The organism is Chitinophaga varians (assembly GCF_012641275.1).
Classification (GTDB): Bacteria; Bacteroidota; Bacteroidia; order Chitinophagales; family Chitinophagaceae; genus Chitinophaga; species Chitinophaga varians_A.
The window spans coordinates 115,343-173,013 of the sequence record NZ_JABAIA010000004.1 but is presented as its reverse complement, the minus strand read 5'-3'; the positions used below and the strand labels follow the sequence as shown (position 1 = coordinate 173,013).

55 protein-coding genes and 1 riboswitch (1 of these 56 cut by a window edge) are annotated in these 57,671 nt (G+C 51.2%); of the genes, 28 read left to right on the top strand and 27 right to left on the bottom strand.

From position 1 onward, the window contains the following. Nucleotides 1-215: 215 nt before the first annotated feature. The 3 genes from HGH92_RS30165 to HGH92_RS30155 form a co-directional block, all read right to left on the bottom strand. Nucleotides 216-1,079 (bottom strand): DUF6089 family protein, encoded by an 864-nt coding sequence (locus HGH92_RS30165; protein WP_168874572.1) that lies wholly within the window; start codon nucleotides 1,077-1,079, stop codon nucleotides 216-218. Nucleotides 1,080-1,255: 176 nt separating this feature from the next. Further along, complete coding sequence (locus HGH92_RS30160; protein WP_168874571.1) at nucleotides 1,256-1,603, bottom strand: DsrE family protein; 348 nt, start codon at nucleotides 1,601-1,603, stop codon at nucleotides 1,256-1,258. Between the two features lie 59 nt (nucleotides 1,604-1,662). Further along, nucleotides 1,663-2,052: a hypothetical protein gene (locus tag HGH92_RS30155; protein ID WP_168874570.1), complete on the bottom strand. Its 390-nt coding sequence runs from the start codon at nucleotides 2,050-2,052 to the stop codon at nucleotides 1,663-1,665. 327 nt (nucleotides 2,053-2,379) lie between these two features. On the opposite strand from HGH92_RS30155, the gene HGH92_RS30150 reads away from it, so the two are divergent. After that, complete coding sequence (locus HGH92_RS30150) at nucleotides 2,380-3,306, top strand: helix-turn-helix transcriptional regulator (RefSeq protein WP_168874569.1); 927 nt, start codon at nucleotides 2,380-2,382, stop codon at nucleotides 3,304-3,306. Nucleotides 3,307-3,501: 195 nt separating this feature from the next. Here the strand turns inward: HGH92_RS30150 and HGH92_RS30145 are convergent, their stop codons facing one another. Next, a complete protein-coding gene (locus HGH92_RS30145; protein WP_168874568.1) occupies nucleotides 3,502-4,593 on the bottom strand; it encodes a family 20 glycosylhydrolase in 1,092 nt (363 codons plus the stop codon). 130 nt (nucleotides 4,594-4,723) lie between these two features. On the opposite strand from HGH92_RS30145, the gene HGH92_RS30140 reads away from it, so the two are divergent. After that, entirely contained in the window at nucleotides 4,724-5,866 is a 1,143-nt protein-coding gene (locus HGH92_RS30140) for an AI-2E family transporter (RefSeq protein WP_168874567.1), read from the top strand. Between the two features lie 79 nt (nucleotides 5,867-5,945). On the opposite strand, the gene HGH92_RS30135 is transcribed toward HGH92_RS30140, so the two are convergent. The 5 genes from HGH92_RS30135 to HGH92_RS30115 all read right to left on the bottom strand — a co-directional run bounded on the left by HGH92_RS30135 (nucleotide 5,946) and on the right by HGH92_RS30115 (nucleotide 13,633). Further along, nucleotides 5,946-9,065 (bottom strand): efflux RND transporter permease subunit, encoded by a 3,120-nt coding sequence (locus HGH92_RS30135; protein ID WP_168874566.1) that lies wholly within the window; start codon nucleotides 9,063-9,065, stop codon nucleotides 5,946-5,948. An 18-nt stretch (nucleotides 9,066-9,083) separates the two neighbouring features. Next, complete coding sequence (locus HGH92_RS30130; protein WP_168874565.1) at nucleotides 9,084-10,196, bottom strand: efflux RND transporter periplasmic adaptor subunit; 1,113 nt, start codon at nucleotides 10,194-10,196, stop codon at nucleotides 9,084-9,086. Between the two features lie 17 nt (nucleotides 10,197-10,213). Beyond that, nucleotides 10,214-11,494 (bottom strand): TolC family protein, encoded by a 1,281-nt coding sequence (locus HGH92_RS30125; protein ID WP_168874564.1) that lies wholly within the window; start codon nucleotides 11,492-11,494, stop codon nucleotides 10,214-10,216. 70 nt (nucleotides 11,495-11,564) lie between these two features. Then, a complete protein-coding gene (locus tag HGH92_RS30120) occupies nucleotides 11,565-12,935 on the bottom strand; it encodes a sensor histidine kinase (protein ID WP_168874563.1) in 1,371 nt (456 codons plus the stop codon). Beyond that, the gene (locus HGH92_RS30115) at nucleotides 12,932-13,633 is read right to left on the bottom strand and encodes a response regulator transcription factor (protein ID WP_168874562.1); all 702 of its coding nucleotides are present in this window, start codon (nucleotides 13,631-13,633) and stop codon (nucleotides 12,932-12,934) included. The genes HGH92_RS30120 and HGH92_RS30115 overlap by 4 nt, the downstream gene beginning before the upstream one ends. 200 nt (nucleotides 13,634-13,833) lie before the next feature. Here HGH92_RS30115 and HGH92_RS30110 point away from each other — a divergent pair, with 200 nt between their 5' ends. The 3 genes from HGH92_RS30110 to HGH92_RS30100 all read left to right on the top strand — a co-directional run bounded on the left by HGH92_RS30110 (nucleotide 13,834) and on the right by HGH92_RS30100 (nucleotide 15,382). Further along, nucleotides 13,834-14,391, top strand: coding sequence for a GNAT family N-acetyltransferase (locus HGH92_RS30110; RefSeq protein WP_168874561.1), 558 nt, complete (start codon nucleotides 13,834-13,836; stop codon nucleotides 14,389-14,391). A gap of 18 nt (nucleotides 14,392-14,409) precedes the next feature. Beyond that, entirely contained in the window at nucleotides 14,410-14,907 is a 498-nt protein-coding gene (locus HGH92_RS30105) for a GNAT family N-acetyltransferase (RefSeq protein ID WP_247655090.1), read from the top strand. Nucleotides 14,908-14,968: 61 nt separating this feature from the next. Next, nucleotides 14,969-15,382: an EamA family transporter gene (locus HGH92_RS30100; protein WP_168874560.1), complete on the top strand. Its 414-nt coding sequence runs from the start codon at nucleotides 14,969-14,971 to the stop codon at nucleotides 15,380-15,382. Between the two features lie 44 nt (nucleotides 15,383-15,426). Here HGH92_RS30100 and HGH92_RS30095 read toward each other — a convergent pair whose 3' ends face one another. Beyond that, nucleotides 15,427-16,083, bottom strand: coding sequence for a helix-turn-helix transcriptional regulator (locus HGH92_RS30095; protein ID WP_247655089.1), 657 nt, complete (start codon nucleotides 16,081-16,083; stop codon nucleotides 15,427-15,429). Between the two features lie 137 nt (nucleotides 16,084-16,220). On the opposite strand from HGH92_RS30095, the gene HGH92_RS30090 reads away from it, so the two are divergent. The 8 genes from HGH92_RS30090 to HGH92_RS30055 are packed head-to-tail and all read left to right on the top strand — an operon-like array spanning nucleotide 16,221 to nucleotide 22,761. Beyond that, nucleotides 16,221-16,790, top strand: a complete 570-nt coding sequence (locus HGH92_RS30090; RefSeq protein WP_168874559.1) for an NADPH-dependent FMN reductase — start codon at nucleotides 16,221-16,223, stop codon at nucleotides 16,788-16,790. Nucleotides 16,791-16,829: 39 nt separating this feature from the next. After that, a complete protein-coding gene (locus HGH92_RS30085; protein ID WP_168874558.1) occupies nucleotides 16,830-17,156 on the top strand; it encodes a HesB/IscA family protein in 327 nt (108 codons plus the stop codon). Nucleotides 17,157-17,169: 13 nt separating this feature from the next. Next, nucleotides 17,170-18,615, top strand: a complete 1,446-nt coding sequence (sufB, locus tag HGH92_RS30080) for a Fe-S cluster assembly protein SufB (protein ID WP_168802817.1) — start codon at nucleotides 17,170-17,172, stop codon at nucleotides 18,613-18,615. 44 nt (nucleotides 18,616-18,659) lie between these two features. Beyond that, the gene (gene sufC, locus HGH92_RS30075) at nucleotides 18,660-19,424 is read left to right on the top strand and encodes a Fe-S cluster assembly ATPase SufC (protein WP_078670616.1); all 765 of its coding nucleotides are present in this window, start codon (nucleotides 18,660-18,662) and stop codon (nucleotides 19,422-19,424) included. 13 nt (nucleotides 19,425-19,437) lie between these two features. After that, a complete protein-coding gene (gene sufD, locus HGH92_RS30070) occupies nucleotides 19,438-20,748 on the top strand; it encodes a Fe-S cluster assembly protein SufD (RefSeq protein ID WP_168874557.1) in 1,311 nt (436 codons plus the stop codon). Nucleotides 20,749-20,758: 10 nt separating this feature from the next. Continuing rightward, nucleotides 20,759-22,006 (top strand): cysteine desulfurase, encoded by a 1,248-nt coding sequence (locus tag HGH92_RS30065; RefSeq protein ID WP_317166463.1) that lies wholly within the window; start codon nucleotides 20,759-20,761, stop codon nucleotides 22,004-22,006. Between the two features lie 15 nt (nucleotides 22,007-22,021). Next, nucleotides 22,022-22,450 carry a SufE family protein gene (locus tag HGH92_RS30060; protein ID WP_168874556.1) on the top strand — a complete coding sequence of 143 codons (429 nt, stop codon included), beginning with the start codon at nucleotides 22,022-22,024 and terminating at the stop codon, nucleotides 22,448-22,450. After that, entirely contained in the window at nucleotides 22,447-22,761 is a 315-nt protein-coding gene (locus HGH92_RS30055; RefSeq protein WP_168874555.1) for a DUF59 domain-containing protein, read from the top strand. Before HGH92_RS30060 ends, HGH92_RS30055 begins: the two co-directional genes overlap by 4 nt. Before the next feature lie 59 nt (nucleotides 22,762-22,820). Here the strand turns inward: HGH92_RS30055 and HGH92_RS34400 are convergent, their stop codons facing one another. Then, on the bottom strand, nucleotides 22,821-22,910 hold the full coding sequence (locus tag HGH92_RS34400; protein WP_343746160.1) for a hypothetical protein: 90 nt from the start codon (nucleotides 22,908-22,910) through the stop codon (nucleotides 22,821-22,823). Nucleotides 22,911-23,215: 305 nt separating this feature from the next. Between HGH92_RS34400 and HGH92_RS30050 the strand changes: the two genes are divergently transcribed. The 9 genes from HGH92_RS30050 (at nucleotide 23,216) to HGH92_RS30010 (ending at nucleotide 36,854) form a co-directional block, all read left to right on the top strand. Then, nucleotides 23,216-24,121 (top strand): DnaJ C-terminal domain-containing protein, encoded by a 906-nt coding sequence (locus HGH92_RS30050; protein WP_168874554.1) that lies wholly within the window; start codon nucleotides 23,216-23,218, stop codon nucleotides 24,119-24,121. 12 nt (nucleotides 24,122-24,133) lie between these two features. Further along, nucleotides 24,134-24,418 carry a chaperone modulator CbpM gene (locus tag HGH92_RS30045; protein WP_168874553.1) on the top strand — a complete coding sequence of 95 codons (285 nt, stop codon included), beginning with the start codon at nucleotides 24,134-24,136 and terminating at the stop codon, nucleotides 24,416-24,418. A gap of 310 nt (nucleotides 24,419-24,728) precedes the next feature. After that, a complete protein-coding gene (locus HGH92_RS30040; protein ID WP_168874552.1) occupies nucleotides 24,729-26,039 on the top strand; it encodes an SWIM zinc finger domain-containing protein in 1,311 nt (436 codons plus the stop codon). Nucleotides 26,040-26,165: 126 nt separating this feature from the next. Next, nucleotides 26,166-27,635 (top strand): DUF5691 domain-containing protein, encoded by a 1,470-nt coding sequence (locus HGH92_RS30035; RefSeq protein ID WP_168874551.1) that lies wholly within the window; start codon nucleotides 26,166-26,168, stop codon nucleotides 27,633-27,635. Nucleotides 27,636-27,648: 13 nt separating this feature from the next. Next, complete coding sequence (locus HGH92_RS30030) at nucleotides 27,649-28,728, top strand: ATP-binding protein (protein ID WP_168874550.1); 1,080 nt, start codon at nucleotides 27,649-27,651, stop codon at nucleotides 28,726-28,728. A gap of 15 nt (nucleotides 28,729-28,743) precedes the next feature. After that, complete coding sequence (locus HGH92_RS30025) at nucleotides 28,744-31,116, top strand: DUF5682 family protein (protein ID WP_168874549.1); 2,373 nt, start codon at nucleotides 28,744-28,746, stop codon at nucleotides 31,114-31,116. Then, nucleotides 31,117-32,250 (top strand): VWA domain-containing protein, encoded by a 1,134-nt coding sequence (locus HGH92_RS30020; RefSeq protein ID WP_168874548.1) that lies wholly within the window; start codon nucleotides 31,117-31,119, stop codon nucleotides 32,248-32,250. A gap of 18 nt (nucleotides 32,251-32,268) precedes the next feature. Next, complete coding sequence (locus HGH92_RS30015) at nucleotides 32,269-35,196, top strand: DUF4132 domain-containing protein (RefSeq protein WP_168874547.1); 2,928 nt, start codon at nucleotides 32,269-32,271, stop codon at nucleotides 35,194-35,196. A gap of 68 nt (nucleotides 35,197-35,264) precedes the next feature. Continuing rightward, nucleotides 35,265-36,854: a beta-N-acetylhexosaminidase gene (locus HGH92_RS30010; protein ID WP_168874546.1), complete on the top strand. Its 1,590-nt coding sequence runs from the start codon at nucleotides 35,265-35,267 to the stop codon at nucleotides 36,852-36,854. A 116-nt stretch (nucleotides 36,855-36,970) separates the two neighbouring features. Here the strand turns inward: HGH92_RS30010 and HGH92_RS30005 are convergent, their stop codons facing one another. Next, nucleotides 36,971-37,609: a hypothetical protein gene (locus HGH92_RS30005; protein ID WP_168874545.1), complete on the bottom strand. Its 639-nt coding sequence runs from the start codon at nucleotides 37,607-37,609 to the stop codon at nucleotides 36,971-36,973. A gap of 3 nt (nucleotides 37,610-37,612) precedes the next feature. Next, nucleotides 37,613-37,789, bottom strand: coding sequence for a hypothetical protein (locus HGH92_RS30000; protein WP_168874445.1), 177 nt, complete (start codon nucleotides 37,787-37,789; stop codon nucleotides 37,613-37,615). 277 nt (nucleotides 37,790-38,066) lie between these two features. On the opposite strand from HGH92_RS30000, the gene HGH92_RS29995 reads away from it, so the two are divergent. Beyond that, complete coding sequence (locus tag HGH92_RS29995) at nucleotides 38,067-38,354, top strand: hypothetical protein (protein WP_168874544.1); 288 nt, start codon at nucleotides 38,067-38,069, stop codon at nucleotides 38,352-38,354. 54 nt (nucleotides 38,355-38,408) lie between these two features. On the opposite strand, the gene HGH92_RS29990 is transcribed toward HGH92_RS29995, so the two are convergent. The 3 genes from HGH92_RS29990 to HGH92_RS29980 are packed head-to-tail and all read right to left on the bottom strand — an operon-like array spanning nucleotide 38,409 to nucleotide 41,290. Then, complete coding sequence (locus HGH92_RS29990) at nucleotides 38,409-39,080, bottom strand: MgtC/SapB family protein (RefSeq protein ID WP_168874543.1); 672 nt, start codon at nucleotides 39,078-39,080, stop codon at nucleotides 38,409-38,411. A 49-nt stretch (nucleotides 39,081-39,129) separates the two neighbouring features. After that, nucleotides 39,130-39,993 carry a pirin family protein gene (locus HGH92_RS29985; RefSeq protein ID WP_168874542.1) on the bottom strand — a complete coding sequence of 288 codons (864 nt, stop codon included), beginning with the start codon at nucleotides 39,991-39,993 and terminating at the stop codon, nucleotides 39,130-39,132. A 10-nt stretch (nucleotides 39,994-40,003) separates the two neighbouring features. After that, entirely contained in the window at nucleotides 40,004-41,290 is a 1,287-nt protein-coding gene (locus tag HGH92_RS29980) for a hemolysin family protein (protein WP_168874541.1), read from the bottom strand. Between the two features lie 206 nt (nucleotides 41,291-41,496). Between HGH92_RS29980 and HGH92_RS29975 the strand changes: the two genes are divergently transcribed. Then, nucleotides 41,497-42,474: a sulfite exporter TauE/SafE family protein gene (locus tag HGH92_RS29975; RefSeq protein WP_168874540.1), complete on the top strand. Its 978-nt coding sequence runs from the start codon at nucleotides 41,497-41,499 to the stop codon at nucleotides 42,472-42,474. Nucleotides 42,475-42,488: 14 nt separating this feature from the next. Here HGH92_RS29975 and HGH92_RS29970 read toward each other — a convergent pair whose 3' ends face one another. After that, complete coding sequence (locus HGH92_RS29970) at nucleotides 42,489-42,818, bottom strand: NirD/YgiW/YdeI family stress tolerance protein (protein ID WP_168874539.1); 330 nt, start codon at nucleotides 42,816-42,818, stop codon at nucleotides 42,489-42,491. A 147-nt stretch (nucleotides 42,819-42,965) separates the two neighbouring features. On the opposite strand from HGH92_RS29970, the gene HGH92_RS29965 reads away from it, so the two are divergent. After that, entirely contained in the window at nucleotides 42,966-44,177 is a 1,212-nt protein-coding gene (locus HGH92_RS29965) for a dicarboxylate/amino acid:cation symporter (protein WP_168874538.1), read from the top strand. Here HGH92_RS29965 and HGH92_RS29960 read toward each other — a convergent pair. From HGH92_RS29960 to HGH92_RS29950, 3 genes are all read right to left on the bottom strand, one after another. Then, nucleotides 44,128-45,306 carry a trans-sulfuration enzyme family protein gene (locus tag HGH92_RS29960; protein ID WP_168874537.1) on the bottom strand — a complete coding sequence of 393 codons (1,179 nt, stop codon included), beginning with the start codon at nucleotides 45,304-45,306 and terminating at the stop codon, nucleotides 44,128-44,130. The genes HGH92_RS29965 and HGH92_RS29960 overlap by 50 nt on opposite strands. A 175-nt stretch (nucleotides 45,307-45,481) precedes the next feature. Beyond that, nucleotides 45,482-45,592: riboswitch (SAM riboswitch) on the bottom strand. Nucleotides 45,593-45,663: 71 nt separating this feature from the next. Beyond that, nucleotides 45,664-46,584, bottom strand: coding sequence for an NAD-dependent epimerase/dehydratase family protein (locus HGH92_RS29955; RefSeq protein WP_168874536.1), 921 nt, complete (start codon nucleotides 46,582-46,584; stop codon nucleotides 45,664-45,666). A gap of 64 nt (nucleotides 46,585-46,648) precedes the next feature. Further along, entirely contained in the window at nucleotides 46,649-47,878 is a 1,230-nt protein-coding gene (locus HGH92_RS29950) for a YdcF family protein (RefSeq protein ID WP_168874535.1), read from the bottom strand. Between the two features lie 314 nt (nucleotides 47,879-48,192). Between HGH92_RS29950 and HGH92_RS29945 the strand changes: the two genes are divergently transcribed. Both HGH92_RS29945 and HGH92_RS29940 read left to right on the top strand, forming a co-directional pair. Next, complete coding sequence (locus HGH92_RS29945) at nucleotides 48,193-50,268, top strand: ATP-binding protein (RefSeq protein WP_168874534.1); 2,076 nt, start codon at nucleotides 48,193-48,195, stop codon at nucleotides 50,266-50,268. 38 nt (nucleotides 50,269-50,306) lie between these two features. Further along, entirely contained in the window at nucleotides 50,307-50,996 is a 690-nt protein-coding gene (locus HGH92_RS29940; RefSeq protein ID WP_168874533.1) for a uracil-DNA glycosylase family protein, read from the top strand. A gap of 165 nt (nucleotides 50,997-51,161) precedes the next feature. Here HGH92_RS29940 and HGH92_RS29935 read toward each other — a convergent pair whose 3' ends face one another. The 7 genes from HGH92_RS29935 to HGH92_RS29905 form a co-directional block, all read right to left on the bottom strand. After that, nucleotides 51,162-51,470, bottom strand: coding sequence for a hypothetical protein (locus tag HGH92_RS29935; protein ID WP_168874532.1), 309 nt, complete (start codon nucleotides 51,468-51,470; stop codon nucleotides 51,162-51,164). A gap of 193 nt (nucleotides 51,471-51,663) precedes the next feature. Beyond that, nucleotides 51,664-51,969, bottom strand: coding sequence for a hypothetical protein (locus HGH92_RS29930; protein ID WP_168874531.1), 306 nt, complete (start codon nucleotides 51,967-51,969; stop codon nucleotides 51,664-51,666). A gap of 28 nt (nucleotides 51,970-51,997) precedes the next feature. Beyond that, nucleotides 51,998-52,372, bottom strand: coding sequence for a hypothetical protein (locus HGH92_RS29925; RefSeq protein ID WP_168874530.1), 375 nt, complete (start codon nucleotides 52,370-52,372; stop codon nucleotides 51,998-52,000). Nucleotides 52,373-52,386: 14 nt separating this feature from the next. Then, entirely contained in the window at nucleotides 52,387-53,229 is an 843-nt protein-coding gene (locus HGH92_RS29920; protein ID WP_168874529.1) for an SDR family oxidoreductase, read from the bottom strand. A 10-nt stretch (nucleotides 53,230-53,239) separates the two neighbouring features. Beyond that, entirely contained in the window at nucleotides 53,240-54,175 is a 936-nt protein-coding gene (gene cbiB / locus HGH92_RS29915) for an adenosylcobinamide-phosphate synthase CbiB (protein ID WP_168874528.1), read from the bottom strand. Next, the gene (locus HGH92_RS29910; RefSeq protein WP_168874527.1) at nucleotides 54,160-55,182 is read right to left on the bottom strand and encodes a pyridoxal phosphate-dependent aminotransferase; all 1,023 of its coding nucleotides are present in this window, start codon (nucleotides 55,180-55,182) and stop codon (nucleotides 54,160-54,162) included. Before HGH92_RS29910 ends, cbiB begins: the two co-directional genes overlap by 16 nt. Then, on the bottom strand, nucleotides 55,179-56,651 hold the full coding sequence (locus tag HGH92_RS29905; protein ID WP_168874526.1) for a cobyric acid synthase: 1,473 nt from the start codon (nucleotides 56,649-56,651) through the stop codon (nucleotides 55,179-55,181). Before HGH92_RS29905 ends, HGH92_RS29910 begins: the two co-directional genes overlap by 4 nt. 62 nt (nucleotides 56,652-56,713) lie before the next feature. Here HGH92_RS29905 and HGH92_RS29900 point away from each other — a divergent pair, with 62 nt between their 5' ends. Further along, nucleotides 56,714-57,671: the 5' portion of a cobyrinate a,c-diamide synthase gene (locus HGH92_RS29900; protein WP_168874525.1), read on the top strand. The gene runs 344 nt beyond the window's last position; only the first 958 of its 1,302 coding nucleotides appear in the window; it begins with the start codon at nucleotides 56,714-56,716; its stop codon lies off the right edge, out of view.

The following is a 57,671-nucleotide window of genomic DNA, read 5'->3' as shown; positions in this document are numbered from 1 at the left end:
AAGACAAACTCCATGCCATAACTATGATGGCCATGATTTTTGCCGGTTCACCTGATCCAGGAAGATATAAACGACTGCCGCCTCTTGATGCTGATTAAAAAAGCCTCTGTGATAAAACACAGAGGCTTCCGGTATCATTAATAAACCCGTTTATTTTTAATCCCGTGGAGGTCCTTTCCAATCAGGCGAATCAGCAAAAATCACGGCCATTGCTGTTACCGCAATATCGGACATCTTGTCGCTTTCACTTTTCCCCATCCGCTGCCGCCGCCCAGGCGATAGGTGATGGTGAAACCAGAGAAAGCGTACCAGTCTTTATATTTGGCGGAACCACGTTTAGAGCCATCAGGAGGATATACGCCAGGTGTTTGTTTGCCTGTCAGCTCATCGCCACGGAAAGCCATATCAACGGCCTTCTGGCCACGATAGGCCAGCAAGGTGTTCTGATCTACATAGTTGGTGCTCACATCATCGAGATAGTCAGTAGTGGTAGGACGCAGCCCTATTTCAAAACCGAGGGTCCATTTGTCGTTGAGGATCGCTTTCACACCAGCTCCCATCGGGAAAGACCAGGCAAAGAGATCGTAAGGCTGGCGTTGCGGATATTGCGGAAGGCCCTGCCCTTCTGTGCCCAGCGGACGTAAACGTACCACGTTACCGGATATATCTTTGGCAGTAGGGTCAAAACCAAAACCACCTACGCCAATAAACACAAAAGGTGTAAATCCTTTTTCATCGAGATCAAGGAAGTTAATTTCAGCAATCAGGCTGCCTTCAAAAACGTTGCTTTTAAAACTGAGGTTACGGGCTACCAGACTAGGCTCCGCATTGGTGCTGTCCGCAGCGGCAACAATGCCCCAGGTGAAACCGGCCCTTAACGTCAGGTAACGGTTGATGTCCTTCCTTACCAACAACCCCAGTGAAGGGCGCGTGTATTTCAGGTCTACCTTCTGTTGAACAAGATCACCACTGTAGTTGGAAATACCGGCAAAAGCACCTACATGCCAATCCTGCGCGAAGCTAAAAAAGGGTACTGCCATGGATAACAACAGTATTCTGGCAAATTTTCTGAATTTCAAAGTATTTTGGTTTTAAGAGGTTAGTCCTGATCTATTTAACGTTTTAATGAACAGTTTTATTTGGTGAACAGTTCTCAAAAATAAAGTCTTCTTTCCCAATAAACTATCAAAGATGTAAAAATAAACTAATAAACCAATTAAGTAATACGCTGTGAAAAACAAATCCGGAAAAACTATCAGCAACGGATATATGACCAACCGGCTGCCTGCCGCTCCACCAGATGGGCCACGGCCGCAGGCACCACCTCCACAAAAGGCAACAGCTGGTCCGTATTCAACTGTCTGCCATTGATCGTATTCCGGCAAATCAGCCAGCGCACAGACCGGGCATGCAACTCTTTTACTTTATCTGCAAACGGATTGTCCGCCGTCAACAACAACGGCCAGGCGCCGCCATGCACGGCTACCTCCACGGTTATACGGGATTGTTGTTCGTGATAATATTGTAACAAATTGTGAAGCTGGCCCAGTAAAGCTTTTTGGGCATCCGCGGCGGCAGACGTGATCTGAAAAATGACTTGCATGGCAACAAACCTACTGAAATAGCGGTAAATGTGCCACAAAAAATAGATGGGCGGAGCCGTTACATATCGGGGAAATCGTCGTCTTCCTCCGGCTGGGGACCACCGGAGTTTTTACGTGGCTGTAAAGTGGCGGTTTTACGCTCCAATGCTTTGTACCTCCGGGAAGCTTCCCGCAACTGGAATACCAGCGAGGCTGCCCGGACCTCCTCCTGATGCAGGTTCACCTCCGCCAGCAGCAGTGCTTTGCGCTGGCGTACCATCACCATCCAGCATATCACCAACAGGGCTGCCAGCAGTAAAAACAAGGGCACCAGTATATACAGTGCCCATACCGTACCGTCGCCGCCCGTTTGTACGGACACGGTATCCTGCCGGGCGTCGGCACGACCGGCACAACCCCATAACAGGATCAGTAAGCAGAAATACCGGATGGAAATAAAGCGTTGCAATGTCTTAATAATGGTTAGCCGGATATAGCCTTGTCTTTAAAATTATCAAATCAACCTGATAAAAAGTTGTCCAATCTGGCTTTTTTTGAATCATCCGGTGGGTAAAATCAGGGCAAATCAATAGCAGAAAATCTCCATATGATCAAAATAAATTCATTTTCCCGATTATACAATACTGGTTATCAACCGGTAATTTTTTTTCTCAAAAAAACAAACGGGTTACCACCAAAAAAAATTAACTTGGAAGATAACTATAATACATCCGTGCCCATTTTTAATAAGGAAGAAAGCGAATCACCCATCCCGTGAAGTAACCAAAAACCGAGTATGTTAAAAACTGCTGTTATCACCAGGCAACAACTGGAGCACCTTGTTCTGCAGGGGATGTCCTATGCGGACGATCACGTAGGCGATACCTTCAGTATCAAAGACGTGTCAGACCGCCTTGGTATCTCCTACTCCTATTTCTATCACAACTTTGCCGATTACATGGGAGAACCTTTCTGGCACTATGTAAAACGGCATCGCCTCGAACTGTCCGCCGGCCTGTTGCGCCATAGCGGCCATTCCATCGGCATCATCAGCGACCTTTGCGGATACGCTACCACAGCAGCTTTCAGCAAGGCTTTCAAACAACATTTTAAGGAAAGCCCCAAAGAATTCCGCCGCATCGCGGAACTGCCCAACGAAAAAAGGACCATCCAGATCATTGAAACCATCACCACCACAACAGGCACAGATATCTTCGGGAACTTCTTCCGGTACGACCGTGGCGAAAGAGTACAACTCCCCGACTCGGTACTGTACTACTCCCTGCTGTCACGCGGCCAGAACCCCATCGGTGAAATGATCGTCAAAATGAACCAGTACTTCAACGCCTTCAGCAAAATACTGGGCCAGATAGAAATAGCCACCGCTAAAATCATCACCGGCACACTGGACTCCGTACCGGTGACCGACTACGAAAAAATATCCATCTACGCCGGCCTCAGTATCCCGCTACACGCTACGGCCGCACACCAACACATGGAAAACAACTACGGCTACCTGATGCGCAAACGCATCCCCGGCGGCACCTACCTGCGGCTCCCCGTGCCCATGGACTTCGCCACAGCCGGCATTCCCATGTACAACTTCATTAACCAGAACTGTAAAGAAGGAAATTTCAAAATGAGCGGCAACCACTTCTTTATGGTACTCAACGGCACATCCGCCTGCGAAATTTATATACCGCTGCTGCGTAAACATTATTGATCGCAGGATTCCCAGGGCTGAAGCCCTGGGCTACGTTGTGTTTCAGGTGTCTGTCATTAGCAGAATGACGATGTTAATGCAGCAGTGCTTTCTTATTTTTCATTTTCTGTTTGCGATAGTGTTTTTTCATAAACGCAACAGGGCTGGCCAATAGACCAGCCCTGTTGCGTTTATGATGTTGCTTCTCCTGCTTTCTTATTTCGTGAAGATGGCGCGGAAGCAGTTGGCACTGGTGTTGACCGTGTCTTTCTGCGGTTTGCCACGGCCATAAAACTCATCCAGGAAATGGCCGGCATCTGACCATACGGTCTGCATCATGCCCTGGTAACGGGGTTTCATTTCCTTTGTGGCGGTGGCGCGGAAATCATACATGTCCTTAAGCTGCGCTACCGCATTGTCGGGCATACGCCACGGACAAGTGATCACCTGTAATCCTTTGGACGCAAAATAAACGGGCGATTTGTCAGGACGCTCATAGTGCCAGTCGCAGATCATAATATCTTTCGGTACCAGGTCCACAGCACGGTGTGTATTGTTCATGCTGGCCTCCCACATGCCCATACCGGTGGTTTTGCCGTCCAGCAGGCGGTCGCCCCAAATCCATAAGGTACGGCCTTTCTGCGCCAGGTGATTGCGGATGGTCCATACCTCGCCGGCATACAGCTCGGCTTTGTCGCGCCCCCCGCAGCGCGGACATTTATCCTCACCGATGTAAAACACCTCGTCCATGCCGGCATGGAACGCAGTCGCCTCAAACACGTCCAGGATCTCGTCCACCAGCTCAAACACCACTTTGTGGACACCCGGGTGCAACGGGCAATAACTCTTGCAATAAAGGCCGTCAGCGTTAGGCCATTCATATTTCTCCGGCATCTTCACCCAGGGGGTTTCGTCAAAGTCCGGGTACACCTTCAGCAGGTTCATCGTGGTACCGGCCCATGACTGATGCCCCAACAGGTTGATCTGCGGCACCAGCCGGATCTGATGCTGCCGGCATACCTGCACCAGCTCCTTTACCTGCGCTTTCGTCAGCGCTCCAGGGTCGCGCAGCTCAGGATGAGAGGTATACTCATAGTTGAAATCCACCCGCAGTACCAGCGTGTTGATGTGCCGCGGCGCCAGTTCCTCGCGGATAAATTTCAGAAAGGGCGCCAGTCCGGCCCCTGTAGGCGCGGCAATACAGAAACCTCGTACAGGCAGGGTATCTTTCGGTAAGGCGATGGAAGAAGAGGGAAACAGTACAGCGCTGCCCAACAGCAGCAATAGCATGGTCAATAGTTTTTTCATAAAGGGCAATTTTTCCAGCGTTTGCAACAAAATAGCAAATGCATCGCTTTTTATATAACGAAATCCGGCATTAGATAATTTCACATGCAAAAACATATGATTTTTAATAAATTTGACTAAACGCAAATCCATGACCGAGTTTAAGCTCCCTTTTAACGCGAGGCTTACCTTTACCCTTTTATCGCTCATTTTACTGGTGTACATCGCCCATACGGCCAGTGGGATCATCATCCCGCTGCTGTTTGCCTTCCTCATCTCCATTATGTTACTACCGGTAACGTATTTCCTGGAAAAACATAAATTCCCCCGGGGACTGGCCTCCGCGATCGCCGTACTGCTGTTCGTGATCGTTATCCTCCTGATCATGCTCGCCATGGGCACGCAGATGCAGGCCTTCATCGCGGACTTTCCGCAGCTGGAAAAGAAACTGCTGGACACGGTCACTTCCCTCCAGGGATGGATTGACCATAAATTCCATATCAGCTCCAACGCACAGCTCAGCTACCTGCAAAAAGCGGCCCTCGGAACACTCGGAACAGCCACCAGCTTTATCAGCCAGACTTTCCTGTCACTGTCTTCCCTGATCATCTTTGTGGTTTTTGTATTGCTGTATTCCTTCTTCATGCTGTTTTACCGCAAACTGCTGGTGACCTTCCTCGTGAGGCTGTTTCAGGACAAACACCGTGACACCCTGCTCGATGTGCTCGCCCGTACCCGCTTTATCATCAAAAGCTACGTAGGCGGCCTGATGATAGAAATGGTCGTGGTGGCCCTTCTCAATACCACCGTATTCCTGATCCTTGGTATCAAATACGCCATCCTGCTGGGGGTAATGGCCGCCATCTTCAATATCATCCCCTATATCGGCATTTTCACGGCCCTGATCATCAGCATGCTCGTTACCCTCACTACGGGCACGCCTATAGCGGCGCTACAGGTAGGCATCTCGCTGTTCCTCATCCACCTGCTGGACAGTAACGTGCTCCTCCCCCGTATCGTAGGCTCCAAAGTGAAGATCAACGCCCTGGTGACCATCATCGGCGTAGTCATGGGCAACATGTTATGGGGCATCCCCGGTATGTTCCTCGCCATCCCCATCATCGCTATTATTAAAATCGTTTGCGAAAGTGTGGATTATATGAACCCCTGGGCCATCCTGCTGGGAGATGAACAAAAAGAGAAAACCGAAAAGGTAAACCAGGCAGCCGAAGAAAAAGGCCATCCTGATGTAGACAATCTCGCAGAAACGCCTGACTCACCAGAAAAAAAATAATTATCAAACTTATATACAAAAAGCCGCGGGAGACGAACTCCTGCGGCTTTTCTCATTTATAAAACAACCAACTAAACTATTACGCTTCTGCCTTTCTCAACATCCTGCGGTATACCCAATAAAACACAATCGGGAAAATAAACAGGTTGAACAACGTATCGGTAATCAACCCTCCGATCACCACGCGGGCCAATGGCCGTGCCGTCTCAGAGCCAATACCATGGCTCATGGCAGCCGGCAGCAACCCGATAGCGGCCATCATCGCTGTCATGATCACCGGCCGTATGCGCGACTCCACGCCATCATGTATGGCCTGTGCCAAAAGGCTGTCGGAATACTGATGCATCCCCCGGATATTCGTTTTGAACTTGGTCAGCAGGATCACGCCGTTCTGCACACAGATACCGAACAGGGCGATAAACCCGATACCGGCGGAAATACTGAAGTTAATGCCTGTCAGCCACAGCGAGAAAATACCACCGATAATGGCAAACGGCACATTGTTCAGCACCAGCAGGGCATCTTTCATACGTCCAAACAGGATAAAAAGAAACAGGAAAATCAGGAGCAGGCTGATAGGCACCACCTGCGTCAGCCTTTTGGTGGCACGCTGCTGGTTTTCAAAGTCGCCTGCCCACTCCAGGAAATAGTTTTTGGGCAACGTTACCTGCTCGCCCACCTTTCTCCGGGCTTCATCAATAGTACTGCCCAGGTCACGGCCACGTACGGAAAACTTGATCGCTCCGTACCGCTGGTGTTTATCTCGGTAAATCATGCTCGGTCCGATAATGTGGCTGATATCGGCAATTTCCTTCAGCGGTATTTTGTTGCCCCGCAACGTAGGAATAGAGAGATTGCCAATCGCTACTTCATCTTCACGGAACCCTTCCGGGTAACGGATACGCAGGTCGAAGTTCCTCTCCCCTTCGTATATCTTAGTGGCGGCCTTGCCACCGATCGCCATCTCGATAACAGAGTTGGCATCTTCCGTAGTGACGCCATAGAGCGCCATCTTCTGCTGGTTCAGATTGATGCGCAGCTCCGGCTGGCCGATATTGCGCATGATGCCCAGATCTTCAATGCCCCTCACCGTTTTGAGGATTTTCTCGATCTGCTCTTCATGTTTTTCGACGGTCTTAAAATCATCCCCAAAAAGCTTCACTACAATGGAACCTTTTACACCAGATACCGCTTCTTCCACGTTATCCATGATAGGCTGGGAAAAATTGAGCGTTACGCCGGGCGTCCCGTCCAGTCTTCCATTCATCCTACGGATAAGCTCCTCCTTGGATATCCCGCTCTTCCATTCATCCTGCGGGTAAATGTCTACATGGAACTCTATGTTATAAAAACCGGTAGCATCGGTACCGTCATTGGGACGGCCCGTTTGCGACATCACCTGCCTCACTTCCGGAAAGGCGAGTATCTTTTTACGCATCTCATCGGCCACTTTCACCGACTCTTCCAGGGAAGTGCTCAGTGGACCGGTGGCCCTGATATAAATGGCGCCTTCATTCAGCTGTGGCAGGAACTCCGTTCCCAGGAAACGGAAACAGTACAGTCCAATGATGAGCACTACAATTGAAAGGGTGAACACCAGCCGACGGTGATGGAAAGTATAGTTAAAGAGGCGTGACGTGGTTTTGTGCACAAACCGCAGGAAGAAGTTTTCTTTCTCCTTCACGTTTTTACGCAGCAGCACACTGGCCATCGCCGGCACCAGCGTAAATGTAAGTATCAGCGCGCCCAGCAGGGCAAAGCCCAGCGTCCACGCCAGCGGGGAGAACATCTTGCCTTCCACTTTCTCAAAGGTGAAGATGGGCAGTAACCCGGTGATGATGATCAGCTTGGCAAAGAAAATACCTTTACCGTTTTCCATACAGGCTTTGCGGATCATGCCCAGTTTGCTCAGGCGGTTGAACCGCTCCATGCCCACCTGGTGCGCCTTCCTGTCCAGCACCACAAAAATCCCTTCCATCATTACCACCGCGCCGTCTATGATGATGCCAAAGTCGATAGCGCCCATAGAGAGCAGGTTGGCGCTCATGCCTTTCAACTTCAGACAGATGAAGGCAAACAACAAGGCCAGTGGTATTACTACTGCTACGATGACCGTCGTGCGCCAGTCGGCCATGAAAATGAAAACAATCACCGTCACGAAGATGATGCCCTCAATCATGTTGTGCAACACCGTATGGGTGGAGAAATCGATCAGGTCTTCCCGGTTATAGAATGTTTTAATCTTTACATCGTCCGGCAGGATGCGGGTATTCAGCTCTTCAATTTTTTTCTTCAGTTCCACGATCACGTTGGCCGGGTTCTCTCCTTTGCGCATCACCACAATACCTTCCACCATATCGTTGTCGCGGTCGCGGCCCACCTGCCCCAGGCGTGGCAGTGCGGCCACTGACACGTCGGCCACGTCTTTTACGAGGATGGGCGTGCCGCCTATGTGGTCTACGATCACGTTCTTGATTTCCTCTACGTTATTGAGCACCCCGATGCCGCGCACCACATACGCCTGCGCATTTTTGACGATCACGTCGCCACCAACGTTGATATTGCTTTTGGAGAGCGCCTGATACATTTCCTGCGCCGTGATGCTGTACTGTACAGCTTTATCAGGATTCATGGTCACCTGGTAAATTTTCACTTCACCACCAAAGCTCACAATGTCCGCCACGCCGGGCACGGCCAGCAGATTGCGTTCCACCACCCAGTCCTGCAGCGTTTTCAGTTGCTCGATATTCAGTTTGCTACTTTCCAGCGTGTACCGGTAAATCTCTCCGGTAGGGCCGTACGGCGGTTCTATCTCGGGGTCCGCCCCTTCCGGGAGGTTGGCGGACGCGATGTTGTTATTGATCTGTTGCCGGGCGAAAGTATCATCCACATCATCGTCAAAGATCACTTTCACCACAGACAGTCCAAACAGGGAGGAGGAACGGATATGTGTTTTTTTCTGCGCCCGGTTCATCGCTATCTCGATGGGACGGGTCACGAATTTTTCCACTTCTTCCGCGCTGCGCCCCTGCCATTGGGTGATGATGGTCACCGTGGTATTGGTCACGTCCGGGAAAGCGTCTACCCCGATCTGTTTAAAGCTGAGATAACCTGCAATGGCCATCACGCCGGCGGCAAAAAAAATGAAATATTTATTCTTCAGGGAGAAAGCTAGTATCTGCTTAATGAATCTGTTCATAATGCTGGCCTTTAGGGTTTACTGCTGATCGCTCAGTGTGTCATAAATGAATACCTGGCGGGAAGCGATGATGCGCTCCCCTTCTTTCAACCCGGAGGCGATATAAGCACGGCCCTCTACCGTCCTGGCCACCTGTACTTCCCGGATGGCCACGCCCGGTTTGGTGTTCGTGAGCACCAGCACATAGTATTTATCATGATCGAAGATGATGCCGCGGGACGGAATGCTGACCATGTTGGAATCCACATGGCGTTTGGCTTTGGCGCGCACAAACATTTCCGGCTTCAGGAAAAAGCCGGGGTTATCCACTACCACCCTGGCTTTCATCACTTTTGTCTCGGGGTCCAGCACATTGTAGATCTTATCTATCTTGCCGGTAAAGGTTTTGTCAGGATAAGACAAGGTGGACATCTGCACCTGGTCGCCTTCCCGGATGCCGGATATATCTGATTCAAAGACATTGATCATGGCCCATACGTTGTTAAGATCGGCCACAACGAAGATGGGGTCTGAGTTATCCGGCCGCCACTGCATGCTTTCAGCGGCTCTTTTGTTGATCACGAATCCCGGTACCGGTGCTTTTACCATGTAGCTGGTCTGGTGGGCACCGCCGTTTATTTCCAGCACGGCGCTGGACTTATTGTAGGCTGCCACGGCTTTATCGTAGTTGCTTTTTGCCTCTTCATAGTCCTTACGGGAATTTAATCCGCTTTTGTAAAAGGACTCTGCCACCTCCATATTCCGTTTGGCAGTGGCCATATCGCTGGCGGTTATACGTTGATCTGCAGTGAAGCCCGCCATTTCAGGACTTTTGATCACGGCCAGCACTTGTCCTTTTTTAACGAAATCACCGGAATGGACTTTCACTTCTGTAACGATACCGCTTACCATCGGGAAGATACGGGCCGTTTTATCTTCGTTTTCGCTGATTTTTCCGGTCAGCATAATTTCGTTGTCCATAGCGGCGGTAGTGGCGGTATCCACCACCAGCGTGCGAAGCAGGGAGTCACTGAGCGCCCACCGGGCGGTTTTGTCCGGGACTGTTTTGCTGCCACAGCCGGTGAGGATGATGCCCTGGATGGATATAATAAAAACAGCTGCAGGTATATAAAGCTTTTTAATGTTTTGCATGATTCTGGCGTGTTTGATCAAAGATGGAAAATGGAAGCGCCGGTAGCGAAGTTGATTTGCTCCAGTGCGTTGAGTCGGTCGTATTTAAGCTCGTTCATTTTGAGCACGTTGTTGCGGTAGGCGTCATACAGGTCTATAAATTCCAGCAGCCCTATATTATGCAGCCCGTAATTTTTTTCCACTTCGCGCATCATGGTGGTGTATTCCTGCTCAAATCCGGGATCAAACTCCTGTAACAGCTTCTCGGTCTTCAGCGCCTGCTGCAGACTGTTCATGACATCATGTTCCAGCTGGTCCTGCGTGCCGTTGAGCTGTAGTTTGCTGCCCTCCAGCTGGGCTTTCGCCATTTTGATGTTTCCCTGGTTGCGGTTAAAGAACGGCAACGGCATGGAGATATTGAGGCCGTTGTAGTTCCTTTCAAAGTTGCCCTGCTTATCATAGGAAAAGCCCAGCTGTATGTCGGGTACGGCGAGGGAACGTTGCAGCCGCAGGTTCAGATTATTATACTGGACATTTTCCTGGGCAATTTTAAGATCGTACCGGTTGGCCCTGGCGGTGTCCAGCAATGTCTGAAAAGACAAGGCCGATGCAGGCACGGCTGCCAGTGTGTCCGGCAGCTGCGGCTGTATGTTAACGGTGGCGGGCACACGAATCAGCAGCGCCAGGTCGGACTGTGTCTGTTGAATATCTTTTTCCATTTCCAGCGCATCGTGTTGCAGGTCGTACAGCAGTGACTTAATACGGATGATCTCTTTGGGCGCGATGTTGCCCATGGCTTTCTGCTGTTCAAACACTTTAACGATCTGCTGCAGGAAGGTGATCTGGCGGCCGAATGTCTGCAGCGATTGTTGTTTGTAATAGAGATCGAAGAAGTTGTCGTGCAGGGAGAAACGGAGGGTACGCAGCAGATCGAAGAACTGGTATTCTGTCATCTTTACGCCGCTTTGGGCCAGTTGCACAGCTTTATTGCGTTTACCGGCCAGCTTGAACAACTGTTGTACCTGGAGGGAGTTTTGACCATTGTAGGAGAAGTCGAACCACTTTTTGGTCGTGTGGTTGTACAATACATTCTCGAAAGTTACCTGGGGATTGTCCCACAACCGGGCGGTGATCACCTCTGCCCTGGCGGCGTCGATATTAAATTTTTGTGCCAGCAGTGGGATGTTCTTCTGAAGAAGCTGCTGCTCTGCCTCCGGTAGCGTAAGTTTCAGGGTATCCAACGGTTGCGCACGTACGCAACAGCTCCATAGGATGCCCAACAGTACAGGAAAGGCTTGTAATGCTAGTCTGATCGTCATACAACTGATTTTTCGTTGCAAAGATGGCGATAGGCTATTAAGTACTAATTAGAATGAAGTTAAAACAAAATTAGATTTTAATATCAACCGGAAAAAAAATGTTAAAGGTAGTGCCCTGCCCAAGGACACTGCTCACGGTGATCGTGGCCTGATGGAGTTGAAAGATGCGCTGGGCCATGGCCAGCCCGATGCCGTAGCCGGCAAACGTATAGGCGTTGTCTGCCCGGTAGAGTGGCAGAAATATTTTATCCAGTTCTCCGGGCGCAATGCCAATGCCTTTATCACTCACAGAGATGACAAGGCAATTGGAACTATAGGTAAGACGAAGGGTTACAGGTTGATGATGTGAAAATTTAAAGGCATTGCGGACAATATTTTGCAATGCCAGCATCAACAAAGGCCGGTTGCCACGGATGGCCAGCCGCGAAGCATCTTCCGGAAGATCGCTCAGCACCACGTCGACCTGGCAGGGCGGTGTTTTGTACTGCCAGTGCTCCTGAATCTCCCACAGGAGTTCGTCGAGCCGCACGGATTCCGTGTTGGCAGGCGTCAGGACCACATCTATGCGGGTGAGCTGCAAAAGGCCGTCGGTAATCACTTTCAGCTTTTCCGACTCGTCCAGCACCGTGTCCAGCGTAGCGATGTATTCGGCCTGGCTGCGTTCCCGGTGCAGGGTGACTTCTATCTCGCCTATGATAGTGGTCAGCGGTGTCCTTAATTCATGCGAGGCATTGGACACAAAGGAGCGCTGCATCTCAAAAGCCTGTTCCAGGTGTTGTAACAGCTCATTAAAATTCCCGGCCAGTTCGGCGATCTCGTCTTTGTTACGCCCCTGCTCCACCCGTGTGTGCAGGTTGTTGGAACGTATTTTCTTCACCTGCCTGTTAATGCTCTGGATGGGATGCAGCGCTTTGCTGGCAAACCACTGGCCCAGCAGGAAGGTAACGATCAGGGATATACAGAGTATGACGACCAGTATCAGCGCGAGGTATTGCAGCTGTTGTTCGCCAGCTTTGTTGCGGGCGGTCACAATCACCACAAAGTCGCCCTGATTGTCGGGATAAAACATGCCCACGCCGTACTTCTCCCCGAACGTAAAGCGGTAGGTATTGTTTTTACGGATGGTGTTCAGCAGCGATGGCGGCCAGTTGTACTTTACCTTTTCCAGGAAAACAGGTTGGTTGTCCTGATCATAAATATTGCTGGATTCGTCGGGGATGCTCTGGGCGTAGCTTTTTTCTATCTCCAGGAATTTCTTTTTGGTCAGTTCGTCTTTTTCGAGGTATACCTGGGCGGTGACCAGCGCCCTTACCTGCAGCAGTTTATAGAAGCTGTTGCGGATATATTGGGCAGACAGCAGGTATATCAATACAAACACCCCGGCAAGGATAATACCGGTGATGAGGGTGAACTGTAATGATAAACGGTGCCTTATCTTCATAGCTGTTGCTGCCAGGTGCTTTTAACTTTCATGACATATCCCATCCCTACCACCGTATGGATCAGCTTTTCGCCGCTGAAGCCTTTTTCGATTTTGTTGCGGAGATAGTTTACGTACACATCGATGGTGTTGGTGCCGGTATCAAATTCCAGTCCCCATACCGCTTCGGAGATGAGCGCGCGGGACAGCACTTTGCCGGTATTTTTGAGCAGCAGTTCCAGCAGGGCGTATTCTTTGGCGGTGAGGGTGATTTCCTGTCCCTCCCTGCTGGCGGTTTTAGAGGTAGTGTCCAGGCGCAGGTCGGCCAGGGTAAGTATCTCTTTTTCCTGTTTGAAATTGTTTTTGCGGCGTGACAGGGCGTTTACGCGGGCCACCAGTTCTGAGAAATGGAATGGTTTGGCGAGGTAGTCATCGGCACCTGCATTAAGACCGTCCACAATATCATGGGTGGCGCTCAGCGCGGTGAGCATCAGCACCGGTGCAGTGATATCGCGGGTGCGGAGGTTTTTGCAGATGGTCAGGCCGTTGATGCCTGGCAACATGATGTCCAGTATGATCAGATCATAGTCCTGCTCCAATGCTGCCTGTTGCCCCAGCAGTCCGTCAGTATATACGTCCACCTGATGGTGGTGTTCTTCCAGTCCTCTTTTAATAAAGGCACCTACTTTGGACTCATCTTCTATAACCAATATTTTCATACTTGAAGTATTATTATACTATGATCTAAGCAAAAGTAGGAATGTTTCAGTTGGCGGGCATTAAAGGGAGATTAAAACATAGGGAGATGGATAAATTTTCACATTTTGTGTGATGAATACAGGTTGATGACCAACATTTTGTTGGTACAATTTAAGCAGATCGATTAGTTTTGCAGGCAACCTAAAACAAGCACCGTATCATGCAACTACCCGTACTCAGCACAGAACAACTGGTGCTCCGCCCTATTACAGAAAAAGATACCGCTGCTTTGTTCTCCCTCTTTTCCAAAGAAGAAGTGACACGGTACATGGACATTGACGCTTTTACCAATATTACCGAGGCAACCCAGATCATTACGTATTTCCGTGAACGTTGGGAAAAGCAGGAAGGAATGCGCTGGGCCATTACTTTCAAAGGTAAAGATGAGCTGGTGGGCACCTGCGGTTTCCACCACTGGAACAAAACACACTATAAAATAGAGCTGGGTTATGACCTGTTGCCTTCTTATTGGGGCAAGGGTATTATGACCACTGCTATCGGACAGATCCTGCGGTTTGTGTTTGAGGAATTACAGTTGAACCGTGTGGAGGCTTTCGTAGATCCGTTGAATGCAGCGTCGTCCCGTTTGCTGGGACGGGTAGGGTTCCGTCATGAAGGGATGTTACGCGATGCTTTCTTTGAAAAGGGGAAGTTCGTGGATGCGGACCTGTATAGTTTACTTCGCCGGGAATATGACCGGGAGGCTATCTGGCAATAATTTTTCTTTATCAGACATATGATGCATTTGCAGTACCGGGACGCGGTCCCCGGTGATTTACCACAGATCGTTGAGATTTATAACAGCACCATAGCGGGCAGGATGGTAACGGCAGACACTTCGCCGGTGACCGTGGAAAGCCGGCAGGCCTGGTTTCTGGCACACAATCCGGAGCATCGTCCCTTGTGGATGGTGTATGATGGCACGGAGCTGGTGGGATGGATCAGTTTTTCTTCTTTTTACGGCCGGCCCGCTTACGATGGCACGGTAGAGGTGAGCATTTACCTGGCGGAACATACGCGTGGCAAGGGTTACGGAAAGCTGGTGCTGCAACATGCCATTGATGTGGCGCCGAAATTTGGTATCCATACCCTGTTAGGTTTTATTTTCGCGCACAACATTCCCAGCCTGAAGTTGTTTCATGCCAAAGGGTTTGCGGAATGGGCGCATCTGCCTGATGTGGCCGTGCTGGACGGGCAGGCCCGGACGCTGAAGATATTAGGCCTCAAAGTGTAAACATTCTACGTAATTCGTAATTCGTAATTCGTAATTCGTAATTCGTAATTCGTAATTTATTATGTGGTGGATATATGCTTTATTATCAGCTGCATTTGCGGCGCTGACAGCGATTTTTGCCAAGATAGGCGTGGCGGACGTGCCTTCCAATCTGGCCACGGGCATCCGTACCATTATCATTTTACTGGTGGCATGGGGCATTGTGCTGGCAAGAGGGGAATATAAGGGAGTGACGCTGACCAGGCACACTTTGATATTTCTGGTGTTGTCCGGCCTGGCTACCGGTTTCTCGTGGATCTTTTATTTTAAGGCGTTGCAGATAGGCAAGGTGTCGCAGGTGGCGCCGGTGGATAAGCTAAGTGTGGCGTTGACGATCATTTTGTCCGCCATTTTCCTGCAGGAGGCGCTTACCTGGAAAACGGCGATTGGTGCCTTACTGATAATTTCAGGCACCCTGGTATTGATCATCAAATAGCTGGCAGCTGTCTGATAATATCAAATCATTCAATGCCGGGTTGATTAAATGGCAGGGACAGTGTTTTGTCTGATTTTGTAGACACAGCGGCGGGCGCCATTGATGATATGGTCCAGGCGTGTCACCTGTACCTCTTCGCCGATAACACTGATAAAGGTATTCATCTCTGAAGTACAGATATTGTCGCAGGTAGCGGCAGCGCAGCAGATAGGGCAGTGATTTTCAATGAAGAGGAACACATCTCCTTCTTTTCTCCATTCTGCCAGGTATCCTTCGCCGGTGCGGATGGCCGCAAAGGCGGTCAACCTGTTTTCGATGCCGTTAACCCCTTCCAGGGCGGTATTATATTTCTCCTGTTGGTTCTTTTCGCGTGCTTTGATCACATTGGCCAGTGCTTCGGGGCCCAGTACCGTTTTAATGGTCTGGATGATGTCTACCGTGAGTTCGGTATGACTGTCCGGGAAGCGGGCATTGCCAAGCGGGGTCAGGCTCCATATTTGCATGGGGCGGCCGACGCCTTTGGATATACTTTCAAACTGCAACAAGCCCTCTTCAGCCAGCTTTACCAGCTGCAGGCGGGCGCCTTCCGTGGTGATACCCAATTCACCGGCCAGTTCGGCAGCAGACAGGGGGCCCTTGGTCTTGATCAGCATCAAAAACCTGTCAGCGGCATTTTTGGTTCGTGTTGGATATTTTTCCAAGTTATTACTTGTTTTATTGTAAATGTCGTAATTTTGTGGGAGCTAAAAAAAAGAAATTTGAGATTTAGATGATTTTAAGATCACATCTATCACCCGTAAATCTCATAATCTCTTAAATCTCTAAATCTTAGGTATTAATGAACGTACTCATATTTAACGGTGCCACTGACACCCGCCCTGAAGCCACCTCTAACAGGCTGGCGGCGTACCTGTCGGAAGGCCTGACAGAAAAGGGGTTACCGACCGAGATTTTCAGCCTGGCCGAGAAAGAGATCCCGTTTTTTTCCATGTTGGAAGCGGCTAAAAAGCCGGAGAGCGTGGCAGCGATGTGTGAGGCTTTCTGCAAGGCGGACCTTCAGATATGGATGACGCCTTTATATCATGGCAGCATGACGGGTGCCATGAAGAACTGCCTGGACTGGCTGGAGCTGACAAGCAAACACCAACGGCCATATTTAACCGGAAAGGTTGTAGCTTTGCTCTCCTGGGCCGACGGCACACAGGCCATGCAGGGGATCAACGCCATGGATGCCGTAGCCAAAGCATTGAGGGCCTGGGTACTGCCCTACTCTTTGCCTATCCTGAAAAATAATCTTTATGACCCGCAGACCAGCGGGTTTACTGCATTTTATAAAACCAAGCTGGATATGATGGTATCCCTGCTCTCCGCCGCGCAGTCACACGTGGCGGCCGGGACAGCAATCTGAGCCACCCGTTCAGTTTTAGCAATTTAAAAATTCTGAATTATGATAACCGTTTCAGAAAAAGCTGGAGTATATATCAAGACGCTGATGGAGACCGAACATCACGCTCCCGGCACTTTCGTAAGAGTAGGGGTAAAAGGCGGCGGTTGCTCCGGCCTTGAATATGTCATGAAGTTTGAAACAGAAGAACAGGAAGGAGACCAGGTATTTGAAGACAAGGGAATAAAGGTAGTCGTACAAATGAAGAGCCTGCTCTACCTGTATGGCACCGAACTGGACTACTCCGACGGCCTCAATGGCAAAGGCCTTTTCTTCAACAACCCGAATGCAACGAGAACATGCAGCTGCGGCGAAAGCTTCGCGGTATAAATATCAAAATCGTATGATGAACAGTAACGAAATAATAGATGATATAGCCAATAAGGAGTACGAGTTTGGCTTTACCACCGATATTGAAATGGATATCGCTCCTCCGGGGCTGAATGAAGATATCATCCGCTTTATTTCCGCTAAAAAGAATGAACCGGAATGGCTGCTGGAATGGCGCCTTAAAGGCTTTGCCGCCTTTAAGAAAATGCAGTTCCCCACCTGGCAGCACTTCGAAATGCCGGAGCTGGACCTGCAGGCGCTCTCCTACTATGCCGCTCCCAAAAAGAAAAAACAACTCAACAGCCTCGATGAAGTAGATCCGGAACTGCTGGCCACCTTCGAAAAACTGGGCATTCCGCTCAATGAACAGAAGGCCCTCGCCGGTGTGGCCGTAGACGCCGTATTTGACAGCGTGTCCGTAGCCACTACCTTTAAAGGCAAACTGAAAGAGATGGGCGTTATCTTCTGCTCTTTCGGTGAAGCGGTACAGGAATACCCTGACCTGGTAAAAAAATACCTGGGCACCGTAGTCCCTCACTCTGACAACATTTTCGCCGCGCTGAACTCCGCTGTGTTTTCTGACGGCTCATTCACCTATATTCCCAAAGGCGTACGCTGCCCGATGGAACTGAGCACCTACTTCCGTATCAATGCCCAGAACACCGGCCAGTTTGAACGTACCCTTATCATCGCCGATGAAGGCAGCTATGTGAGCTACCTCGAAGGCTGTACCGCCCCCATGCGCGACGAAAACCAGCTGCACGCCGCTGTAGTGGAACTCGTAGCCCTGGACCATGCGGAAATCAAATACTCTACCGTACAGAACTGGTACCCCGGCGATAAAGACGGTAAAGGCGGTATCTACAACTTCGTGACCAAAAGAGGCATCTGCAAAGGCAACGCCAGCAAGATCTCCTGGACACAGGTGGAAACAGGTTCCGCTATCACCTGGAAATATCCCAGCGTAATCCTGCAGGGCGACTACTCCGAAGGGGAATTCTACTCCGTGGCCGTAGTACGCAACAAACAGATCGCAGATACCGGTACCAAAATCCACCACATCGGTAAAGGCACCAAAAGCCGTATCATCTCCAAAGGCATCTCTGCCGGCAGAGGCGATAACAGCTACCGCGGCCTCGTGGCCGTTGGCCCCCGTGCCGATAACGCCCGTAACTTTACCCAGTGCGACTCCCTGCTGATCGGCAACGATTGCGGCTCCCACACTTTCCCATATATCGAATCACGCAACAAAACCGCGATGATCGAACACGAAGCCACCACCTCCAAAATCGGAGAAGACCAGATCTTCTATCTGAACGCCCGTGGCATCGATACGGAAAAAGCAGTGGCCCTGATCGTAAACGGTTACGTGAAGGAAGTACTGAACCAGCTCCCCATGGAATTTGCCGTGGAAGCACAGAAATTATTATCTATCACACTTGAAGGAAGCGTTGGATAATTCGCTTATCCAATTAACTACATACAGAACGAAATAAAACAATCATGCTGACGATTAAAAATCTGCACGCAGAAGTAGAAGGGAAACAAATTCTGAAAGGCATTAACCTCGAAATAGGTAAAGGCGAAACACATGCCATCATGGGCCCCAACGGTTCCGGCAAAAGTTCGCTGGCCTCCGTGCTCGCAGGCCGTGACAACTATACCGTTACCGAAGGGGAAGTATGGTTCAACGGTAAAAACCTGCTGGACCTGTCTCCCGAAGACCGTGCCCGTGAAGGCGTATTCCTGGCGTTTCAATACCCTGTTGAAATTCCGGGCGTATCCAACCTGAACTTTCTGAAAACAGCCCTCAATGAAATCAGGACCTACAAAGGCCTGCCTACCATTGAAGGCCGTGACTTCCTGAAACTGACCAAAGAGAAACAACAGCTGGTAGACTTTAACGCCAATCTGATGAACCGCTCCCTGAACGAAGGTTTCAGCGGTGGTGAAAAGAAACGCAACGAAATATTCCAACTGGCCATGCTGGACCCTCAACTGGCCATCCTCGACGAAACAGACTCCGGTCTGGATATCGACGCCCTGCGTATCGTTTCCAACGGCGTTAACAAACTCCGTGACGCAGAAAAATCTTTTGTAGTCATCACCCACTACCAGCGCCTGCTGGAGTACATCGTGCCTGACTTTGTACACGTGCTGTACAACGGCCGTATCATCAAAACCGGCACCAAGGAACTGGCCCTGGAACTGGAAGAAAGAGGCTACGACTGGCTGAAGGAAGAGTTACATTTGAAAGAATCAGTATAAGAAGCATACCATTATGACGAGTGATATTACATTGCCTTTTTACCAGGCGTTAACGACCGATGTAAACGCATTATCGACCTGCCAGGCGCAGGACGATCTGCAAGACGTCCGCCGGGAGGCTCTGGAGCGCTTCTCAGTGTTGGGTCTTCCTACACTGAAAACAGAAGCATGGCGTTATTCCAACATACAACGTTATCTGAAGGAATTCCCTTATGAACTGTTGTATGCCACCACTACCGTGCCCGCCTCCGTGGTAGCCCAGGCTGCCATTCCGGAGCTGGACTGCTACCGCATTGTGCTGGTAAACGGCCAGTTGCAGGCAGACCAGTCTGAACTGCCCGCCGGCAAAGGTATTACCATCGGCGCCCTCAGCGCCCACACACAGGCGCCTGGTTTCACCAAGTGGTTCAACAAACAGCACCACCTGGCCCAGGAATCACTGGCCACACTGAACACCGCCCTCTTCGCCGACGGCCTGTTTATAGAACTGGCCGCCAACACGGTGATCGACAAACCGGTACATATCGTTCATGTATACACTGCCACACAGCATGCCTTTATCCAGCCCCGCCACCTGTGGGTGCTGAACAGGAATGCCGCCGCTACCATCATCGAAAGCTCCGTTCATCCGGGCGCCGACGTGGTGACTTTCGCCAACAGCGTACTGGAAACAGTCGTGGAAGACAATGCGGAACTGTGGCATTACAATATCCAGCAGGGCGACCAGCACTTCCGTGAAGTGCATACTACCGCCGCCCAGCAACAGGCCAACAGCCGTTACCATCATTTTAATTTCACCCTGCCCGGTACCCCGTTCACCCGCAACAACCTGAGCGTGGCACTCAACGGCAGCTATACGGAAACGAACCTGAACGGCCTGTATCTTGCCAACGGCACACAGCATGTGGACAACCATACTTTCATGGACCACATCATGCCTAACTGCAACAGCAACGAACTGTACAAAGGAGTACTGCTCGACAGCGCCAACGGCGTTTTCACCGGCAGGATACTTGTACACCAGGAAGCACAGAAAACCAATGCCTTCCAGCAGAACAACAACCTGCTGCTGGGCGCTAAAGCAGATATCAACTCACAACCGCAGCTGGAAATTTATGCAGACGACGTAAAATGCAGCCACGGTTTCACCGCCGGACAGTTCAGCGAAGAATCCATGTTCTACCTGCGCTCCCGCGGTATCGGGGAAGATGCTGCCAAAGCACTGATGGTAAATGCGTTCTCCCATGATATTACAGACGAAGTAAAGGTACCTGCCCTGCAACATTATCTGCAGGAACAGATTGCCGCCATCATGAACAACTAATACCCATCCAATGGAACATATTGCTAACATAGAAACCACAGCCCTGGACGTAAAGCAGATCAGGAGGGACTTCCCTATCCTGCAGGAACTGGTGCACGGCAAACCGCTGGTATACCTCGATAACGGGGCTACCACGCAGAAGCCGCTGACAGTTATAGAAACAGAAGCCCGGTATTACGAAGAATATAACAGCAATGTGCACCGCGGCGTCCACCATCTGAGCCAGGAAGCCACCAACGCCTACGAAAAAGCCCGTGAAATTGTTGCCGGCTTTATCAACGCAGCGCATACCCACGAGGTGATCTTCACCAAAGGCACCACCGACGGGATCAACCTGGTGGCCAATACCATAGGCCGCCGTTTCCTGAAGGAAGGTGACAGCGTGATCATCTCCGCCATGGAACACCACTCCAACATCGTTCCCTGGCAGATGGCCTGCGAAGAAAGTGGCGCCACCCTGAAAGTGATCCCTATCAATGAGAAGGGAGAACTGAAGATGGACGCGTTTTCCGCCCTGCTGGACGACACGGTGAAAATGGTAGCAGTAACGTATGTTTCCAATACAATGGGCACCATCAACCCGGTAGAAGAAATCATCGCACAGGCACATGCCCGTAAGGTCCCCGTACTGCTGGACGCCGCACAGGCCATCCAGCATATGAGCATCGACGTGCAGGCCCTGCAGGTGGATTTCCTCGTTTTCTCCGGACATAAAATTTACGGTCCCACCGGCATCGGGGTACTGTACGGTACCACTGAATGGCTGAACAAACTGCCTCCCTACCAGGGTGGCGGTGATATGATCAAGACCGTTACTTTTGCCAAAACTACCTATAACGAACTGCCCTATAAATTTGAAGCCGGTACACCGCATATTGCCGGCGCCATCGGTTTAGGGGCAGCGATCAGATACCTGCAGCAGACAGGCCTCGACAAAATCCAGCAATGGGAAGAACAACTGCAGGCCTATGCACTGGAGCAACTGCGGCAGATAGATGGCATCCGCTTCATCGGCGATGCCGCCCGCAGAAGCGGCGCCATTTCCTTCCTGATACACGACATTCACCCGTTTGACCTCGGGGAATTGCTGGACCAGCAGGGAATTGCCGTAAGAACAGGGCACCACTGCTGCGAACCGCTGATGGATGAGTTTAAAATCCCCGGCACTGTTCGCGCATCGCTCACCTTCTATAATACGAAGGAAGACATTGACAAGCTGGTAGCCGGTATCAATCGGGCTGTGTCCATGCTGCGGTAAAAGGAGACTACTATTATGACGATCAACGAAAGACAGGATGAAATAAAGTCCGACTTTGAAGTAATGAGCAACTGGGAGGACAAATATGAATATATTATCCAACTGGGCAAAGACCTGCCGCTCATTGCAGAAGAATACAAGACACCGGAAAATCTGATCAAAGGCTGTCAGTCACGCGTGTGGCTGCACACCGAGCTCAGAGATGGGAAACTGTTCTTCACCGCCGACAGCGATGCCGTGATCACCAAAGGGCTGGTAAGCCTGATGATTTACGTGCTGTCCGGACATACGCCGAAAGAGATAGCCACCGCGGACATCTACTTTATCAATGACATCGGCCTGAGCAGCCATCTCTCCCCCACCCGCTCCAACGGGTTGCTGAGCATGCTCAAACAGATGAAACTTTATGCAGTAGCCTACCAGGCAAAAACAAACCAGTCATGAGCGAAGAAGCAACATTAAGGGAAAAGATAGAAGAACAGCTGAAAACCGTATACGACCCGGAAATCCCTGTCAACATCTGGGAACTGGGCCTGGTATACGCTATCAAGATCAAAGAAAACAACCGCATCGGTATTGATATGACGCTCACAGCCCCGGGATGCCCGGTTGCCGGTGACATCATCCGCGAAGTGGATGAAAAGGTACGGAATATCGAAGGCGTGTCTGAAGTAGATGTACACCTTACTTTTGATCCGCCGTGGAGTAAAGATATGATGAGCGAAGAAGCCAAACTGGAGCTTGGGTTTCTTTAATCTGACAGGCATTTCCAGGTAATTGACGATTCCCTGGAAATGCCTTTTTGTTTTGTTCCTTACATACCTCCATCTGCCACCGTCGAAATAAAACTAGCAGACGGCACAAAAAACAAACTCCCTGTTTTTGCAGTACTGAAATCCAGCAACCGGTCATAGTTCCCCGCCGGCGCCCCCAATAAACATATTGTCCAGCATTTTCTTTACCGTACTATAGAACGCCGCTTCATCGGGTGATGCTAATGCATTGGGCCGCTATCTTCTGGAAGGCGTCTTCCCGGCTGATAGGCTGGTAGTGCAAGCCTACTACAGCAGACATAACTTTCATCCGGCGATGCCCCGTAAGTAGTTTTGCTTAGGTTCATTTTTATTTGTAAATTATTCATCTGCATCGCCAACAGCGATACCCGCTCCATACAAACAGCTGTTCCCTTCAAAAAGAATATAGGATGATATGGAATACATTGACTATTACAAGACTTTAGGTGTAAACAAAGATGCTTCCGCTGACGACATCAGGAAAGCATACCGGAAACTTGCCCGGAAACATCACCCTGACCTGAACCCTGACAATCCCGAGGCTGGCAGGACGTTTCAACAGATCAACGAAGCCAACGAAGTGCTCAGCGATCCGGAAAAACGCAAAAAATATGACCAGTACGGGAAAGACTGGAAACATGCGGAACAGTTCGAGGAAGCCAGGAGACAACAAAATGCCTATAGTGGCCAGTCGCGGTATGAGGGCCATCCTTTCGGAGAAGGACAACACTATACCTATAGTGGCGGGGAAGATGATTTCTCCGATTTCTTTTCGTCTATGTTCGGCGGCAGCGGAGGGAGACAAGGCCGTTTCCGGGGGCAGGACATACATGCCAAACTCGAAATAACGCTGTCGCAGGCTTATACAACGCATCAACAAACCTTTACGGTCAACGGACAGAACATCCGCATTACTTTGCCTGCGGGTATTGAAAACGGTCAGGAGATCAAACTCGCCCACTATGGGGGACCGGGCATGAATGGCGGACCTAAAGGTGATCTGTATATCACCTTCGGGATTAAAAACGATACAAATTTTACCAGGAAAGGGAATGATCTCTACTGCGATGTGCCGTTGGACCTGTACAAGGCCATGTTAGGCGGCGAACAGGTGGTGGACACTTTAGGCGGGAAAGTAAAGCTGAAGATCGCACCCGAAACACAGAACGGCGTAACCGTACGGTTGAAAGGGAAAGGATTTCCGGTATACAAAAAAGAGGGTATGTTCGGCGATTTATATATCACCTGGCAGATCAAATTACCCACTAATCTCTCTGAGAAAGAAAAAGCACTCTTTCAGCAATTATCCGACGAACGATAAAATTATGCTGGTATGGAAAACATTGATAAACTGACAATAGAAGAATGCAGTCAGCATTACAACATCGCCACTTCTTTTATATTTGATCTGGACGATCACGGATTGATCGTGCTGACACGGGAGGAACAGGTCACTTACCTGCATTACGACCAGTTGCCTCTGCTGGAAAAATACATGCGGTTACACTTCGATTTGCAGATAAATATGGAGGGATTGGAGGCCATCAGCCACCTGTTGAAACGGGTGCAATTGCTGCAGGCCACGATCAGGCAACTTGGCGGACAGATTCCCGGTTAGCCGGACAGATAGCTGCCCCTTCTCTTTATTCAACTTTAAACAACCGTTATATTTATTTCATAATGAATATTTTACCCTCTCTACTTAAACTTCTGCTACAACCATCCTTCTTTTCTCCAAAAGATTATTTTTACGCCGGAAATTGCGTTGTTACTATATACATTGCGTAGTATTCAACGATATTTGACTTTTATTTTATGAAATTATTTAATTTGTAGCATTGTTCATCAACAGCTACTTTGACTTAATTTGGCACATGCTACGGATTAAATAACCAAGCCAATAACCAAATAATAAAATAACTGCATAATTGGACCTAACGGAAGAACAGGTGCTGGCAATGGCACCCGACGAATCGTCCCGCAAAGCGGGGAAAGAACTGGCCAGGCCGGCCAAATGGGTCAGCACCGGCTACAGTGAGGCGGCCCTGTGGGGAGAATGCCAGGGCAGCGGCAGCAAGCCTTATCAGACGCAGGTGGATACCAGCGCCATGGCTTTCCGTTGCAGTTGCCCAAGCCGTAAGTTCCCGTGTAAACATGGCGTTGGCCTTTTATTGTATTATGCCAGGGAGAAAGCCTCCTTTGTGCAACAGGAACAACCCGCCTGGGTAACAGAATGGATCAGCAAGCGCACGGAGAAAGCAGAGAAAAAGGCGCAGCAGCCCACAGAAGCCAAGCCGGTGGACGAAGCCGCTCAAAACAAAAGAACGGAAGCCCGGCACCGGAAAGTGAGCGACGGCCTGGAAGAACTGCTGCGGTGGAGCAAAGACCTTGTCCGCAACGGGATTATCGGTCTGCCTGACAAAGGCGCAGACATGTGCGAAAACATGGCCCGCCGCATGGTAGACGCACAGGCGTCCGGGCTGGCGGCCATACTCCGGGAGATGGCCGAAATCAGCTACTACAGTGATGGCTGGCAACACACCTTTATGGAGCAACTGCTGCGGCTATATCTGGCCGCACAGGCCTATGGCCATCTGGACGAACTGCCCCCCGCACTCCGGCAAGACATCCGGACGCTTGTCGGTTATGCACAGTCACAGGAAGAACTCAAAGCACAAACCGGCATCACGGACACCTGGCTGGTCCTCGGTAAACAAAGTACCGAAGACGACCGCCTCATTACTGAACGGTACTGGCTATACGGCCTTACCACCCGCCGCGCAGCGCTGGTGCTGCAATTTACGATCCGCCATCAGCCGCAGGTACAGCTGATGCCTGCACCAGGCAGCTGCATAAAGGCAGAACTGGTATATTACCCGTCAGCCGCCCCTATGCGGGCGCTGATCAAAACACAGCAGGCCACCACGGCAGCCCGCCATTTTAGCGGTCATACCGGCTGGGCAGACGTGATGACCGCCCAGACACAGGTCAGCAGCCAGTGGCCGCTCTATAACGATCAGGTATATACGATTGCCGCGCTTACACCAGTACAACGTAACGGCCAGTGGTGGCTGCGAGACGACCAGGGACAGGAAATGCAGGTACGGCCGGATTTCCGCAGCCTGTGGAAACTGCTCGCCCTCAGCGGCGGCCAACCGATACCCATGGCCGTGATCGGCCGCGAAACACAATATGAGCCCATTGGCGTCTGGCACCAGCAGGAATATAAAGTGCTGTGACCGACACCCCATATCCGTACAGGCGTAACTGTTATAAAACGCCGGTCCGGACAAAAGCCCGGTCATCTGCCTGCAGAAAAAACGTTAAGGCAGCCCGGTCCCTGAACAATAATTAAGCAAACAACGATGCAGTCCTGGAACGACATTATTAATATAGCCCTGTTGGGCACCGCCAAAAAGCAGCTGGACACCGGCAGCCTCCCCGCCCCTTTACAGGCGGCAGCAGGAACAGTGCTGGCCTCCCGTGGGACAGACCGGGAAGAACAGTTCCTGCAACTGGCCTCACTGGTGCTCAACTACCGCCAAAGCGGCGCTATGTCCGTAACCGGCGGGCCATCTACCATGACGGCGTGCGCACCGGAAACAAAACCCTATTGCGGCGCTACCGCTATCCAGTCCCTCCACCATACGCTCGACAGCGAAAATATACCGCTGCTCTACCTATGGCTGGAACTGTGCATGCGCAACAACCAGGTGCTCCCGCCCGAATACCTGCCACGCATCCTGGAAAGTGCCAGCCGCCACAAATCGCTGCGCAACCTGGCGGCAGCCTGTTGCGGCAAACGCGGTGAATGGCTGGCACAGTTCAACCGCGAATGGAACTTCTCCGTAGTTGCAGACACTACGGAAGAAATGTGGGAAAACGGCACCACAGCACAGCGCCTGGAAGCCCTCACCCGCATCCGCGGGGAACAACCGGCCGAAGCACGGTCACTGCTGCAAGCCACCTGGCCCAAAGAAAGCGCCGCGGTAAAAGCCGAACTGTTAACTGCCCTCGCTACCGGTATCAGCATGGACGACGCACCCTGGCTGGAAACACTGCAACAGGAAAAAAGCAAACAGGTAAAAGAGGCAGCCCTCACACTGCTGAAAAAAATTCCCGGTAGCAGTCTGCATGAACAATACTGGCAACTGCTGGAAAGCTCCATCCGCATAGGTCCAAAAGGGAAAATAGTGGTAACACCGGCCATTCCTCCGGATGCAGAGATCTTCAAAACCGGTATCGATAAACTCAGCAACAACGCACGCATATCGGACGATGAATACATCCTGTCTCAATTAATAGCGCTGGTACATCCACGAATGTGGGAGGAACATTTTAAGGCGTCCTTTGAAGAAGTGACAGACCTCTTCCATCACGAGAAAGCGCTCAAACCCTTTGCTCCGGCGCTGGCACAGGCTATCAGCTGGTTTGCGGATAAAAAACGTGCGCTTTCGTTTGTACAGCACAGTGATACCTTCCATATGACCCTGTTGCCGCTGCTGCCGCCCGATCAGCAGGACACCTATATCCTGCAACACTTTGATGCGCACAGCAGCCTGGTGATGAATTACGTAGGACAGCTGCAGCAGGTATGGAGCGAAGAACTGGCCATGAAGATATTCCGGTTCTGTGCAAAAAACCCATACACCTATTCACAACGCACCATGGGCGATTTTATCACGCTCATCCCCTCTTCCATAAAATCTGCGCTGGACGGGATCTCTACGGAGAACGAAAATTACCAGACCTACTGGAAATCCATTTCCATGCACCTGGTAGGACTATTACAGATCAAAACATTTATACAACAATCATTCACAAAAAACAGCTAAATTATTATATACCATGTCTGACACCTTACGCCAACACGCAGAGGCCCTGTACGCCACCGAACTGGAAGAGCTGAAAAAGCAGGACAGCGGCAAACGGCCGCACAACTGGCTGTTGTCGCCACAGGCGGTAGTCACCTACCTCATCGGCGGCAAGCTGAAAAACGGATTTGAGGTGAGCCCTAAATACATTGGCAGCAAAAGACTGATGGAGATAGCCGTGGCCACCCTGGCGACAGACCGCGCCCTGCTGCTGTACGGCCTGCCCGGCACCGCCAAAAGCTGGGTGAGCGAACACCTGGCCGCCGCTGTCAGCGGTGACTCCACCCGTATCGTGCAAGGTACTGCCGGTACCAGTGAAGAAAGCATCCGTTACGGCTGGAACTATGCCCGCCTGCTGGCCGAAGGCCCTTCCCGTCAGGCGCTGGTGGAAACGCCCGTAATGCGCGCCATGCAGGAAGGCAAGATCGCCCGTATTGAAGAACTGACCCGTATCGGTGCAGACGTACAGGACACGCTGATCACCATCCTTTCAGAAAAAACACTGCCTATACCCGAGCTGAACACTGAAGTACAGGCGGCCAAAGGCTTCAATGTGATCGCCACCGCCAACAACCGCGACAAAGGCGTCAATGAATTGTCCAGCGCACTGAAACGCCGCTTCAATACCGTGATACTGCCCGTGCCCGGCACTATGGAAGAAGAGATCGACATCGTAAAAAGAAGGGTGGAAAGTTTTGAGAAAGTAATGGAACTGCCGGCGGAAAAACCGGCACTGGAAGAAATACGCCGCATCGTGACCATCTTCCGCGAGCTGCGCAACGGTGTCACGGAAGACGGCAAAACAAAAATCAAGTCCCCCGGCGGCACGCTCAGCACCGCAGAAGCCATCTCTGTTGTGAACAGCGGCCTGACCCTCGCCGCCTATTTCGGCGACGGACGGCTGACAGCAGCTGACCTGGCTGCCGGCATTATCGGCGCAGTGGTGAAAGACCCGGTGCAGGATAAACTGGTATGGCAGGAATACCTGGAAACTGTTGTGAAAACCCGCGATGAGTGGAAAGATGTATATCGCGCCTGCCGCGATTTGCAATAACCTAACTGTGTAATCATGTCTGTTCATATACTTGGAATCCGGCACCATGGGCCCGGCTCCGCCAGGAACGTCAAAAATTTCCTGGAGGCGCTGCAACCCGACATTGTGCTGGTGGAAGGCCCGCCGGAAGCTGACAGCATCCTCCCGTGGGCCAGCCATGAAGCGTTGAAACCACCAGTGGCCATACTGGTGTACCAACCCGATAATCCGCAGCATTCCTGCTTTTACCCGTTTGCTGAATACTCCCCCGAATGGCAGGCGATCGGTTATGCCCAACGGCAACATATTCCCGTGCGGTTCATGGACCTGCCACTGACGCATGTATTTGCCCTCGAAAAAGAAAAACAGGCCGCTGCCGAAGCCGCGCTCCGGAAACAGGAAGTTGCACAGGCGCCGGAAACGGACAGCCCTGCGCCGGAACTGGCCGCTGCCAAATTCACTTCCCTTCCCGGAGAAACCGGCGACCTCATTGCCGTAGCTGACGAAGAAGACGAAGACTTTCCTACCGAACACCTCAGCCCGGCCACCTTCCGTCACGACCCCATCGCCTACCTCGCAGAAGCCGCAGGGTATGACGACGGCGAAAGATGGTGGGAACATATGTTTGAATACCGGCAGGCGGACGACCAGGTGTTTGATGCCGTAAGCGACGCCATGGAAGCGCTGCGGGAAGAACTGCCTTCCCGCGACAGCCGCATGGAAAAGCTGCGCGAAGCCTGGATGCGCAATATGGTCCGTCAGGCTGAAAAAGAAATGTTCACCCGCATAGCCGTGATATGCGGCGCCTGGCATGCGCCCGCCCTGAAAAACATGCCCACCCGGAAAGCAGATAACGACCTGCTGAAAGGGCTGCCTAAAGTAAAAATAGACTGTACCTGGATACCATGGACATATAGCCGTTTGAGTTATGAAAGCGGTTACGGCGCCGGCGTGCCTTCTCCCGGATGGTACCAGCATGTATGGGACCACCCGTCAGACGACGGCACCCGCTGGATGGCGCTGGTGGCCAAACTGTTCCGCGAACAGCAGAAAGACACTTCCGTGGCCCATGTGCTGGAAGCGGTAAGGCTGGCCAATGCGCTGGCATCCCTGCGGCAGTATTCCCGTCCGGGCCTCGAAGAGCTCAACGAAGCCACCCTCAGCATCTTGTGCAACGGCGAAGATGTGCTGATGCAGCTGATACGGGACGAACTGATCGTGAGCAACCGCATCGGACAGGTACCTTCGGATATTCCCAAACCACCGCTGCAAGCCGACATTGAGCGGCAGCAGAAAAAACTGCGGCTGCCACAGACGGCGGACTTCAAGGATTATATACTGGACCTCCGTAAAGACACAGACCTGGAACGCAGTATCTTCCTGCACCGGCTGGAACTGCTGGGCGTCCGCTGGGGCCAGCGGCAGGAGACCTCCGGTAAAGGCACCTTTAAAGAACAGTGGCGCCTGCAATGGGACCCCTCGTTTTCAGTAGACATCATTGAAAAAGGCAGTTGGGGCAATACCGTCCTGGAAGCCGTGACCCAATATGTGCTGGACGTATCCGGCAAAACAGCCACCCTCCGGGAAGTATGCCGGATGCTGGAATCCGCACTGCCGGCGGAACTGCCCAAAGTGGTGGACGCGCTGATACTGCGCATCAACAACCTCGCCGCCGCTGCCGGCGACGTACTGCAACTGCTGGAAGTAGTGCCTTCGCTGGTGGACATCACCCGTTATGGCAACGTGCGCAAAACAGATGCAGACCTGGTGATGAACATCGTGGAGAGCATGATCAGCAGGGTATGCATCAGTTTACCGGCCGCCTGCACTTCCGTAGGAGAAGATGCCGCACTGGAACTGTTGCAACAGTTCCAGGCCATGAACGACGCCATTAACCTGCTGCAACACCCGGACCTGACCGGCGCGTGGACAGGCACATTACAGGCTATTTCCGCCAACAGCCAGCCGGCCCCGGTGATAGCCGGGTACGCCTCCCGCCTGTTGTTTGACTTTAAAATACTGGACAGCGAAACCCTTTTCAGCCGTTTCAGTATAGCCATGTCCGTAGCCAATGCGCCAGCGGTGGCGGCAGCCTGGCTGGAAGGCTTCCTCAAAGGCAGCGGTACCCTCCTGCTGCTGGACGATACCCTCTGGAATATGGTGTGCAGTTGGGTAGGACAGCTGGAAAATGATATTTTCATGCAGATATTGCCGTTATTACGCCGCACCTTTTCTAACTTTACCGCCCCGGAAAGGAAAAAACTGGGGGAAAAAGTGAGAACAGGGACCGGTAGCGGTCCGGTGCAAACCACCGTGGCCAGCGGCATCGACGATACACGGGCTGCCCTCGGCATCCCGGTGGTAATGCAGATGTTGGGATTTTTTCACCCTGAAAACCAGGCAGAATAAATGGAAGAAAATTTACGACGGTGGCGACTGATCCTGGGAGGCGATAATAATGACGGTACAGCATTTACCCTCGACAAAAACGACCTTCAGGTAGACAAAACGCTGGAAGCCCTTTACGACAGCAACCGCAAAGGCGGACTGGGTGGCTCATCCCCCAACGTCAGCCGCTGGCTGGGCGATATCCGCAGCTATTTCCCCTCTTCCGTAGTACAGGTGATGCAAAAAGACGCCCTCAAACGACTGGACCTCACCTCCATGCTGCTGGAAAAAGAAATGCTGCAAAACGTGGAGCCAGATGTACACCTGGTAGCCACCCTGATGACGCTCAGCCGCGTGATACCGGAGAAAACCAAAGACACCGCCAGACAGGTCGTAAAAAAGGTGGTAGACGAACTGCTCAAAAAACTGTCGCAACCCATGCAACAGGCCATTACCGGCAGCCTGAACAGAAGCGTCCGCAACCGGCGGCCCCGCCATCAGGAAATCAACTGGGACCTGACCATCCGAAAAAACTTACAACATTATCAACCGGATTACAAAACAGTGATACCGGAAACACTGATCGGTTATGGCCGCAGAAGGTCATCACTGAAAGATGTGGTGCTATGCCTGGACCAAAGCGGTTCCATGGGCGCCTCCGTCGTGTATTCCGGCATCTTCGGCGCAGTGATGGCCTCTATCCCTGCCGTACAAACGAAGATGGTGGTATTTGATACCGCTGTCGCTGATCTGACAGAAGAACTGCAGGACCCTGTGGAACTGCTGTTTGGCGTACAGCTGGGCGGTGGCACCGATATTCACCTGGCCCTGCAATATTGCCAGCAGCTGATCACCAGGCCGGCAGATACCGTGCTGGTAGTGATCACCGACCTGTTTGAAGGCGGCGATGAAACCGGCATGCGTAAACGCTTTACCGACCTGGCCGCCAGTGGCGTACAGGTGGTGGTATTACTGGCCCTCAACGACGAAGGCGCACCCTCATATGATCATGAAAATGCACAGTTCCTTGCCGGTCTGGGTATACCGGTATTTGCCTGCACGCCAGACAAATTCCCGGATATGATGGCCACGGCGCTGAGCAAACAGGACATCTCCCAGTGGGCTGCCCGCGAGGATATCGTCCTGAAAAAATAAAGAACCTATTTAAGCCTTATGCCATATACTAAGGAAACTATACTACCTTTTATCGAACGACAGCAACAGCTTTATGAAGACAGCAGCCATTACGCGCAGCTGCAGGATGGGGTAGCTTTCCTTACCGGGCAAACCATTCACCCGCCTGTATGCACTGATGCAACGGTCGCCCGCGAAATGGGCGTTTTTGTACAGCTGCTGAAACTGCCCGACCAGTGGGACGACAATGACCGGCTGGTATTACAACTGCTCGCAGATCCCCTCGTCTGGCAGCAGTGCCGGGACAGGTTTCTTCAACATGTTGTGCCGATGCTGGACACACCTGGTTCCGCATCCGCCATCGTTATGCGCTTCAGTTACTTTACCAGCTACCTGCAACAAAGAGGCTGCAGCACTGAAGACATCGGTTCTATCCTGATCATCTATTCAGGCGACGGCCACAACTTTGACCTGGCGCCACTGAAATTCACACCACTGCGAAAATTCCTCCAGGACCTGATCAAAAGCGCGGAATGGCCAACTGTTGATGCCTACCTCCGCACCTGGAAACAACAAGGCTGGAACTCCCTCTTTTTCCGGCTCCTCTCCAAAGGACATCCGGAACGCGAAACGGAGTACCTCGAGTATATCCTCGCCCAGCCGGACAAAGGATTTGTCAACGTAGAGCTGTCGCGGGTACTGTTGCAGCTCAATACTGACAAATATCTGCCGCTGATAGAAAAAGCCGTGGCCCATCTGGCCACATTGCCTGACTATACCGCACAACTGTGTGGTTATTACCTGCTGGCCCAATATCAACCGGAAGCATATCAACCACGGCTGCTGAAAGCCGCTTATGCATACCTGCAGGAATACAACAGCAGCATTACCGGCCAGGCGTTCCGCCAGCAGCAGATCGCCATGGGGAGCGCTTCCTCGCTGCCAGCGCCCGATGTGATCGCCGTAGGCCAGCTGCTCCGTCAGGAAAGGCAACAGGCCATTCTTTATCTCGACACCCATCTGGACGAAAGAAAATACCTGCATCCGGAAGCATTTCAGCTGATACAACAGGAACTGGGCAACCAGGCCGTTCCCCTGTTGCTCAAAGCCATTGACAACGATTACGAAGCCAAACATATTTTCCCGCTGCTCACCCGGCTGGACGCATCATTGTATGCTGAAAGGTTATGGGACTTCACCCTGCATAAACTGAAATCGGTGCGTATGCTCGTTGCCGTTATACTGGCAGAACATCCGCAGGCGCTCGAACGCGCAGGCCTGCTGTTACAGCATAAGAAAGCGGAACAGCGACTTACCGCCGTACAGATACTCTGCAGGCTGGACATGCCCGAAGCCAGACAGCTGCTGCAACAGGCACTCCAGCAGGAAATCAACGACGACGCACGCGACCTGATGCTGGAAACATTGGGCCATACCTTCGCAGGAGAAGACGACACTACTACCGCACAACAGTTGGTGGCCTTCGCCAAAAAACGGCACAAACTCAACCGACCGCTCGAAAAGTGGCTGGACGACACGGTGTTACCACCTTTATATCTGCTCAACGGCGAAGCCCTTACGCTGGACATGAAACGTTTTCTTCTATACCGCATGTCGCGCATAGAGGAGATGACGGTTGACATGGAAGCCAGGCCGTTGTTGCGCCTGATAGACCGCACCACCAGCGGCGACTTCTCCATGCACCTTTTCCAGTTGTACCTGTCCCGCAATGGCGACGCCAAAGCGAAATATCTGCTGGCGCTGGCCGGCCTCACCGGCGACGACCGGATGGCCCTCACCCTCGAACAGGCCATCTACCAATGGATCGGTGAAAAAAGGCTACGCATGGCAGAACACGGCGTTGGCGCGCTGGCCATGCATGGCAGCAAACAGGCACTGCATACCGTAGAATTCCTGTCCCGCAAATACCGCGTCCGTAAGGCCAACGTAGGGGCGGCAGCGTTAGCCGGCATGCAACAGGTTGCTGCCGAACTGGGCATCAGCATGCACGAACTGGGCGACCGTATCGTTCCTGATTTTGGCTTTAAAGACATGCTCCTGCCCTTTGATGTGAAAGGCGATACCTATTATTTGTATATCGATCAGCAGTTTAAACTCGCTGCGATCAATAACAGGCAACGGAAACTTAAATTCATTCCGGTCGCCATTACGGCTGAAACCAAAGAAAGGATCAAACAACTGGGCAAAGCCATCGCCGAAACCGTGAAGCAGCAAACCGCCAGGCTCGAACATTTCCTGGTGGTGCAACGCAAATGGGAACCGGCACAATGGCAACAGTGTTTTCTCCATCACCCGGTCATGTTCGTATATGCCACCCGGTTACTCTGGGCTTTATATGACGCACAGGACCAGCTGATCACCGGTTTCCAGTGCCGCAACGACCGTAGCCTGACTGATCTTCACGGCCGGCTGGTCACCATTCCCGCCGGCGCCTCCATCCGGGTGCTGCATCCGCTGTACCTCAGCAACGAAGCAATCGCCCAATGGAAACAGCGTTTTGCCGAAGATGGCATCGAAGCCGTGTTCCCGCAACTGGACAGGCCCGTGGCGGCTATCCCGCCGCAACAGGCCGATACTACGCTGGTGCATGACTTTGAGGACATTGCCCTCGAAAGCACGCTGCTCAATAAACATATGGAGCAGAAAGGCTGGAAGCTCAGTGAAGGCGCTGAAGGCAAATATGTATATGCCTACCACAAAACAGATGATGAAAACCAGCTGGAAGTGATCGTGGAAATGAGCAGCATTTATAAGGAAGAAGGTTTCCGCTACAAACTGGGCACCCTCTATTTTGTAGATAAAACCAAAATGCGGCAACGCTGGTCCAGAAACCCGGATAAAGAAACCGATGAGTGCCTGATGCCCCTTGGCCATGTACCACCGGTATTCTATTCCGAAGCGATCACCGATATCGCCGTGTCCCGGCAAAAGGTAGAAGTGGCCTGAAGCATTTAAACATGAGATTTTTTTTGTATTTTATCGTTCGTTAGATTTGTGAACAATAAAATACATATATGCTCAGATTTCAATCCATGGTCATCAGCAGCTGCCTGTTGCTGGCCGTGACTGCCAAAAAGTTGCAGGCACAACGCCTTATACCGCAACCCACGCAGGTAACCGCTACCACCGGCATTTTCAAACTCTCCGGTACGACCGCCATCGTAGCTGGCGCCAGTACCGGAGAGGCTAAATACCTCCAGGAAGCATTTAACAACCGTATCCGCCTGAAGCTTCCGTTACAACCTGCCGCCCAAAACAACTATATCCGTTTATCGCTCAATCCGAAGCTGGACTCTTCCCTTGGTAAGGAAGGCTACCTCCTGAAAGTTACGCCTGTCGGCGCCACTATCACCGCGGCCACCAACGCCGGAATATTTTATGGCGTACAGTCCCTCCAACAACTTATCCGCTATAACGAGACCAACGGTTTCACTATCTCCGCCGTGGAAATAAAAGACAAACCCCGCTTTGGCTGGCGTTCCTTTATGCTCGACGAAGCGCGCCACTTTAAAGGAGCAACGGCTGTTAAAAAGCTGTTGGATGAAATGGCTGCACTGAAAATGAACACCTTCCACTGGCACCTCACCGATGACCAGGGCTGGCGGATAGAGATCAAAAAATATCCCCTGCTGACGAAAGTAGGCAGTCACCGCGATTCTACGCAGACCGGCAGCTGGAACAGCACTGTTTATGACGGTAAACCGCATGATGGTTTTTATACGCAGGACCAGATCCGCGATATTATTGCCTATGCCACCGCCCGTCACATCACCATTATTCCTGAAATAGAAATGCCCGGCCACTCTGCTGCGGCCATTGCCTCCTATCCCTGGCTGGGCACGCAACAGACGCCTATCAAAGTACCCGGAAAGTTTGGCGTGCACTACGATGTATACAATGTGGCAGATCCAAAAGTAGTTGGGTTCCTGCATGATGTACTGGACGAAGTGATGCAGCTCTTCCCTTCCAAAGTGATCCATATTGGCGGCGATGAGGTGAAATACGACCAGTGGAAAACCGATGCCAACGTACAGGCCTATATGAAAGCCAATCAGCTGGCCACTCCCGCAGATCTTCAGATCTATTTTACCAATAACATTTCCACTTACCTTGCCGGCAAACAACGCCGCATGATGGGCTGGAATGAGATCATGGGCGCCAAACTGCATGAATACAACGATACCAAAGACGTAGGCACCACGCAGCTGGCTCCCGGCACGATCGTACATTTCTGGAAAGGCGAACTTAAACTGATCACCGATGCGGTATCAAAAGGATACGATGTGGTCAACTCCTACCATGCCGCTACGTACCTGGATTACAACTACGAACAGATATCACTGGAAAAGGCATATGCCTTCGACCCGATTCCCGCAGGGCTGGACGCTAAATACCATCAAAAAATTCTGGGCACAGGATGTCAGATGTGGGGAGAATGGATACCAGATGAAATGTCCATGGAAGAAAAAGTGTATCCCCGCCTCGCGGCTTATGCAGAAGACGGATGGACACTTCCGGCCAATAAGAACTATCGCGAATTTGAGAAGGCGCTGGCAAACTTTTATGCCCGCTGGAGCGAACATAGCATCTTCTATCACCGGTAAATAACATTTACGGATTGGGGATTTTTTGATTTTGAGATTTGTAGGAGCGAAGATTATATGTTAATCATTTCGCTAAATCCAAAATTCCAAAATCAAAAAATCCCACCATCCGTAAATCAGGATTTGCTCTTCAGCGTGTAGCCGTTACCGATTTTTACCAGCTGATAACGGATGATCTTCCTTTTATCCGTCGTCAGGGCCTGTGGCTGACCTTCCCCGAAGGCCGGATACGTGCGTACCAGTTCGTTATTTTGAATATAAAAAGAATCTCTTCCCTGGTAGTCTTTTGCGTTCAGGCTATCGATGTCACCAGTATTGATTTTTATCGCTCCTTTCTTTTGGACCACAAGGCCGTATACTTTTCCGTTGAGACCGGTGCCGGTGGAAATATTAAAAACGTATACCTCCGGTTGCCCGTCCTTATCGAGGTCAGCTACCGCCACGCCGCCGATATTGCCTTTCACGTCTTTTTCAATGATGGTGTCCATACGGGTTGAATCCTTTACGTTGCCTATACCAACATAGAGGTTACGCAGCGTACCGTCGCCGCGGGTAGACACACTGAAACGATAATCTTTAAAGGTAGTATCCAGTTTAAAAGTGGCCCTGTTTTCTGTTGGTGCAGGTGTTGGCGGCCTGGTACTGTCGTTGGCCTTGTCCTGCTGATTAGCCTTTTGCTCCGTCAATTGGTTACAGCCTGTGAAAGTGGCGGCCAGACAGCTGCAGGCCAACAAATACATTACATGCTTCAACATAGTTTATCGTTTATGTTTGGATGATTTGTGTGCCTTTCGGTTGTGCGTGGTATCTGAACCTTTAAAATCCTGTTCCTCGTTTTTACGGCTGTCAAGGTTGTCCCTTATTTCCGGCTTGGGCATATTGCTCAAAGGCATCTGCTTGCTCTGATGTGTATTTTCACTTCTTGTACTTTTCATAACCTGTATTTTGAGGTGAATAATACAGGACGTGCTACAAATGCAGTGCCTTAGTGCCGGATTTACCACAGGCAGCGCTTTCGAAGCTCCGCCATTGTCACTCCCCTTCCCCTGAATGACGGCCAAAATCCACACTGTGGGCCTGGTTGGTCTCTGCAAACAGATTTTGAAGTGGTGGCCACAACAGGTCATTTTCAATATTTTATGCCTGTCCGTGCCATTGGTACAAAATCCAGCATGATATTGGTCATCTACCTACAGACAAAAAATGAATTTTATGAAGAACCTTCCTGCTACAATTGGACTCATGATCGTATTGTTTGTATTTTTTCTGTTCCAGGGCAACGCCGACCGTACGCTACAGGCTAATCCCATGAATCAGGATGAGCTGGTGAAACAGGCCGGGTACCAGGAAATCCTGCAGGATACCTTTCCTCCCAGAACGAGGGATACTATTAATCCTGCCCGTAAAATGAAGAAGGAAAAAAAGGAGATGAAGGAGATGAAAAAAGACATGAAAAAACATCAGAGAGATAGCTCTTACAAAAAAGATTCGATCATGTAAAGTAACGTAAAGTAATTTACCGCCCTGACAATTGTCAGGGCTTTTTTTATGCTTTTACGCGCTCCAGGAAATTTCCTTTACTCCGCTGTCGGCCTGTATTTCGGCTATCAGTGCAGTAAATGTGGTCTTGTCCAGATTTTTAAAGCGGATGCTCAACAGAAAAAGCGTGTCTGTTTGTTCAATATTACAACCGATGATAGAGAGGGCGCTGTTGTGAAAAAGGTTGTTGATCAGTTCTACCGATTTACTTCTTTCGAAGGTGACAATGCGAATGCTTTTATGTTCAAAGCGGGAGAGAAATTTTTTTTCCAGGGGTTGCAGTGCCCACAGGATAATAATGGCGATCACGGTGGCGGTTAGTGCGGCAAAATACATCCCGCCGCCGGTAGCCAGTCCGATGGCCGCTACCGTCCAGAGCCCTGCTGCGGTGGTAAGGCCCCTGATGACGCCTTCTTTCAGGAAGAGGATGGTGCCTGCCCCGATGAAACCAATGCCGCTGATCACCTGCGCGGCCACCCTGGAAGGGTCCAGTACTACGTTGGGCCTGCCGAGGATATCTTCAAAGCCGTAGGCGGAAACCATCATCGTGAGCGCGGCGCCTACGCATACCATCATATGTGTACGCAGACCAGCAGCCCAGTCTTTGCGTTCCCGCTCCAGACCGATCATGCCGCCGAACAGGGCGGCAAGCGAAAGCCTTAACAGTATTTCCGTCCATGGGATCATACTATTAAAGTTACTGTATTATTCTGTAACAGGAATGGCTGTACGTTGTTTACGCCTCCAGTGTGCCGAAGAGGCCATTTTTGTAGTCGGCGATGGCCTGGTCCACTTCTGTGGCCGTGTTCATGACGAAGTTGTCTTTGGCCGCTACCGGCTCATTGATCGGTTCTGCGCAGAGATAGAGTATGCGGGTTGTTTCTTTGCAGGTGATCTGAATATCTTCCGCGGCATCGTCCCTGTCAAATATCACGAGGTGATAACCGTTGACCGCAGTACCATTGACCGTAATTTGCCCGTCCACCACATACAGCAGTGTCCAGTAGCCCGGCGTAGCCTTGAGCGTAACGGATTTGCCGGCCTGTATAGCCCCCCAGATGGCGATGATGGGAGTGAAATTTTGCAGCGGGCCGGTTTTGCCTTCATAGTTACCGCTGACGAGCGTCAGCTGCACCCCTTCGGCCTGGGCCACGGCAGGCATGTCTGCGCCTTTTACATATTGATAGTAGGGGTCGTCGCCTTTACGGGCAGCCGGTGCATTGAACCACAATTGCAGCAGTTCATAATTGCCGCCTTTACGGAGAAAATCTTCGGAGGGGCCTTCACTGTGGAGGATGCCTTTACCGGCGAACATCCATTGCACGTCACCGGCGGTGACCGTCATGGCATTGCCTGCATTGTCGCGGTGATAGCCCTGTCCCTGCAGCATGAAGGTGACCGGTGAAAAGCCGCGGTGCGGATGCGGGTGCAGCCTTTCTGCCGGAGCGCCCGGTGCATAGTATTTTGCCGGCATATGGTGCAGCACAATAAACGGACTGGCGAAACGGAACTGCGCAGAGGGCAGCGGTTGCCTTACCACTTCCGTGTCGGTAATATGTTTTTCCCGGCCTTCAATCACATGCAGGACCTTCTTTTCCATATGGCAATATTTATCGGATCAACTTTAAGCGTGCTTTCTCAACAGAGCTTCTGAACATCTTCAGGATCAGCACTTCATAATTTTCGATGACCAGCACCTCTCCTTCTCTCGGGATGTTACCATGGATATAGTTGATTAAACCGGAGAGTGTTTCATAATGTTCACTTTCGGGGAGTGGCACCGGCAGCAGTTCATTAATATCAGCGAGGTATTCATGGGCGTCCACCAGGTAGGTGTTTTCGTCCTTTTTCTCTACGATAGGGGTTTCCTGGTCGTGTTCATCCTGGATGTCGCCTACCAGTTCCTCGAGGATGTCTTCCATGGTAACGATACCTTCCGTATCGCCAAATTCGTTGGTCACCACCGCCATCTGGAGGCGCTGGCTCTGGAAAGTGCGGAGCAGGTCCTTGATCTTCATGCTGTCAGGCACGTAGAAGCAGGGCTTGAGGATATCCTGTATGTTGGTGAGCGTTTTTTCCAGCACGCCCTTAACGAGGTCTTTGGTATAAATAACGCCTTTCAGTTCATCGAGGGTATTGCTGTACACCGGGTAACGGGAATAGCCGTCTTTGATCACCTGGTCTATCAGTTCCTGGAAGGGTTTGCTGATATCGAGGGCGGAGATGTCTTTGCGGTGGGTCAGGATTTCTTTTACGCGGCTGTCATCGAATTCGAACACGTTCTGGATCAGTTCGCGTTCGGTTTCCTCGATAGCGCCGCCTTCCTGGCTCTCGGAGATGATGAGCTTCAGTTCCTCTTCCGAATGGATTTCAGACTCCCCAACGGGCGTTAAACCGATCATGCGGAGGATGCTGTTGGCCAGGCCATTGAGCAGCCATATAAACGGCCGGAAAATAACGAAAAAGAACCGCAGTGGCAGGGCCACCGTCAGGGTGGTGGGCAGCGGTTTCCGGATAGCCATTGATTTGGGGGCCAGTTCACCGAAAACAATATGCAGTATGGTGATGGTCAGAAAAGCTACCGGTATGGCGATGTTATGCGCTGTACTTTCCGTCATCCGGATGTGCAGTGCGTCCATCAGCCGCAGGATCAGGGTGGTTACGACAGATTCGCCGACCCAGCCCAGGCCGAGGGAGGCCAGGGTGATGCCCAGCTGAGTGGCCGCCAGATAGCCGTCGAGGTTACCCAGGATATGTTTGGCCGCTGTTGTGGCCCTGTTCAGGCCGCCTTTGCTGTTGATCTGTGAAGAACGTACTTTCACGATGGCAAATTCCGCCGCTACAAAAAATCCATTTAATAAAACTAGAAAACAAGTCAGAAAAACCTGCAAAAGCATGAATGTGGTAATTGGTTCGCAACCCCAAATATAGGTAAATCAATTTTTATGCGTCTGTTTTTCTCGCAAAGCTGCATATGCGAAGGTGCAAAGCAGAAAGAGCGTCCCTTTTGCGCTTTGCATAAAAAAAATTTCACACAATAGTCTACTAATTTCATAGAGTTTATGTATTTTGTGGACAAATTAGGCTGGCTCATTGTTTAAAAATGGAGAAACAAACAACCACAATAGTCACTACAGTGCCTGCGGACGAAGCAACACTGAAGCCCTTGCTGGTTAGCGGGGCGGTGACTGGCGGCGATGCCGCCGCAGTAAAAAAGCAGCGATGGATTTATTGGTTGACAGGTATTTTACTCCTGACGATAACGCTTGCCCTGGTCTGGTACTTTGTACCGACGTTCAGGGTGCATGTGGAAGACGTGCCGCCTACTTTTTACTATTTCCTGGCGGCGGGCTTCCTGTTTGCCATGATTGACGGCGCCATTGGCATGTCTTACGGCATAACCTCCACGACTTTTTCCCTGAGCATGGGCATTCCGCCCGCTTCTGCCAGCACGGCGGTGCATATATCGGAAATCCTCAGCAACGGCATTGCCGGATGGATGCACTTCAAAATGGGCAATGTCAACAAAAAACTGTTTAAAATCCTGATCATTCCGGGCATTGCCGGTGCAGTGATCGGCGCCTATCTCCTCTCCTCTCTCGAACATTATTCGATGTACACCAAACCGGTGGTATCGTTATATACCCTGATACTGGGCTCTATTATCTTTAAGCGGGCTATTCAGGCACAACGCGCCCAACATACCGGCAAAAAAATAAAGCGTATCGGGCTGCTGGGCTTTGGCGGAGGTTTTATCGACGCCATCGGCGGTGGCGGATGGGGCTCTATCGTGCTGTCCTCTCTTATTGCGGGCCGCAGGCATCCCCGTTTTTCACTGGGCACGGTAAAGGCTACCCGCTTTTTTATCGCCATGCTGAGCTCCCTCACCTTTGTGGCCGCACTGTCCCATGTTCACTGGGACGCGGTACTGGGACTGGTCATTGGCAGCGCCGTGGCTTCTCCCATTGCAGCCAAGGTGTCCAATAAGATTTCTGCCAAAACCATTATGATGGCGGTGTCCATCATTGTGATCGCGGCCAGCATCAAGAGCATCTACAGCTTTGTGTTTAAGCTATTGTAATCTACCATCTGGTTCTAATCATGCGTTACAGGCCGGTTAGCCGTCAGGGTGACCGGCTTGTTGATTTCATACTGTACCCAGGCTTCGACGATCACTTCCTCCCTGTCGCTGAAGGGTTTGCCGGGCAGGAACTTATCTGCAATATCCACGCGGATCTCAGCGGTACGGTCTTCCAGCAGATAGGTGGTTTTACCGACCTTTTCGGTGATGTACCCTTTGATTTTTACTGTCGTACTGTCGTAAGTTAGCTGCCGTGCGTTTTTCAGGACTTCTCCTATCGTATAGTACTTATGCTGGGCAAGAAAACACAACGGTAATAATAAACCCAGTAACAAACATTTCATATGGACGATGTTGGTTTGATAGTGTAACAAGCGGGAGGGCCAAAAGGTTACACGTATAGGCGGTAACGTTGTCTTACCGTCTAAAATTCATATTTAAATAATATGCGTGAAATGTGCTAGCTTTCGGGAAGAAATAAATTTCCATACATGGAAGTCCTCAAGAATTACCGTGATATATTCCTGCTGCTGGGCGGAATTATCGCAGGTTCCATAGCCGGGGCGCTATTGGGGCCAAAGGTGGAAGTGATCAAACCGATTGGTGATATTTTTCTCAACCTTTTATTTACGACTGTCATACCACTGGTATTTTTTGCGATCGCGTCTGCCATTGCGCATATCGATGCGTCGCACCGGCTGGGAAGGGTATTGGGTGTGATGTCATTGGTATTTCTCAGCACATTGCTGATTGCTGCTTTTCTGACTATTGTGGCCGTCTGGATATTTCCCATTCACCAGAAAGTGGTGCTGACGCCCGTAACAGATCATGCCAGCGCCGGCACTTTCGGCGAGCAGCTGACGCGGCTGCTGACGGTCAGCGAGTTTTACGAGTTGCTTTCCCGCAAGAACATGTTACCGTTCATTATCTTTTCGGTACTGACCGGCATGGCCGCGATGCGGGCGGGAGAACGGGGCGCTTCTTTCCGGCGTTTCCTGCATTCGGGCAACGAGGTGATGAAAGACCTGCTGGCATTACTGATGAAGGCCGCCCCCCTGGGGCTGGGCGCTTATTTCGCCTACCAGGTAGGTACGGTGGGCCCGCAGTTGTTTGGCACCTATGCGCATTCGCTGGCTATCTATTATGGCTTCGGCGCTATTTATTTCCTGGCTGGCTTCAGCTTCTATGCTTTTGTGGCCGGCGGTTTCCGGGGGGTGAAGATTTTCTGGAAAAACAATATCGTCCCCACCCTTACCGCTGTCGGCACCGGCAGCAGTATCGCCACTATTCCGGCCAACCTGGAAGCGGTACCCAAAATGGGAGTGCCGGCATCTGTTGGCAACGTGGTCGTGCCGTTGGGCGCAACGCTGCATAAAGATGGTTCCAGCATCAGCTCCATCATCAAGATGGCGGTTGTTTTTGCCATGTACGGCAAAGGTTTCGACAGTGTCAACGTGATTGTGATGGCACTGGGCATTACCGTCATCGTAAGCATTGTGGAAGGCGGCATTCCCAACGGTGGTTACATCGGGGAGCTGCTGGTGATGTCGGTATACAATTTCCCCCCGGAGGCGCTCCCGCCGCTGATGGTGATCGGCACCCTGGTAGATCCGCTGGCCACCATTTTAAACGCGACGGGAGATAACGTAGCCGCTATGCTGGTAACCCGGTTTCTGCCAAAGCGGGCTGCGGTAAGTGTTTAAAGGCCTGCTCCAGGTCGGCGAGCAGGTCGGTCGCTTCTTCCAGGCCTATAGACAAACGTATCAGGCTGTCGCTCACACCGGCAGCCTTTCTTTTTTCGGCCGGTATGGATTTATGGGTCATGGTAGCGGGATGGCTCACCAGGCTTTTAATACCGCCGAGACTTTCAGCGAGTTTAAAATAGTGGGTGGATGTCACAAAAGCGGTGGCTGCTTCTTCGCGGTCATCTTTCAATGAGAAAGAGATGATGCCGCCAAAGCCCTTGCTCTGTTGTTTTGCCAACGCATGGCCGGGATGGGAAGGCAGCCCCGGATAAAACACTTTATCTACCGCCGGATGTTGTTCAAGGTATTCGGCGACGACCTGTGCAGAGGCGACATGCTGGCGGATGCGCAGGTGCAGTGTTTCAATGCCGCGTATGAGCAGGAAGCTGTCGAACGGTGACAGGATAGCGCCACAGGCGTTCTGATAAAATTTGATCTCCTCTCCCAGCTGCGGCGTTTTAGACACTACCACACCGGCGATCAGGTCACTGTGGCCACCCAGGTATTTGGTGGCGCTGTGAATGACCAGGTCGGCACCAAGGGCCAGTGGCTGCTGCAGCACCGGTGACGCAAACGTATTGTCCACACAAAGGAGACAGTTACTTGCCTTGGCGATACGGCTGATGGCCGCAATATCAGAAATCTTCAACGTAGGATTGGTGGGTGTTTCCAGCCATATTAGGCGTGTGGCCGGTGTAATGGCCTGGAATACCGCCTGTGTGTCGGCCGTGTCCACATAATGCACTTTGATACCGAATTTTTCATACACTTTATGAAAGAGGCGGAAAGCGCCGCCATAGATATCATCTACCGCCACAATTTCATCTCCGGCCTTCAGCAGTTTGATGACCGCGTCTATGGCTGCCAGACCGCTGGCAAAGGCGGAAGCGGCTGCGCCGCCTTCAAGTCCGGCGATGATTTTTTCTGCTGTTTCGCGGGTGGGGTTGTTGGACCGGGCATAGTCATAACCTTTGTTTACACCGGGAGCTTCCTGTACGAAGGTGGATGTCTGGTAGATGGGAACAGCGATTGCGCCTGTTTGCGGATCTACGGGAATAGAATGGATCAGTGATGTGATAGTGCTCATCTGTACTTGTTTTTTAGTTTGATGAAAAATGAATAAACAAGTTCTATGCAGCGCCCATCAAGAGATTTGGTTATTGTGTCATTTTATTATAGTCATTAAAATAAAAATGCAGCGGGTATATATCCGCTGCATTCCTATAATAAAATATCTAAATGAAATAACAATCAAATGTAGATACTTATCTTTCCCGGCTTCGCCGGGATGGATGCAGCACCTTTCATCAGTGCCATGATGAAGGTTGCTAAGGTATCGTCGGGCCATTTCCCTCCTCCTTTCTTGATAAGCGATTAAAAGAACTGGTGCAAAGATAGGACACAAATTCAAACTACCAAATTTATTTCCTACAAATTTTGTAGACTATTCATATTGCAGGGTAAGTTTAACACCTTCTTCATAGGAAGTAGGTTTTACCTGAAAGTGTTTTTCAAATTTGGATGAATCGAAAATATAGGGATAGTTGCTTTGGTACAACATCTCTCCCAGTTCGCGGATGGTGGAATCGAAAAGGCCGGAAACAGCTATGAGGAAGCGGTTCAGCTTCATATACTTTGGCTTAACGCCCATCTGGCGCGCGATCATCTCCATATATCCTTTGCCGTCCGGGGCCGGATTGGCAGTAGGCAGATGCCATACCTGGTTCCAGGAGGAATCGTCCTGGGAAAGCAGGTAAAGTCCTTTGCCGGCGTCGGGGGTGAAGGTGTAGCTATGGGTGACGTTGTCTTTGCCCAGCCACATGGCGGAACTATTCTTTTTGAATTTGTCGATGATCAGCAGGTTAAGGAAGCCGGTCTTGTCTGCGCCGGGGCCGTAGAAATCCGCTGCCCTGGCGATAGTGGCCGTAATGTTACCGGCTTTGACTTCCTCCATCAGTTGCGTGGCAATAGCGGCCCGGATTTTTCCTTTTTTGCTGACAGGCTTGTAGGGGGTGTTTTCTGTCATCGGACCGTTTACTAACCCATAAGAATATACGTTATCGAAGAAGATCAGTTTAGCGCCTTCCGCTTTACAGGCTTCGATGACGTTGCTCATGATGCGGGGCCATGCAACGGCCCATAGTTTATGGTCATATTTCAATCCGGCCGTGAGGAACACGACAGTAGCGCCGGCTACCGCGCGGCGGGTTTGCGCGGCGTCAGTGATGTCTGCGGCCACCAGGTCGGTGATGCCGGCAATAGCCTGAGGAGAGCGGCTTACGAGGCGTACCTGCTTTCCGTTTTTTACCAGTTCTTTGGCCAGTTCATTGGCGATTACGCCACCGGCGCCGAGGATAGTGTACATGAAGTTGTGTGTTTTATGAATAACAAGTGTGACGATTCATCATAGTACATACTGTGGTCCGCGATCAGGGATCGAGCGGGTCGAGTGAGTTGGCCTGCAGCGACTTCAGGTCGGGTATAAAAGAGAGGAAATTCAGGTCGGCCTGCTGCATGTCCGTCGCCGGCTGATAGTTCAGTTCTTCCTCGCAGCGTTTGCCGAAAACCGGGCTGGCCACGTAATACAGTTGCAAGGCGTCAGATACGCACAGCATCCGCTTTTCCAGGGGTATGCCGCTTTTCCAGGCAATGCGGACAGCATTGCGGATATTGGTAGTGGTATGCCGTGCATGAGGCTCCACAATAATCGCATCGGCCGGTACTTTCAGTTCGCTGACCATATATTTTTTCATCTCCACCGCTTCTGCGTAAGGTGTTCCAAACGGATGCACGTGGCCGCCGGAAACGATGATAAAGGGAGCTTTCCCGCTATGGTACATCTCTGCCCCAATGCGGCAGCGGTTTTTGCCGGCATCACTGATGGACGCTTTGTCACCCGGGCCGGCGCCTGGAATAAGCAATGCGGAGTAAGCATATTTGTTCCAGTCGGCCTTCTTCACTTTCGTGTAGGCGTCTTTGTTAGTCTCCTCCAATGGCATGTACCGGGCGCATTCATCATGTTTGTTCAATACCAGCAGTCCCACCGCCACTGCCAGCGGCGACTGGAAAAACAGGCTGTTGGTGGAGGTACTGCGGGCAACGGACGTCATTAATTTTGTCAGCGCCTGTTTATAGGCAGGGCTTTCCACATAAAAAGAAGCCGAGTCGATTTTAGGGTAGCGGAAACCCTTATTGGTCGTATAGGCGTTGAGGATATAGTTCACTCCATGGGCGGCGTCCTGCCAGGATTTTGTGAGCAACGTGCTGTCGGGGGCAGTGGCATATAGCTGAAAAAAACCTGAACGGCGCATATGTTGCAGGAGTGTGCCCATTTCCCGCGGATGCTGTTGCAGCATCCTGGCGAAGCAGGTATTAAAACGGGCGATAGTGGCATCGTCAAGTTGTATGTCTGTGGGACGATGTGCTGACTGCAGCTTATCGCGATAGATATTGTTCCACCGTACAAAGCTGGTGTCTTTCAGCACCAGCCTGTTGACTTCCGGCAGGTGTTCGAGTAAGGTAAAGAGGTAAAAGTTCCTGTTTACGATTATGTTTTTTTCCTGTAGTTGCCTGTAACCAGGGTCTGGTGCGGGAGTTTGAGCGGAGGTGGCCAGTATGCTGCTGCATAAAGGGACTATTATCCATGCGTAATAATTCATAATCGTCCACGAAAGTGTTATTGTTTTAGAATAGAGCAGCAAAGTACAAATTACCTTTAAATAACATTTACTTGAATATAGAATTTAAAAAATCAATAATACATTTTCAATCATAATACATATTTCAATAATTTAAAATTACATACACACCAACATATTCGCCATAAGTGGCTTTTACCACCAATACGGAAAATGAGTTAATTTCACCGCGCCGGAGAGTCACATTCACTCTTTCGTGCCAACTTCCAATCCAAGCAATAATGTACAACGCCTACGAAAGAAAAAGTTTTTTCCGGTTCGCAATAGTCATTCTGATGGTAGTCATCCTGGTTACCTTCTTTATGATCATCTTTTTGCGTAAGCGGGCAGCAGACCAGCTGAGTGCGGGCGTGCGGGACCTGGTGGCCACCAAAACAGATGCAGGGCATATTGACCAGGCCGTGCAATTGTTATACGCAGCAGACAACGATTTTCGTTTTTATACCCTCACCTACGACCCGGCTTATCTCCACTCCTATGTGGCTTCGCTGGAATCCGTGAGCGCCCATATTGACACTGCCATCGGCGCCGCCTCCAAACAGAAACAGGTACAGGAGCTGCTGGCCGACAAAGAGGCCAAGACCCAGCTGTTCCTGCATACCCGCCTGTATGTGGACTCCCTGTTGCAACTATCGCAGCAATGGGACACCGCTGCAACGCCGCTGGTGATACAGGAGCTGCAAAAGATAAAGCTGCCTCAGCGGGAACAGATCGATACCATCATCACTTCCTCTTCTGCCACCGTCAAGCCTAAAAAGAAATTATTCGGCCGTATCAAGGACGCTATTTCCAACAAAGCCGCGGTGCAAACAAAACAGGAAGTAAAAGTCATTAAACGGGACGCCGGCGCTGACAGCCAGACCAGTGTTATCTCCACCGCAGACCTGAAGAAGATGCAGCAAAGCTATCAGCAGTTCATGCGGCAGGCGGCACAAAGCCACGCCAACCTTAACCGTAAGGAATATGCGCTGGTGATGGCCAACCAACGGTTGTTTAACGCCCTGCAGCAGGTGCTGGCCAATCTGCGCAAAAACATGGTGGCGGAAACAGATAAAAAACGCTGGGTGCTCAGTCAGAACATCGGCAATTCCCTCTATACGATGGACAAACACACGTATTGGGAAATTCCCTTGTTGCTGTTACTGACCGGCATCATCATCTATGGTATCATCCGGCTTTATAAATATGACCTGGCCCTGTTGCGTTCCAAACAGCAGGCAGAGAAATACGCGCGGCAGAAAAGTGAGTTTGTCTCCACCATGAGCCACGAGATTCGGACGCCCATCCACTCTTTGCTGGGGTATACCAGCCAGCTGGAACGGGAACAACCGGGAGAAACAACTTCCGCTATCCGTAATTCGGCAGAGATGCTGTTGTCTGTAGTCAACAACGTACTCGATTATACGCAGATGGAAGGCGGCAAACCCTCTTTAAAACAGGAGAAATTCTCCCCCCGCACCGCCATCGAGGAAGTCTGCACCAGCCTGCAGGTACAGGCCAATATCAAATCGCTCCGCCTGCAGCCCTGCATTTATTTCCCTACCACGCAGCAGGTATATGGTGATGTGTTCCGGCTGAAACAAGTGCTGATCAACCTGGTCGCCAACGCCATCAAATACACCAGCAAGGGAGAAATCACCGTGACCGCCTGGCTGCGCGATGGCGAACTGTTGCAGGTGTCCGTTAAAGACACCGGCTCCGGCATCCCGGAAGATGTGCTGCCGAACCTGTTTGACGCTTTCACACAGGGACCTAACGGCGTTTCCAAAGGTAGCGGACTTGGATTGTACATCGCTAAAAAAATTATCGACCTGCATGATGGGAAAATAGAAGTAAAAAGTACACCCAGAAAAGGCACTACGTTCAATTTCGAAATAAGGTATCCTGCTGCCGTTCAAACACCTGGTACCATCAAAATTACCATGCCCGTGAACAACTCTACCGAATCCCCCGACACCACCCCTGCCGCTCCTTCGCACATCCGGCTGCTGGTAGTGGAAGACAGTGTGCTGAATCAAAAATTGCTGGCCCTCCTGCTGGACAGGCTTGGCATCGCACACGTGATCACCGGCTCCGCCGAAGAGGCGCTGACCATCTACGTCCGCGAATCATTTGATATGATCCTGACAGACATTGATTTGCCTGGCATGGACGGCATCGCGCTCACACAGCAGATCCGGCAGTTGCCCGACAAGAAAAAAGCCGGCGTTACCATCATCGCCATTACCGGTAACATACTGGACGACGATGTGGCCAGCTATATGAACAGCGGTCTGAATGACTACATCATGAAGCCGTACCGTGAAGAAGACATCCTCGAGAAAATCAGCGCGCACGGCCTGCTGGTATAACTTTAAGGATATTCACGGATTCTGTCCTATCTTGTCGTATGACATTCGCAGACCAGATCATCGACTTTAATAAAAATCTTGTGTTCAACGGTCACCTGCCCGCCGGTATCCGTATCATGAACCCGTTCCGTGAAAATCCGGAAATCAACGGTATCATGGAACAGTTCTATAAAAAGTTCTACAACGACCACTCGCAGCGCCGTATGATACTGGGCATTAACCCAGGCCGCCTTGGTTCGGGCGCTACCGGCGTGCCTTTCACGGACACCAAACGCATGGCGGAAAAATGCGGCATCACCATCAAAGGGTTTAAATCGCATGAACCCTCGTCCGTGTTTGTATACGATGTGATTGATGCCTACGGCGGCGTAAAAAAATTCTACCACAAATTCTATATCGGCTCTATATGCCCGCTCGGCTTTACGCAACAACAAGCCGGCGGAAAGGAGATCAACTACAACTACTACGACAGTCCCGCCCTCACCAAAGCAGTCACCCCCTTCATCATAGAAAGTCTGCGCAAACAGCTCACCTGGGACATAGATACCAGCGTGTGTTACGTGATGGGCACCGGTAAAAACGCAGCTTTCCTTGAAGCACTGAACAAAAAAGAACAGTTCTTCCAACAGGTCGTCCCGCTGGAGCATCCCAGATTTGTAATGCAATATAAAAGCAAGACAAAAGACGTGTATGTAGATAAGTATATCACAGCGCTAAGCGGTGACTGAAACGGCTGATTCAGCTAATAACACAGATTGACTGCTGCTATTTTGCAAGGCAAAGATTCACCTTCGGCTGCTGATATACAGTCTTTAACGAATAGCCGTTTCAGATCGCTGATTCGCGCTGATCTTCGTAATCAGGCGAATCAGCAGCAATCCTGGCGTTTTCTCTTACAGTTTTTCGAGGCGGCAGTCCCACACCCGCTGGTGGCTTTCCGGCTGTGGCCTGTTTTCCGGCAGCACGCCGGTAATTTTGTACAGGCTTCCTTCCTTCTGGATACGTTCGCCTAATTGCGGACAGGCATCGTCTTTAAACTGGACGGTGGCCATAATACCGAAAGACGTGTAACTGTTAATTTTCAGAATGCTGGCTGGCCGCACTGGTGTCAGTAAACGGCTTCTTTTGCGGGCATTGCTCTTATACTGAAGATAGAGCAACCATAGGGACAAGGCGACAACGCCTATGAATAGCAGGTTCACAGCTACTTGAGGTTTAGATGTTTAGGTAAATCAGAGACATGGCTGTCGTTGGCATCAAACAGCTATACAATTTAATCTTTTTACCTGACAAAAACACAAACAAGCGGGAAGAACGGCAAATAAAAAGGCCCGGCTGCCAAAACAGCGGGCCCCCGATTGATTCCATGTAAACAATGTGGGCAACTATCAGCTGTCAACCGCGCGGTACCGGTGCTAACGGTGGCGTACGAAAAGGTACCCATTCCGCAATTCTCCCGATATCTTCCCGGATGTTGTTCAACACACAGTCCAATGCTTCAAAACGAAGGTCCACCACACTAAACCGCATCTCCACTTTGGCTTCCAGTGAATCCACTTTCTTCTCCAGGGAATCCATCCGGTGGTCCAGGGTATCCATGCGGTCCTCCAGCGATCCGATACGTGTTTCCAAAGCACTAAACCTGCGATCAACTTTTTCATCCAGAACATCCAATTTGGCTAAAACCAGCTGTAATTCCATGATCAAAAAATTATATTGTTTCGCTAAATTAATACTTCTTCCAACACCAACTATCAACTGACAGAAATTCGATCACTCTGATAAAACCTCTATCAAACGCAGTACAGGAAAGCATTTCAACAGAATTCGAATAGCTGTAATAATACCACCAGGCAGCAACACCCGTTAACAAAGAAAGGAATCCTACCCAAACAAAACACTTAAAAACAAAAGGGTATTTTTGATAAAACAACGGACAGATCATCCCATAAAAAAAAGCGCTCCATATAAACATCGCACCCAACCACCAATCGTACAATAAAGGAATAGGGCCCTGAAAACGGTACGTCATCAACGCCACCATCATCAGCGGGAACACGGCTATCAGGCCGGCGGAAAGTATCTTCCTGAACAACAGGCTCATAGGACCACAGGGTTTCATCGCTCTCCGGCAGCGGGAGTATCAAATATCGTTAACGGATCATCGTAGATAAATTTATAGCCGAGCCACTGTTTTAACTTCTCCGAGCTCACTATTTTAGCAGACTGCTGACCAGATGGCTGTTTCTCCGGCAGTTCCAGCCCAAAAGCCTTTGCAGCCACGCTGTAATACTGATACCGCGTTGGATGCCCACCGGCACAGGCATTAAAAATTTCACCCCAGATCTCTTTTTCAATCAGTTGACAGATAATGGCAACACAGTCATCACGGTGTATGACGTTCATCGGCGCATCGTTGTTCCGGCGCTGAGATTGTAATACAGCCGCAGTAGGTACCCGGTCATAACCGATCAGTCCTCCGAAACGAAGCACGGTGGTACGAAAGGCAGGGGATTGCAACAGCAGTTGTTCCACCTCCCGTAAAGCAGCACCATTGGGCGCTTCCGGCATCCCCATATCCGTTTCCGTTACGATGCCGTCAACATCGGCATATACGGAGGTGGAACTCACGAACAGCACCTTTTTGATGCCTGTGGCTTCCAGCTTTTCGCGCAGCCCTTTGATTTCTTCGATATGCGCCTGTACGCCTCTCTCCCGGTTGCGGGGCGGCACATTGATCACCAGCACATCTGCATCCCAGAATGTTTCAGGCGCCTGCGGCAGACCGTCGCGTAACACTACGATGTGCCCGTCGATACCCGCTTCCTGTAGTTCTTTTACGCCTTCGGCGGATGTACGGGCGCCTTTTACGGCGTAGCCCCTTTGTTGCAACGCTATTGCCAAGGGCTTGCCCAGCCAGCCGCAGCTTAAAATGCTTATTTTCTGAAAAGGTTGGTCCATACCGGAATACTCAAATAGTTAAATAACCCCATAAACAAATACCCAGCACCGTTACCAGCGTAACGGCATGGTTTACATACAACACCTTACGGAATTCCGTATGCTCAATATCACGGGCCTGCTCACCGATATACGGTTTCACCACCACGCGCCCGTGATAGGTATTAGGACCGCCGAAGCGGCAATGCAGGATACCCGCCAGCGCCGCTTCCGGATAACCGGCATTGGGACTGGCATGCGCCCGGCCAAAACGCAACACATACTGTGCCGCCCGGCCACTGCCCGTTACTATTACCATCAGTAAGGCAGTGAGCCGGGCAGGAATGAAATTGGCCACATCGTCCAGCCGTGCCGCCACCCTGCCGAAATACAGGTACTCCTCATTTTTATAACCAATCATGGAATCGAGCGTGTTGATCATCTTATACAACATGATCCCCGGCACACCCAGCAACGCATAATAAAAAAGCGGCGCAATGACGCCGTCGCTGAGGTTTTCAGACATCGACTCCATTACGGCGGTCCGTATCTGATTGGGGGACAAGGCAGCCGTATCACGTCCCACGATCCAGGAAAGCCTTTTGCGTCCGGCTTCCAGCCCCTCCTGCTGCAAGATATCAAACACTTCCCGGCCTTCCCGCAGCAGGCTTTTATTGGCCAGGGCAAAAAACACCATGACCGATGCAAACAATACCTGCGCCCATGGCCAGCGCCCGAGGCTATATTGTATATAATAGAAAAACAAAAAGACAAACACGCATAACCCTGCGGTCATCAGTCCCCCTTTCCACAGCCGTCCCTTCCCACGGTTAAGCCGCCGGGAGAAAAAACTGATCAGATGACCGTAATATTTCACCGGATGTGGCCAGCTGCGAGGGTCTCCCAGCAGGAGGTCCAGCCCGTAACCTAACAGCAACGGCAACACGAATTTTACGAAAGGGTCCATTTACGCAGGGCGGTTAGTAATAACGTATTATCCTCTTTATTTCGGCAGGCAATGCGGCAGTGCCCCTGCTCCAGTCCGTAGAAATTGGACGCATCACGGATAAGGATGCCATAGGCATTCACCAGCCAGCGCTTCAGTTCAGCCGCCGTGCCTGTCAGTGTTTCAAACAGGAAATAATGGGTATGGGTAGGATATACATTGAATTCCGGCATTTTCCGCACGCCCTCCCACAGCTGGTAAGTATCCGCCAGCAGGGAATCTACCGGCACTTCAAATTCCGCCGGATGGTCCATGATATAATATCCCGCTTCCAGCGCAAGGCTGTTGACCGACCACGGCATGCGGTAGGCCCGTACCTTGTCCAGCAGCGTTTTCTGACCAGCCAGATAACCCAGCCGCAGGCCGGGGATACAGCAGGACTTCGTCAGCGAGCGCACCACGAGCACGTTAGGCAGCCGGTGCAGGTATGGCAACAGGCTGTCAGCATTACGGGTGAATTGTATATAGGCTTCATCAATGACAAAAACACAACGGCTGTTGAACTGTATCAGTTGTAACAGCCCGTCTTCGTTCATCGCCTGGGCGGTGGGATTGTTGGGGTTACAGATAAACACCAGGTCAGTGATAAACCGGGTGTCCGGCGCCAGCTTCTCCCAGAAAAAATAACTCACCTCATGCCCGTACAACTTACAGGCATCTGCATATTCCGCAAACGTGGGCACTACCACTGTGGTGGACGAGCCGCTGAAGGCCTGTGCCACCAGGTAGATAGCTTCCGTACCACCGTTGGTGACCATCACCATGCCTGGCGCTATTTCCGTACGCTGTTCAATTTGCTGTTGCAGCCTGCCGGCAGCCGCATCGGGGTAATGGTCCACCCCGCGAATGTGGCCGGTGATGTGTTGTACCAGTTTTTCCTTCATGCCGCCATAATATACATTGGAGCTGAAATCAGCCACAATGGGGCGGTCAAACAGGTAAGCGTCGTCTCCGTGTCCTAGTATCATAAGCGAATGGCTTTATAGACCGCGTCCATGTCCAGGTGTTGCCGGATATGAGCAGCCAGTTTATCATATTGAGCAGACCGGAAGGCCTTGTAGTCGAAGCTTTGCCCGGGGCCGACCTGATGGCCGCAGGCCAACAGCAGGTCGTTAAGCACCGTGGTATTGTCCAGTATACCGTGGAGGTAAGTGCCCCAGCACTTATCATTCAGGAAGTACCCGTCAGGCTCCCCATTATCCAGGGTAGCCAGGGGTGATGGTTTTTCGCTTTCTGTGACACCCATGTGTATTTCATATCCTTCACAGATGGCTGTTTGCTGACGGTAGGTGAAACGGCGCTGCCGGGTCACCTTTTCACGGGCAAGGACCGTAGATACCGGCAGGATGCCCAGCCCCGGCATGCTGCCCGGCTCTCCTTCCACTCCGTACGGGTCAGCAATGGAAATGCCCATCATCTGATACCCGCCGCAGATACCGATCACCACTTTATTCCGTTTATACGCTTCCGTGATAGCCCTGGCAGTGCCGTTATTTTTTATCGCCACCAGATCGGCCAGGGTGTTCTTACTGCCGGGGATGATGACAATATCGGCCTCCGTGATCTCTGCCGGGTTATCGGTATAAAACAGGTTCACACGGTCATCTTTCTCCAGCACATTAAAATCAGTAAAATTTGACATATGGCGAAGCAGTACCACCGCGACATTGATCCGTCCCTGCATCTGCCGCTTATGTTTGAGCGACAGCGCCACCGAGTCCTCTTCTTCTATATGAATATCGTGATAATACGGCAATACGCCCGTTACCGGAACACCGGTGATCGCTTCCAGTTGCCTTCGGCCATCTTCAAAGAGACGGATATCACCGCGGAATTTGTTGATGATAATACCTTTGAGCAGCGCTTTTTCTTCCGGTGGCAGCAGCGCGACAGTGCCATACACGCTGCCAAAAACACCGCCCCTGTCGATGTCCGCAATGAGGTACACCGCTGCTCCCGCATGCAGAGCGATACGCATATTGGTAATATCACGGTCACGCAGGTTCAGTTCAGATATACTGCCTGCCCCTTCCATCACTACCGGATTATATTGTGCCGACAGGCGGTCGAAGGAAGCCTTCACTTCTTCAAACAGTTGCCGTTTGTCGTCCTGCATAAAATATTCCCATGCCGTTTGGTTACCGGCCGGTTTGCCATGCAGTACCAGTTGAGATGTTTTATCGTTGGTAGGTTTCAGCAGTACCGGGTTCATATCGGTATGACAGGGCACCCCGGCCGCTTCCGCCTGCACCGCCTGCGCCCGGCCTATCTCCAGGCCATCGGGCGTAGCGTAGCTGTTGAGCGACATATTCTGCGCCTTAAAAGGTGCCGGATAGTAGCCGTCCTGTTTAAATATACGGCAGAACCCCGCCGTAATCACGCTTTTACCCACATCAGAAGCGGTGCCGACGAACATCACCGGCCGGAGTTGTTTCATGGTATCCATAACATCAAGTGGCAACGAAGATATTAACTTTCACAAACTTATCTTTGTCCGGCATGAAACCACAGTTCCTTATAGCCGCGCCTCACAGCGGCGCCGGTAAAACGACCATCACACTCGCCTTGCTGCGGGCATTGCAACGTAGCGGCCGGCGGGTACAGCCTTTCAAGTGCGGGCCTGACTACCTTGATCCGAAACACCATACGCTGGCAGCAGGCCGGGAGAGCGTCAACCTCGACGCTTTTATGATGCCGGAGCCTCATTTGTTCGAAGTATACCAGCGCTATGCCCGGCAGGCCGATGTCAGCATCATCGAAGGCGTGATGGGACTTTTTGACGGCGCCCATAAAATGGAAGGCAGCAGCGCCGCCCTTGCCGCACTGCTGGACATTCCCGTGATACTGGTAGTAGACGCCCAGGCCATGGCCTACTCCGCCGCGGCGCTGTTGTACGGCTACAGGCATTTTTTTCCCGGCATTAAGCTGGCGGGCGTCATCTTTAACTTCGTGAATGCGCCCTCCCACTATCGTATACTCGAAGAAGCCGCCGCCGACGCCGGCGTGCCGGTATTAGGCTATCTGCCGGAAAGACCGGACATCAGGATTTCTTCACGGCATCTGGGACTGCATATTTCCGGGGAGACTGACTATAATGCCGTTATCGATACCGCAGCGGATCACCTCAGCGAACATATCGACCTGGAACTGCTGCTGCAACACACGCTACGGCCGGAGCCGGCAGCCGCAGTGATTACGCCCGCTTCTCCAGGCCGGTTACAAATCGCTATCGCCCGGGATGAGGCGTTTAATTTTACTTACAGGGAGAATATCGCTGCGTTGTCCCAATTGGGGGATATCCGTTACTTTAGTCCGCTCACAGCAGCGTCCCTGCCACCTGCGGACCTGCTTTACTTCCCTGGCGGTTACCCCGAGCTGTATCTGCCACAGCTGGCTGCCAATACTACGTTGTTACAACAGTTACGGCAGTATGAAGGCCGGATACTGGCGGAATGCG

Coding starts and splice junctions, on each gene's coding strand:
- HGH92_RS30160 (WP_168874571.1), bottom strand. CDS start 1,603: ATGCAAGTCATTTTTCAGATCACGTCTGCCGCCGCGGATGCCCAAAAA.
- HGH92_RS30150 (WP_168874569.1), top strand. CDS start 2,380: ATGTTAAAAACTGCTGTTATCACCAGGCAACAACTGGAGCACCTTGTT.
- HGH92_RS30145 (WP_168874568.1), bottom strand. CDS start 4,593: ATGAAAAAACTATTGACCATGCTATTGCTGCTGTTGGGCAGCGCTGTA.
- HGH92_RS30140 (WP_168874567.1), top strand. CDS start 4,724: ATGACCGAGTTTAAGCTCCCTTTTAACGCGAGGCTTACCTTTACCCTT.
- HGH92_RS30135 (WP_168874566.1), bottom strand. CDS start 9,065: ATGAACAGATTCATTAAGCAGATACTAGCTTTCTCCCTGAAGAATAAA.
- HGH92_RS30130 (WP_168874565.1), bottom strand. CDS start 10,196: ATGCAAAACATTAAAAAGCTTTATATACCTGCAGCTGTTTTTATTATA.
- HGH92_RS30125 (WP_168874564.1), bottom strand. CDS start 11,494: ATGACGATCAGACTAGCATTACAAGCCTTTCCTGTACTGTTGGGCATC.
- HGH92_RS30120 (WP_168874563.1), bottom strand. CDS start 12,935: ATGAAGATAAGGCACCGTTTATCATTACAGTTCACCCTCATCACCGGT.
- HGH92_RS30115 (WP_168874562.1), bottom strand. CDS start 13,633: ATGAAAATATTGGTTATAGAAGATGAGTCCAAAGTAGGTGCCTTTATT.
- HGH92_RS30110 (WP_168874561.1), top strand. CDS start 13,834: ATGCAACTACCCGTACTCAGCACAGAACAACTGGTGCTCCGCCCTATT.
- HGH92_RS30105 (WP_247655090.1), top strand. CDS start 14,410: ATGATGCATTTGCAGTACCGGGACGCGGTCCCCGGTGATTTACCACAG.
- HGH92_RS30100 (WP_168874560.1), top strand. CDS start 14,969: ATGTGGTGGATATATGCTTTATTATCAGCTGCATTTGCGGCGCTGACA.
- HGH92_RS30090 (WP_168874559.1), top strand. CDS start 16,221: ATGAACGTACTCATATTTAACGGTGCCACTGACACCCGCCCTGAAGCC.
- HGH92_RS30085 (WP_168874558.1), top strand. CDS start 16,830: ATGATAACCGTTTCAGAAAAAGCTGGAGTATATATCAAGACGCTGATG.
- sufB (WP_168802817.1), top strand. CDS start 17,170: ATGATGAACAGTAACGAAATAATAGATGATATAGCCAATAAGGAGTAC.
- sufC (WP_078670616.1), top strand. CDS start 18,660: ATGCTGACGATTAAAAATCTGCACGCAGAAGTAGAAGGGAAACAAATT.
- sufD (WP_168874557.1), top strand. CDS start 19,438: ATGACGAGTGATATTACATTGCCTTTTTACCAGGCGTTAACGACCGAT.
- HGH92_RS30065 (WP_317166463.1), top strand. CDS start 20,759: ATGGAACATATTGCTAACATAGAAACCACAGCCCTGGACGTAAAGCAG.
- HGH92_RS30060 (WP_168874556.1), top strand. CDS start 22,022: ATGACGATCAACGAAAGACAGGATGAAATAAAGTCCGACTTTGAAGTA.
- HGH92_RS30055 (WP_168874555.1), top strand. CDS start 22,447: ATGAGCGAAGAAGCAACATTAAGGGAAAAGATAGAAGAACAGCTGAAA.
- HGH92_RS30050 (WP_168874554.1), top strand. CDS start 23,216: ATGGAATACATTGACTATTACAAGACTTTAGGTGTAAACAAAGATGCT.
- HGH92_RS30045 (WP_168874553.1), top strand. CDS start 24,134: ATGGAAAACATTGATAAACTGACAATAGAAGAATGCAGTCAGCATTAC.
- HGH92_RS30035 (WP_168874551.1), top strand. CDS start 26,166: ATGCAGTCCTGGAACGACATTATTAATATAGCCCTGTTGGGCACCGCC.
- HGH92_RS30030 (WP_168874550.1), top strand. CDS start 27,649: ATGTCTGACACCTTACGCCAACACGCAGAGGCCCTGTACGCCACCGAA.
- HGH92_RS30025 (WP_168874549.1), top strand. CDS start 28,744: ATGTCTGTTCATATACTTGGAATCCGGCACCATGGGCCCGGCTCCGCC.
- HGH92_RS30020 (WP_168874548.1), top strand. CDS start 31,117: ATGGAAGAAAATTTACGACGGTGGCGACTGATCCTGGGAGGCGATAAT.
- HGH92_RS30015 (WP_168874547.1), top strand. CDS start 32,269: ATGCCATATACTAAGGAAACTATACTACCTTTTATCGAACGACAGCAA.
- HGH92_RS30010 (WP_168874546.1), top strand. CDS start 35,265: ATGCTCAGATTTCAATCCATGGTCATCAGCAGCTGCCTGTTGCTGGCC.
- HGH92_RS30005 (WP_168874545.1), bottom strand. CDS start 37,609: ATGTTGAAGCATGTAATGTATTTGTTGGCCTGCAGCTGTCTGGCCGCC.
- HGH92_RS30000 (WP_168874445.1), bottom strand. CDS start 37,789: ATGAAAAGTACAAGAAGTGAAAATACACATCAGAGCAAGCAGATGCCT.
- HGH92_RS29995 (WP_168874544.1), top strand. CDS start 38,067: ATGAAGAACCTTCCTGCTACAATTGGACTCATGATCGTATTGTTTGTA.
- HGH92_RS29990 (WP_168874543.1), bottom strand. CDS start 39,080: ATGATCCCATGGACGGAAATACTGTTAAGGCTTTCGCTTGCCGCCCTG.
- HGH92_RS29985 (WP_168874542.1), bottom strand. CDS start 39,993: ATGGAAAAGAAGGTCCTGCATGTGATTGAAGGCCGGGAAAAACATATT.
- HGH92_RS29980 (WP_168874541.1), bottom strand. CDS start 41,290: ATGCTTTTGCAGGTTTTTCTGACTTGTTTTCTAGTTTTATTAAATGGA.
- HGH92_RS29975 (WP_168874540.1), top strand. CDS start 41,497: ATGGAGAAACAAACAACCACAATAGTCACTACAGTGCCTGCGGACGAA.
- HGH92_RS29970 (WP_168874539.1), bottom strand. CDS start 42,818: ATGAAATGTTTGTTACTGGGTTTATTATTACCGTTGTGTTTTCTTGCC.
- HGH92_RS29965 (WP_168874538.1), top strand. CDS start 42,966: ATGGAAGTCCTCAAGAATTACCGTGATATATTCCTGCTGCTGGGCGGA.
- HGH92_RS29960 (WP_168874537.1), bottom strand. CDS start 45,306: ATGAGCACTATCACATCACTGATCCATTCTATTCCCGTAGATCCGCAA.
- HGH92_RS29955 (WP_168874536.1), bottom strand. CDS start 46,584: ATGTACACTATCCTCGGCGCCGGTGGCGTAATCGCCAATGAACTGGCC.
- HGH92_RS29950 (WP_168874535.1), bottom strand. CDS start 47,878: ATGAATTATTACGCATGGATAATAGTCCCTTTATGCAGCAGCATACTG.
- HGH92_RS29945 (WP_168874534.1), top strand. CDS start 48,193: ATGGTAGTCATCCTGGTTACCTTCTTTATGATCATCTTTTTGCGTAAG.
- HGH92_RS29940 (WP_168874533.1), top strand. CDS start 50,307: ATGACATTCGCAGACCAGATCATCGACTTTAATAAAAATCTTGTGTTC.
- HGH92_RS29930 (WP_168874531.1), bottom strand. CDS start 51,969: ATGGAATTACAGCTGGTTTTAGCCAAATTGGATGTTCTGGATGAAAAA.
- HGH92_RS29925 (WP_168874530.1), bottom strand. CDS start 52,372: ATGAGCCTGTTGTTCAGGAAGATACTTTCCGCCGGCCTGATAGCCGTG.
- HGH92_RS29920 (WP_168874529.1), bottom strand. CDS start 53,229: ATGGACCAACCTTTTCAGAAAATAAGCATTTTAAGCTGCGGCTGGCTG.
- cbiB (WP_168874528.1), bottom strand. CDS start 54,175: ATGGACCCTTTCGTAAAATTCGTGTTGCCGTTGCTGTTAGGTTACGGG.
- HGH92_RS29910 (WP_168874527.1), bottom strand. CDS start 55,182: ATGATACTAGGACACGGAGACGACGCTTACCTGTTTGACCGCCCCATT.
- HGH92_RS29905 (WP_168874526.1), bottom strand. CDS start 56,651: ATGAAACAACTCCGGCCGGTGATGTTCGTCGGCACCGCTTCTGATGTG.